This is a genomic window from Hydrogenophaga luteola (assembly GCF_042648585.1).
Taxonomy (GTDB): domain Bacteria; phylum Pseudomonadota; class Gammaproteobacteria; order Burkholderiales; family Burkholderiaceae_C; genus Hydrogenophaga; species Hydrogenophaga luteola.
On the sequence record NZ_JBHRXX010000007.1, the window covers coordinates 660769 to 716726 of the forward strand.

The 55958-nt window shown below is 68.0% G+C and carries 49 protein-coding genes, 1 tRNA gene and 4 riboswitches (2 of these 54 only partly in view); of the genes, 19 read left to right on the top strand and 31 right to left on the bottom strand.

Annotated features, from left to right (window positions below; all coding sequences use genetic code 11):
* The 8 genes in view from ACFOPI_RS17930 to ACFOPI_RS17965 are tightly spaced (at most 26 nt apart) and all read left to right on the top strand, a layout consistent with a single transcriptional unit that may run on beyond the window.
* Window positions 1-578 carry the 3' portion of a tetratricopeptide repeat protein gene (locus ACFOPI_RS17930; RefSeq protein WP_382176775.1) on the top strand. Its footprint begins 415 nt before the window's first position, so 578 of the gene's 993 nt are visible here — the last part of the coding sequence; its start codon lies off the left edge, out of view; it ends in the stop codon at window positions 576-578.
* Window positions 575-2092 carry an AAA family ATPase gene (locus ACFOPI_RS17935; protein WP_382176778.1) on the top strand — a complete coding sequence of 506 codons (1518 nt, stop codon included), beginning with the start codon at window positions 575-577 and terminating at the stop codon, window positions 2090-2092. The genes ACFOPI_RS17930 and ACFOPI_RS17935 overlap by 4 nt, the downstream gene beginning before the upstream one ends.
* Window positions 2076-3749 (top strand): GspE/PulE family protein, encoded by a 1674-nt coding sequence (locus ACFOPI_RS17940; RefSeq protein ID WP_382176781.1) that lies wholly within the window; start codon window positions 2076-2078, stop codon window positions 3747-3749. Before ACFOPI_RS17935 ends, ACFOPI_RS17940 begins: the two co-directional genes overlap by 17 nt.
* Window positions 3750-3751: 2 nt before the next feature.
* Complete coding sequence (locus ACFOPI_RS17945) at window positions 3752-5023, top strand: type II secretion system F family protein (RefSeq protein ID WP_382176784.1); 1272 nt, start codon at window positions 3752-3754, stop codon at window positions 5021-5023.
* Between the two features lie 11 nt (window positions 5024-5034).
* Window positions 5035-7218, top strand: a complete 2184-nt coding sequence (locus ACFOPI_RS17950; protein WP_382176787.1) for a hypothetical protein — start codon at window positions 5035-5037, stop codon at window positions 7216-7218.
* Window positions 7215-8426 carry a type II secretion system protein gene (locus ACFOPI_RS17955; RefSeq protein ID WP_382176789.1) on the top strand — a complete coding sequence of 404 codons (1212 nt, stop codon included), beginning with the start codon at window positions 7215-7217 and terminating at the stop codon, window positions 8424-8426. Before ACFOPI_RS17950 ends, ACFOPI_RS17955 begins: the two co-directional genes overlap by 4 nt.
* A complete protein-coding gene (locus ACFOPI_RS17960; protein WP_382176791.1) occupies window positions 8423-9736 on the top strand; it encodes a prepilin-type N-terminal cleavage/methylation domain-containing protein in 1314 nt (437 codons plus the stop codon). Before ACFOPI_RS17955 ends, ACFOPI_RS17960 begins: the two co-directional genes overlap by 4 nt.
* 26 nt (window positions 9737-9762) lie before the next feature.
* Complete coding sequence (locus ACFOPI_RS17965; RefSeq protein ID WP_382176794.1) at window positions 9763-10491, top strand: type II secretion system protein; 729 nt, start codon at window positions 9763-9765, stop codon at window positions 10489-10491.
* A 42-nt stretch (window positions 10492-10533) separates the two neighbouring features.
* Here the strand turns inward: ACFOPI_RS17965 and ACFOPI_RS17970 are convergent, their stop codons facing one another.
* From ACFOPI_RS17970 to ACFOPI_RS18000, 7 genes are all read right to left on the bottom strand, one after another.
* Window positions 10534-12078, bottom strand: coding sequence for a cryptochrome/photolyase family protein (locus ACFOPI_RS17970; protein ID WP_382176796.1), 1545 nt, complete (start codon window positions 12076-12078; stop codon window positions 10534-10536).
* A 1-nt stretch (window position 12079) separates the two neighbouring features.
* Complete coding sequence (locus ACFOPI_RS17975) at window positions 12080-12247, bottom strand: DUF2256 domain-containing protein (RefSeq protein ID WP_382176799.1); 168 nt, start codon at window positions 12245-12247, stop codon at window positions 12080-12082.
* Window positions 12248-12757: 510 nt separating this feature from the next.
* Window positions 12758-14674 (bottom strand): B12-binding domain-containing radical SAM protein, encoded by a 1917-nt coding sequence (locus ACFOPI_RS17980; protein ID WP_382176802.1) that lies wholly within the window; start codon window positions 14672-14674, stop codon window positions 12758-12760.
* A 43-nt stretch (window positions 14675-14717) separates the two neighbouring features.
* Window positions 14718-16106, bottom strand: a complete 1389-nt coding sequence (locus tag ACFOPI_RS17985) for an L-serine ammonia-lyase (protein ID WP_382176803.1) — start codon at window positions 16104-16106, stop codon at window positions 14718-14720.
* A 16-nt stretch (window positions 16107-16122) separates the two neighbouring features.
* On the bottom strand, window positions 16123-17376 hold the full coding sequence (locus tag ACFOPI_RS17990; RefSeq protein ID WP_382176806.1) for a D-amino acid dehydrogenase: 1254 nt from the start codon (window positions 17374-17376) through the stop codon (window positions 16123-16125).
* A 65-nt stretch (window positions 17377-17441) separates the two neighbouring features.
* Window positions 17442-17549: riboswitch (glycine riboswitch) on the bottom strand.
* A gap of 12 nt (window positions 17550-17561) precedes the next feature.
* Window positions 17562-17658: riboswitch (glycine riboswitch) on the bottom strand.
* Between the two features lie 9 nt (window positions 17659-17667).
* On the bottom strand, window positions 17668-18666 hold the full coding sequence (locus tag ACFOPI_RS17995) for a tripartite tricarboxylate transporter substrate binding protein (RefSeq protein ID WP_382176809.1): 999 nt from the start codon (window positions 18664-18666) through the stop codon (window positions 17668-17670).
* Window positions 18667-18702: 36 nt separating this feature from the next.
* Window positions 18703-19875: a M20 aminoacylase family protein gene (locus tag ACFOPI_RS18000; RefSeq protein WP_382176812.1), complete on the bottom strand. Its 1173-nt coding sequence runs from the start codon at window positions 19873-19875 to the stop codon at window positions 18703-18705.
* Between the two features lie 83 nt (window positions 19876-19958).
* On the opposite strand from ACFOPI_RS18000, the gene ACFOPI_RS18005 reads away from it, so the two are divergent.
* Both ACFOPI_RS18005 and ACFOPI_RS18010 read left to right on the top strand, forming a co-directional pair.
* Entirely contained in the window at window positions 19959-20879 is a 921-nt protein-coding gene (locus ACFOPI_RS18005) for a LysR family transcriptional regulator (RefSeq protein ID WP_382176815.1), read from the top strand.
* Window positions 20876-21508 carry a trimeric intracellular cation channel family protein gene (locus ACFOPI_RS18010; RefSeq protein WP_382176817.1) on the top strand — a complete coding sequence of 211 codons (633 nt, stop codon included), beginning with the start codon at window positions 20876-20878 and terminating at the stop codon, window positions 21506-21508. The genes ACFOPI_RS18005 and ACFOPI_RS18010 overlap by 4 nt, the downstream gene beginning before the upstream one ends.
* Before the next feature lie 65 nt (window positions 21509-21573).
* Here ACFOPI_RS18010 and ACFOPI_RS18015 read toward each other — a convergent pair whose 3' ends face one another.
* From ACFOPI_RS18015 to ACFOPI_RS18060, 10 genes are all read right to left on the bottom strand, one after another.
* A complete protein-coding gene (locus ACFOPI_RS18015; RefSeq protein WP_382176820.1) occupies window positions 21574-22344 on the bottom strand; it encodes a carbonic anhydrase in 771 nt (256 codons plus the stop codon).
* Window positions 22345-22460: 116 nt separating this feature from the next.
* Window positions 22461-25388 (bottom strand): aminomethyl-transferring glycine dehydrogenase, encoded by a 2928-nt coding sequence (gcvP, locus tag ACFOPI_RS18020; RefSeq protein WP_382176823.1) that lies wholly within the window; start codon window positions 25386-25388, stop codon window positions 22461-22463.
* A gap of 31 nt (window positions 25389-25419) precedes the next feature.
* On the bottom strand, window positions 25420-25791 hold the full coding sequence (gene gcvH, locus ACFOPI_RS18025) for a glycine cleavage system protein GcvH (protein ID WP_382176825.1): 372 nt from the start codon (window positions 25789-25791) through the stop codon (window positions 25420-25422).
* A 38-nt stretch (window positions 25792-25829) separates the two neighbouring features.
* Entirely contained in the window at window positions 25830-26966 is a 1137-nt protein-coding gene (gene gcvT, locus ACFOPI_RS18030) for a glycine cleavage system aminomethyltransferase GcvT (protein ID WP_382176828.1), read from the bottom strand.
* A 69-nt stretch (window positions 26967-27035) separates the two neighbouring features.
* Window positions 27036-27139: riboswitch (glycine riboswitch) on the bottom strand.
* Window positions 27140-27151: 12 nt separating this feature from the next.
* Window positions 27152-27251: riboswitch (glycine riboswitch) on the bottom strand.
* Window positions 27252-27290: 39 nt separating this feature from the next.
* Window positions 27291-27815, bottom strand: a complete 525-nt coding sequence (locus ACFOPI_RS18035; protein ID WP_382176831.1) for a hypothetical protein — start codon at window positions 27813-27815, stop codon at window positions 27291-27293.
* A gap of 79 nt (window positions 27816-27894) precedes the next feature.
* On the bottom strand, window positions 27895-30063 hold the full coding sequence (locus ACFOPI_RS18040) for an ArnT family glycosyltransferase (protein WP_382176834.1): 2169 nt from the start codon (window positions 30061-30063) through the stop codon (window positions 27895-27897).
* A 234-nt stretch (window positions 30064-30297) separates the two neighbouring features.
* Window positions 30298-30948, bottom strand: coding sequence for a nucleoside/nucleotide kinase family protein (locus tag ACFOPI_RS18045; RefSeq protein ID WP_382176837.1), 651 nt, complete (start codon window positions 30946-30948; stop codon window positions 30298-30300).
* A 25-nt stretch (window positions 30949-30973) separates the two neighbouring features.
* Window positions 30974-32293, bottom strand: coding sequence for an ABC transporter substrate-binding protein (locus ACFOPI_RS18050; RefSeq protein ID WP_382176840.1), 1320 nt, complete (start codon window positions 32291-32293; stop codon window positions 30974-30976).
* Window positions 32290-33609, bottom strand: a complete 1320-nt coding sequence (locus ACFOPI_RS18055) for a TAXI family TRAP transporter solute-binding subunit (RefSeq protein ID WP_382176843.1) — start codon at window positions 33607-33609, stop codon at window positions 32290-32292. The genes ACFOPI_RS18050 and ACFOPI_RS18055 overlap by 4 nt, the downstream gene beginning before the upstream one ends.
* A 108-nt stretch (window positions 33610-33717) precedes the next feature.
* Complete coding sequence (locus tag ACFOPI_RS18060) at window positions 33718-35400, bottom strand: electron transfer flavoprotein-ubiquinone oxidoreductase (RefSeq protein ID WP_382176846.1); 1683 nt, start codon at window positions 35398-35400, stop codon at window positions 33718-33720.
* Window positions 35401-35538: 138 nt separating this feature from the next.
* On the opposite strand from ACFOPI_RS18060, the gene ACFOPI_RS18065 reads away from it, so the two are divergent.
* Genes ACFOPI_RS18065 through ACFOPI_RS18075 form a run of 3 tightly spaced genes read left to right on the top strand, consistent with a single transcriptional unit; the run spans window position 35539 to window position 37711 of the window.
* Window positions 35539-36321: an SDR family oxidoreductase gene (locus ACFOPI_RS18065; RefSeq protein ID WP_382176849.1), complete on the top strand. Its 783-nt coding sequence runs from the start codon at window positions 35539-35541 to the stop codon at window positions 36319-36321.
* A gap of 4 nt (window positions 36322-36325) precedes the next feature.
* On the top strand, window positions 36326-37246 hold the full coding sequence (locus tag ACFOPI_RS18070) for a DMT family transporter (RefSeq protein ID WP_382176851.1): 921 nt from the start codon (window positions 36326-36328) through the stop codon (window positions 37244-37246).
* A 12-nt stretch (window positions 37247-37258) separates the two neighbouring features.
* Window positions 37259-37711 carry an acyl-CoA thioesterase gene (locus ACFOPI_RS18075; protein ID WP_382176854.1) on the top strand — a complete coding sequence of 151 codons (453 nt, stop codon included), beginning with the start codon at window positions 37259-37261 and terminating at the stop codon, window positions 37709-37711.
* On the opposite strand, the gene ACFOPI_RS18080 is transcribed toward ACFOPI_RS18075, so the two are convergent.
* Window positions 37698-38285, bottom strand: coding sequence for a peroxidase-related enzyme (locus tag ACFOPI_RS18080; protein ID WP_382176857.1), 588 nt, complete (start codon window positions 38283-38285; stop codon window positions 37698-37700). The two genes, ACFOPI_RS18075 and ACFOPI_RS18080, sit on opposite strands and share 14 nt — an antisense overlap.
* Window positions 38286-38366: 81 nt before the next feature.
* Here ACFOPI_RS18080 and pcaC point away from each other — a divergent pair, with 81 nt between their 5' ends.
* From pcaC to ACFOPI_RS18095, 3 genes are all read left to right on the top strand, one after another.
* Window positions 38367-38744 (top strand): 4-carboxymuconolactone decarboxylase, encoded by a 378-nt coding sequence (gene pcaC / locus ACFOPI_RS18085; RefSeq protein WP_382176859.1) that lies wholly within the window; start codon window positions 38367-38369, stop codon window positions 38742-38744.
* A gap of 74 nt (window positions 38745-38818) precedes the next feature.
* Window positions 38819-39802 (top strand): Bug family tripartite tricarboxylate transporter substrate binding protein, encoded by a 984-nt coding sequence (locus ACFOPI_RS18090; RefSeq protein ID WP_382176861.1) that lies wholly within the window; start codon window positions 38819-38821, stop codon window positions 39800-39802.
* Between the two features lie 14 nt (window positions 39803-39816).
* Window positions 39817-41097, top strand: coding sequence for an NAD(P)/FAD-dependent oxidoreductase (locus tag ACFOPI_RS18095; RefSeq protein WP_382176864.1), 1281 nt, complete (start codon window positions 39817-39819; stop codon window positions 41095-41097).
* Here ACFOPI_RS18095 and ACFOPI_RS18100 read toward each other — a convergent pair.
* The gene (locus ACFOPI_RS18100) at window positions 41084-41671 is read right to left on the bottom strand and encodes a LuxR C-terminal-related transcriptional regulator (protein WP_382176867.1); all 588 of its coding nucleotides are present in this window, start codon (window positions 41669-41671) and stop codon (window positions 41084-41086) included. The two genes, ACFOPI_RS18095 and ACFOPI_RS18100, sit on opposite strands and share 14 nt — an antisense overlap.
* A 109-nt stretch (window positions 41672-41780) precedes the next feature.
* On the opposite strand from ACFOPI_RS18100, the gene ACFOPI_RS18105 reads away from it, so the two are divergent.
* Together ACFOPI_RS18105 and ACFOPI_RS18110 are read left to right on the top strand one after the other, a co-directional pair.
* Window positions 41781-42482, top strand: coding sequence for a CoA transferase subunit A (locus ACFOPI_RS18105; RefSeq protein ID WP_382176870.1), 702 nt, complete (start codon window positions 41781-41783; stop codon window positions 42480-42482).
* 11 nt (window positions 42483-42493) lie between these two features.
* Window positions 42494-43132, top strand: a complete 639-nt coding sequence (locus ACFOPI_RS18110) for a CoA transferase subunit B (RefSeq protein WP_382176872.1) — start codon at window positions 42494-42496, stop codon at window positions 43130-43132.
* Between the two features lie 61 nt (window positions 43133-43193).
* On the opposite strand, the gene ACFOPI_RS18115 is transcribed toward ACFOPI_RS18110, so the two are convergent.
* From ACFOPI_RS18115 to gabT, 12 genes are all read right to left on the bottom strand, one after another.
* Window positions 43194-43267: transfer RNA gene (locus tag ACFOPI_RS18115), tRNA-Gly, on the bottom strand.
* Between the two features lie 13 nt (window positions 43268-43280).
* Window positions 43281-44759: an NAD-dependent succinate-semialdehyde dehydrogenase gene (locus tag ACFOPI_RS18120; protein WP_382176874.1), complete on the bottom strand. Its 1479-nt coding sequence runs from the start codon at window positions 44757-44759 to the stop codon at window positions 43281-43283.
* 101 nt (window positions 44760-44860) lie between these two features.
* Window positions 44861-45937 (bottom strand): ABC transporter substrate-binding protein, encoded by a 1077-nt coding sequence (locus ACFOPI_RS18125; protein ID WP_382176877.1) that lies wholly within the window; start codon window positions 45935-45937, stop codon window positions 44861-44863.
* A gap of 10 nt (window positions 45938-45947) precedes the next feature.
* Window positions 45948-46232, bottom strand: coding sequence for a cupin domain-containing protein (locus ACFOPI_RS18130; RefSeq protein ID WP_382176880.1), 285 nt, complete (start codon window positions 46230-46232; stop codon window positions 45948-45950).
* Between the two features lie 26 nt (window positions 46233-46258).
* Complete coding sequence (speB, locus tag ACFOPI_RS18135) at window positions 46259-47218, bottom strand: agmatinase (RefSeq protein ID WP_382176883.1); 960 nt, start codon at window positions 47216-47218, stop codon at window positions 46259-46261.
* 3 nt (window positions 47219-47221) lie between these two features.
* Window positions 47222-47827, bottom strand: coding sequence for a GNAT family N-acetyltransferase (locus ACFOPI_RS18140; protein WP_382176885.1), 606 nt, complete (start codon window positions 47825-47827; stop codon window positions 47222-47224).
* A gap of 3 nt (window positions 47828-47830) precedes the next feature.
* Window positions 47831-48649: an ABC transporter permease gene (locus ACFOPI_RS18145; protein WP_382176888.1), complete on the bottom strand. Its 819-nt coding sequence runs from the start codon at window positions 48647-48649 to the stop codon at window positions 47831-47833.
* A gap of 13 nt (window positions 48650-48662) precedes the next feature.
* Entirely contained in the window at window positions 48663-49907 is a 1245-nt protein-coding gene (locus tag ACFOPI_RS18150; protein ID WP_382176891.1) for an ABC transporter permease, read from the bottom strand.
* On the bottom strand, window positions 49907-50932 hold the full coding sequence (locus ACFOPI_RS18155) for an ABC transporter substrate-binding protein (RefSeq protein WP_382176894.1): 1026 nt from the start codon (window positions 50930-50932) through the stop codon (window positions 49907-49909). The genes ACFOPI_RS18150 and ACFOPI_RS18155 overlap by 1 nt, the downstream gene beginning before the upstream one ends.
* 58 nt (window positions 50933-50990) lie before the next feature.
* Window positions 50991-52073: an ABC transporter ATP-binding protein gene (locus ACFOPI_RS18160; RefSeq protein ID WP_382176897.1), complete on the bottom strand. Its 1083-nt coding sequence runs from the start codon at window positions 52071-52073 to the stop codon at window positions 50991-50993.
* Window positions 52074-52113: 40 nt separating this feature from the next.
* A complete protein-coding gene (locus tag ACFOPI_RS18165) occupies window positions 52114-53274 on the bottom strand; it encodes a CaiB/BaiF CoA transferase family protein (protein WP_382176900.1) in 1161 nt (386 codons plus the stop codon).
* Entirely contained in the window at window positions 53271-54566 is a 1296-nt protein-coding gene (gabT, locus tag ACFOPI_RS18170) for a 4-aminobutyrate--2-oxoglutarate transaminase (protein ID WP_382176902.1), read from the bottom strand. Before gabT ends, ACFOPI_RS18165 begins: the two co-directional genes overlap by 4 nt.
* Before the next feature lie 146 nt (window positions 54567-54712).
* Between gabT and ACFOPI_RS18175 the strand changes: the two genes are divergently transcribed.
* A protein-coding gene (locus ACFOPI_RS18175) for an aminotransferase-like domain-containing protein (protein ID WP_382176905.1) crosses the window boundary here: on the top strand, window positions 54713-55958 show its 5' portion. Its footprint extends 161 nt past the window's final position; only the first 1246 of its 1407 coding nucleotides appear in the window; its start codon is at window positions 54713-54715; the stop codon falls past the right edge of the window.

Sequence of the window (55958 nt, forward strand, 5' to 3'; positions counted from 1 at the left end):
TGATGCTCTCCACCTCGCTGACCGTGCGCCCGGCCGCTGCCGCGACCGAGCCCGCCCCCTCGGTCGCCACGCCGCCCGCTGCCGCTCCTGCGGCCGCGCCAGCACCCGCTGCGGCGCCGGCCCCCGCCCAGCCGGTGTCGCAGGCGCGCCCGGCGCCGGTGGAGGTGACGGTGCGTGCCACCGGTGGTGCCACCGAGGGTGCGTCCAACGAAGACATCAGCGAGCTGTTCGACGGGCTCAACCGTGCGCTGGAAGCGCGCGACGAAGCGCAGGCGCAGCGCCACCTGCAGGGCATTCGCAGCCGCCTGCCCGAAGGCTCGCTGGCGCGCTTGCGCGCCGAAGGCTGGCACGCCTACCGCACCGGCGACGCCGAGCGGGCGCAGCGCGTCTACCGCCGGCTGCTGGAGAAGCTGCCCGGCGACGAGAACGCCAGCCTGACGCTGGCCTCCATCGAACGCCAGGGACAGCGGCCCGACCAGGCCCGCGAGGTGCTGGCGCGCTCGCTGCGGCACAACCCCAACTCCACTGTGCTGCGCGCGGCGCTGGACCAGGCCAGCCAGTCCGAGGCCGCCCGATGAACGCGCGCAACAGCCACCTCGCCACCCTGGGTCTGGTCCGCAACCCGTTCCCCTACACGCCGGACGCGGGCTGCTACTTCACCACGCCGCATCTGGAGGAACAGCGCGTCGAGCTGGAGCACTGCATCCTCTCGCGCAAGGGCTTCTGCCTGCTCACCGCCGAGGTCGGCATGGGCAAGAGCACGCTGGTGCGCCGCCTCATGGCCGACCTGGCGCCGCGCCAGGTGGTCTCGGCCCTGGTGTTCAACACCTTCCTGCAGGGGCCCGAGCTGCTGTCCGCCGTGCTGCAGGACTTCGGGCTGCAGGCCACCGGCTCGATGGCGACGGACATCAACGTCCTGAACACCTTCCTGCTGGACAACCACCGCGAGGGCAAGACCTGCCTGCTCATCATCGACGACGCACAGAACCTCACGGAAAGCTCGCTGGAGCTGATCCGCCTGCTGTGCAACCTCGAAACCGACCAGGAGAAGCTGCTGCAGATCCTGCTGGCCGGCCAGCCCGAGCTGGAGGCTACCCTGGCGCAGCACGGCCTGCGCCAGCTGCGCAGCCGGGTGGTCAAGCACGCCCGGCTGTACGGGCTGAACAGCATGGAGATCGCGGACTACATCCGCTTTCGTTTCGAGTCCTCGGGCAGCGACGGCAGCCTGCTGCTGCAGGCCGACGCGTGCCAGCTGCTGCTGCAGGAAACCGCTGGTGTGCCGCGCCAGGTCCATCTGGTCATGGACCGTTGCCTCTATGGCCTGGCGGCGCGCAACGGCAAGGTCATCGACGCCGCGCTGATGAAGCAGGCCATCCAGGACTGCCGCATCCAGCTCGACGCAGGCGCCGCCGAGGCCGCGCCGTCGGCACCAGTGGTCCCGGCCGTGGCCGCTGCGGCCACCCCGGTGCGCCGCTGGGCCCCGCTGGCGGCGGCCCTGTCGGTGCTGGCGGTGGCGGCGGTGCTCTGGTACCAGGGCGCGCTCCCCGTGCAGGCCAAGGCGGTGTCGCCGGTGGCTGCGCCCGCGGCGGCACCTGAAGCGGCCGTCGCCAAAGCCGCTGAACCGGAAAAGGCCCCCGCACCTGCGCCCCAAGCCGCACCGGCTGTGGCGCCTCAAGCCGCCGCGCAGGCGCCGGCCGCCACGCCGAACGGCGCCTGCGCCACGCCGCCTTCGTTGGCGCAGGACCGGGTGCTCACCACCCAGCCGCTGCCCGAGCTGGCGCACCGCCTGCTGGGCGGCCGGCTGGCCCGGCTGGACGACGTGTGCCTGGAGTCGCGCCAGGGCCAGCCATGGATCACCTGGGCCGCGCCAGCCGCCGGTTACGACGACAAGGACCGCCTCTCGGCGGCACGCTTCCAGATCGCCCTGACGCGCTACGGCAGCCTGCTGCCGGCCGACGTCGACGGCGTCTGGGGCGAGAAAAGCCGCAACGCCCTGCAGCGCTTCCAGTCCGGCATCGGTCTGGAACCCACGGGCAAGGTCGACCCATTGAGTGGACTGATTTTGGAGAAGTTTTATGTACAAGAGCAGTGACGGTACCGGCGTGACGCCGGGAGGGGACCGTCGCAACCTGGGCAGCTTGCTGATGTCCAGCGGCCTGGTCACCCAGGTCGACATCGACTACGCCTGCCAGAAGCAGGCGGTCGAGGGTCAGAAGCTGGGCCGCATGCTCGTGGAGCTGGGCTTTCTCAGCGCCAAGGACCTGGCGCGCCATCTCGCCATGCAGCGCGGCATCGAGTTCCGCGACGTGCCTCCCGCGATCGACGAGGGTGTGGCCGCGGCCTTCAACCGCAGCCTGTGCCTGACACACAACTTCCTGCCCATCGGGCGCGAGGGCGAGCGCATCCGCATCCTGCTGGGCGACGCCGAGCCCGAGCTGGTGTCGGCACTGGTGCAGCGCCGCGTCGGCCAGGAGGCGGTGTTCTGGCAGGGCGATTTCTTCGCCGTGGTGGACGCCATCCACCAGCACTACTACTTCCAGGAAAACCCGGTCGAGAAGCTGATCGCAGCCGAGATCCGCAAGCTGTCGGACGACCGCGACCACGCCTTCAGCCCCGAGCGGCTGATGGAGCTGATCCTGCACACGGCGGTGCGCGAGCGCGCCACCGACGTGCACCTGGCCCCCACTGCCAACAGCCGCACCGTGCTGATGCGGGTGGACGGCGTGCTGCGCCCGATGTTCGCCATGCCGCCGTCGCTGGACCGCCTGGTGGCCTTCATCAAGCTCAAGGCCGACATGGACGCCAGCGAGCAGCGCCTGCCGCAGGACGGCAGTTTCACCATCCAGCTGATGGACGCGGCCTACACCATCCGCGTCTCGACCATGATTTCGGAGTTCGGCGAGCGCATGGCCCTGCGCCTGCTGGCCGAGCGCAGCGACCTCGACCGCCTGCAGGACCTGGGTTTCCTGGACGAGGACGTGGCCGAGATGGAGCGCTCGTTCTCGCGCCCGCACGGCCTGATCCTCATCACCGGGCCGACTGGCTCGGGCAAGAGCACCACGCTGCACGCCGCGCTGCGGGTGCAGCCGCTGGTCGAACGCAACGTGCTGACGGTGGAAGACCCGGTCGAGTACCGCGTGCCGGTCGCCTGCCAGACCGAGGTGAACCGCCGCGCCGGCTACGACTTTGCCAGCGCCATGCGCCACTTCCTGCGCCACGACCCGGACATCATCCTGGTGGGCGAGGTGCGCGACGCCGAGACCGCGCGCGCCGCGCTGGACGCCTCGTCCACCGGCCACCTGGTGCTGTCGACGCTGCACGTGGGCGGCATCTTCGGCGTGGTGCCCCGCCTGCGCCTGCTGGGCGTGGACGCGGAGACCGTGGCCGAGAACCTGGTGGCGGTGATCAACCAGCGCCTGGTGCGCTGCATCTGCCCGCACTGCAAGACCAGCCGCGCGGCCACGGACGAAGAACGCCGCTGGCTGGGCGAGGGGGTCGAACAGGTGTTCCACGGCACCGGTTGCAACCACTGCCGCGGCAGCGGCTACCGCGGCCGGGTGCCGGTGTACGAGATCCTCACCGTGCGCCGCGAACTGGCCGACGCCATCGTGGCCGAAGCGCCGCGGGCGCGCCTGCGCGAGCTGGCCGAGGCCGGTGGCCTCAAGCCCATGGAGCGGCTGGCCCGGCGGCGCGTGCTGGCCGGTGAAACCACGATGGACGAGATCCGTCGAGCCATCGGACTGGATTGACCATGAGCACCGCAGGTCTGCGCACCTACTTCTACCGGGTCCTGCTGCCGCATGGCAAGGTCCAGACCGGCTTCCTGCGACTGCTGGTCGAGCGCGACCACTCGGCGCGCCTGCGCCTGGAGCAGCAGACCGAAGGCACCGTGCTCACGCTCAAGCGGCTGCCGCAGTGGCTGTCCATGCTCGACGACATGCGCCGCAAGGTCTTCGCCGGCCACGTGCGGCCGGTGGACCTGGCCGGCTTCCTGCGCGACATGGGCATCATGCTCGACGCCGGCGTGCCGATGATGGAGGCCCTGCGCACCCTGATCGAGGACCAGTCGGGCCACCCCGGCGTGGCCGACATCGCGCGCCGCGTGCACACCGACATGGGCTCGGGCATGCGCATCACGCAGTCCTTCGCACGCCACCCCGACGTGTTTCCCGAGACCGTGCGCAACCTGGCCGAGATCGGCGACGAGTCCGGCGCGCTGCCCAAGATGCTGCTGGAGTCGGCGGCCCACGTGGAGCGGCTGATCGACATCAAGCGCGATATCCGCACCGCCATGATCTACCCGATGCTGGTGCTGGCGTCCATCATGGCCGTGGGTTTCTTCTGGCTGTACTACGTGGTGCCCAACCTGGCCCAGCTGTTCAAGCAGCTGCGCGCCAAGCTGCCGCCGCTGACGCAGTGGCTGATCAACGTGTCCGACGTGCTGGTGCAGTACCTGCTGCTGGTGGCCATCGGCGTGGTGCTGCTGGTGGTGGCCCTGGTCTGGCTGTACCGCTCGGTGCCGAAGTTCAAGCAGGGCTGCCACGAGCTGATGCACCGCTTGCCCATCCTGCGCACGCTCTCGACCTCGTCGGGCATGGCCTTCATCACCGAGCACCTCTCGCTGCTGGTGCGGGCGGGCCTGGACTTCATGATGAGCCTGGACGTTCTCTCGCGCGCCACCTCCAACGAGTACTACCGCGCCCGCCTGATCAAGGTGCGCGACGGCGTGGCACGGGGCGAGGGCATTGGCGCCTCGATGCGCCGCGTCGGCGGTTTCCCGCCCATGGCGGTGCGCATGATCTCGGTGGGCGAGGAGTCGGGTTCGCTGGAAAAGCAGCTCGACCGCCTGTCCGACGAATACCGCAAGCGCCTGGACGTGGTGGTCAAGTCGCTGGGCGAGATCGTCAAGCCGGCGCTGATTCTGCTGGCAGGCGGCCTGTTCATCTTCCTGATCGTGGCGCTGCTGCTGCCGATCTACGACCTGGTGCGCCAGTCGGTCAGCCAGTCCATGGGGGGCGGCTGATGGCCATCCGGGTGTCCCTGCCATCCCGCCGCATCGTGCAGCGAGGCTTCGGTCTGCTGCAGGTGATGCTGCTCATCGCCGTGCTGGGCGGACTGGCGACCATGGGATTCCTGGAGTGGCGCGAGCGCACCGCCATCGAGAACGCGCGGCTGGAGCGGCTGAACCTGTCCCAGGCCGACCAGGCGCTGCAGACCTTCGCCACCGTCGCGCGCCGCCTGCCGTGTCCCGACACCGACCGTGATGGCGTGGAGGACTGCGGCGGCACCGAACAGAAGGGCTGGCTGCCCGCCACCACCCTCCGCATGGCCGGGGCCGACCCGGGCGTGGACATCGGCCAGATCCGCTACCTGGTGCAGCGCGGCGCGGGCGACTTCGACCTGACGGTGCTGGACGACGCCTGGCGCCCGCTCGAGTACGACGACGACGGCACCACCTTCTTTGCCATGCGCGATGCGCCGCCGTACCAGGAAAACATCCGCACCCTGGCCGACTTCTGCCAGCGCCTGCAGGCCGGCGCCGACACCGCGCTGGCCGCCGGCATGGCGCAGGTGAACGCGGCACCCGCACGCGCCGTGGCCTACGCCCTGGCCCACCCTGGCGACGAGGACACCGACGGCGACGGCTCGCTGTTCGACGGCGCCAACACCGGGGCGAACAGCGTGCTGGAGGACCCGCAGCGCAGCCCGATCCTGGCGGCCTACGACGACATCGTGCTTGACCGGCCCTTTGCCGCGTTGCAGACCGCCTTCCACTGCAACGTGCTGAACGACTCCATCAACACGGTGGCGCTGGCGCACGACATCTCCAGCTCGGTCGACGAGATGAAGGAGGAGAACATCGAGGCGGCCGAGCGCGCGATCATCTTTGCCTCCATCGGCGCCGCCATCACCGCGGTGGAAACCGCGGCCGTGGTGCTGGAGGGCATCAGCGACGCGGGCAACGCGGCCGGCGAGTGGGCCATCTGTATCGCCTCGCTGGGCATCGCGGCCAACGCCTGCGCGGCCGCGGGCATCCACACCGCGTCGGCGGCGCTCACGGCCGGCGTGATCGTTGCCAACGTGGCCTCCATCGCGGCGAACGTGACGGCGGCCGTGCTGGCCGGCAACGCGCTGGCCCTGGCCGACAGCACGGTCAACGCTTCGTCGCTGAGCTGCACCGTGCCCGACCTGACGACCCAGCTCAACCAGGCGCAGGGCGAGCTCAACGACGCCATCGCCGACCGCCAGGCCATCGTGAACGAGATCGCGGCCAAGCAGGTCGAACTGAACAACGCCATTGCGGCACGCAACCAGGCCATCGCCAACCTGCGGTTCTGGGTGCGCTGGGGCTACCCCTGGTCCAGCATCGACGGTCGGGTCGACACGCTGCTGTCGTCGGCCGGCACCTGGGGCACCGCCAATACCAGCTACTCCGACGCGACGGCCCAGGTGCAGCTCTACCAGGACGCGGTGACCAACTGGACCAACACCCGCGACGACTACGCCAACATGATCGCCAACCGCACCACGCTGATCAGCCAGCTGCAGTCGGAGATTGCGGCGCTGGACACGCAGATCGCGGCCACCACCGATCCGGTGGCACGTGAAGCGCTGCAAACGGAGCGCCTGGAAAAAACCGCGCGCCTGTCGCTGCTGCAGGATGCGACCGCGCTGCAGAACGAATACAACAACGCCGTCACGCGGCTCGCCGAGGCACAGTCCAACCTGGCCGCGGCGCAGTCGGCGCAGACCGCCGCCCTGACCTCGATCAACTCGGCCCAGTCGTCCTACGCCAGCAACTACAACAGCCTGCAGAACCCGGGCCGCTACCAGCTGCAGGTGCTGCCCAGCGTGGTCTGGGCCTGCTCCACCACCGCCATCAACGTCTGCCAGCCCGGAGACATCAACACCTACTCGGCGATCCAGACCGCGCTCAACGACCTGTTTGGCCCGGCCACCAACGTCGCCCAGGCCCCGGGGCCGAGCAGCCGCTACTTCCGGCCGGAGCAGATCCAGCGTGAGATCGACGCGCTGGAGGACTCGCTGGACGCTGCAGACGACCGCATCGACGCGGCGCAGGACTCCTACGACTCGCTGGCGGCCCAGGTGGCCAACCCGCCGCCCTGCAACATCACGGGCTCCGGCGTCACGCCGATGCCGCCCTCCGCTGCACAGAGCATCCTGACCAACGTGGACATCAAGGGGGGCACGCGATGAGGCGGCCACCGTTCAGACAACGCGGCTTCTCCTTGGTGGAGATGGGTGTGGCCCTGGTGGCCATCGGCATCATCGGCGTCATGGCTTGGCGCTGGGTGGCGACCACGCAGGCGCCGATGGACCGCACCGACATGCAGCGCCAGCTCAACGAGGCCCAGGCCGGGGTGGAGGGCTTCCTGCTGGCGAACCACCGGCTGCCGTGTCCGGCGGCTGGCACCGACGGGGTCGAGGCCTGCGGCAACGCGACGGCGGTGCGCTTTCCCTGGCGCACGCTGGGCATGGACAGCGACCTGGCGGCGCTGCACTACGGCGCGAACCGCGGAGGTGGTGCCGACCTGGCAGCCCTGCCGACAGCCCAGGACTGGCCGGACTTCGGCCTTACCTTCACCGAGGTGCCGGTGTTCCCGGCGCTCAGCCCCGTGCCGGCCGATGTGACCGCCGCGGGCACCCGCGTCAGCGCTTCCTACGCCGACGCGGTCGCCCTGCGCCCGGTGGTCAACGGGCTGGACTGGTGCGCCGTGGCGCGCCGCCTGGCGGCCAACAGCGGGGCTACCGGGGTGCTGCGCGCCGGCGCCACCGGCGGCAGCGTGCCGGTGGGCTTCGTGATCGCCCACCCGGGCGCGAACCGCCAGTTCGACGGCAACAACGCCGAAGGGGCGAGCGCCAGCTTCCGCTTCGACCTGCCGGGCCGTTCGCAGGACCTCAACTACGACGACCTCATGCTCGCCGTCGGCCCGGGCGACCTGTCGGCCCGCCTGGGCTGCGCGGTGCGCCTGAGCGAGATGCAGGTGGCCATGCAGTCGAGCTACGCGGCCTACGACACCGCGCGCGTGATGCAGCAGTACTGGTCATTGCTGCGCTTCGACATCGACCAGGCCGAGTCCGCGGTGGACGGCGCTGAGTCAGGTGTGGCCCTGGCCGCCATGGGCCTGGCGCTGGCCACCACCAGCGCGGTGCTCAGCATCGCCTCGGCGGCCAACACCGAAGGCGTGACCGCCTTCGTGGTGGTGATGGCCGCAGTCAACGTGGCCGCGTCGATTGCCGAGACCGTGCTGGCCGCACAGGACCTGACGGCGGCCCAGGAGGACCTGCAGGCCGCCCGCGACAAGCTGGTGGCGGGCAACGCCTACGCCATCCACGTCTACAACAGCCTGGCCGACGCGCTGGACCACGCGGTGGTGACCGACCGGAAGGGACTCAACCCATGATGAAGCGCCACCAGGCGGGTTTTTCGCTCGTCGAGCTGTCCGTCGCGCTGCTGGTGCTGGGCCTGGTGCTGCTTGGCGCGGTGGTGTACTGGCAGTTCCAGGAACGCCAGCGCGTGGGCACCGTGCAGATGGATGTGCAGCTGCAGGCGCGCGATGCCCTGGTGGGTTTTGCCCACGCCCAGCACCGCCTGCCGTGCCCGGCCACCGACGCCAACGGGGTCGAGTCCTGCGCGGCGGGCGCCGGCCTGCGCCAGGTGGGCTATGTGCCCTGGCAGACCCTGGGTCTGCCGCGTCCGGAAGCGGGCCGCCTGCGCTACGGCGTGTACCGCGAGGCCTCGGCCACCGCGGCCGAAGACCGTGATCTGGCCGTCGCGCTGGACCGCATGAACCCGCTGCGTGCGCTAACGCCCAACCCGCGCCCGCAGAACGGCAACGGCCCCAATGGCAACATGCCACCGATCCCTTCGCTGGCCACGGTGCAGCTCGGTGCCACCGAGGCCACCAGCGGCACCGACCCGCTGAACGCCGCCTGCAACGCCGCCAACAGCCCGCCCTGTGCGGTGGGCGGCGCCCAGTCGGTCAACCAGATCGACCTGTGCCTGGCGCTGAACACCTCGACCGATGCCTTCGCCGCACCGGCCGGGCGGCTGGCGGTGTCGGCCTCCGGTTCGCGCCGGACGGTGGCCTTCGTCATCGCGGCGCCGGGCATGCTGGACGCGGACGGCAACGGCCTGTCCTTCGACGGCCTGAATTCGACGGTCAGCGATGCCGACCCGACGTTTGCCGCACCCCGCACCACCATCAGCGACGCCTACGACGACCAGGTCATCGCGATGAGCGCGGCCGAGCTGTTTTCTGAATTGCGCTGTGGCGGTGCGCTGTCCACCGCATCACACGCCCACTTCAACGCGGCCACCGGGGCGCTGGTGATGGAGCGCGCGATGTACGACTACCGCGACCAGCTCTACGTCGCGATCCGTCTGGCCGAGGCGGATGTGGCCGCATCGGCGGCGGGCATCGCGGGTGCCATCTCGGCGGACCTGGACGCGGCCAAGGAGATGCTCTCGGCCGTGGGCGACACCACCATGAGTGCGGGTGCGCGTTCGTTCCAGATCGGTCTGGCCGCGGCCGGCATCGTGGCAGCGGTGGCGGGATCGGCGGCGGCAGCGGCCTCGATGGTGCTGTCGGTGGAGTCGCTGAACGCGGCCCGTCAGGACCACGCCGACTTCGCAGCGCGCACCACGGCCGCGACCGACCTTTCCATTTCCGTGAACCGCAATGCCCTGCGGGCCGACGCCATCGGCTTCTGAACGCGGCGGACCCCGAGGTGAACCCCATGAACAAACCTTCTTTCTCTGCCCGCCGGCCCGGCCTCGCCCGGCAGCGCGGCTTCACCCTGATCGAACTGGGCGTGGCCCTGCTGGTGATCGGTCTGCTGCTGGGGGCGGTGGCGGTGGGGCGCGACCTGCAGCGCACTGCGTCGTACCAGCGGCTGTCGACCGACTTCGTGCAGGGCTGGCAGCTGGCCTACGAGGCCTACGTCACCGGCGTGGGCTACCCGCCGGGCGACAACCCCACGGACCCGACCGGCCGCGTCAACGGCAACGTCGCGCCCGCGGGCACCGCGCTGTGCGGCAACGACCTGATCAACGCCTTCCTGGCCGCTGGTGTGCGCCTGCCCGAAGGCCGCACCGAGGGTCAGCAGGACCGCTACGCCTACCTCGACAGCAATGGCAACCCGCAGGAGGTGCGGGTCTGTTTCCAGAATGTCGAATGGGCCGAGCCTGGTGCCACCGTGGGTACCTACGTGACGCGTCGGCGCAACGTGATGACGATGCAGAACGTGACCTTCTCGCTGGTCTCGCTGCTGGACCAGCAGGTGGACGGCAAGGGCGACGCCCGCTTCGGCAAGCTGCGCGACATCTCGCTGGCGAACGCGACAGGCGAAGCCAACGGCCGGGTCTGGCCCCTCGACGACCGCATGGCCTTCGGCAGCACGACGCCGACCACGTTGGACGAGTCGCAGGTGGCGGTGACCACGGCGTACTTCCAGATGCTGCGCTGAGGCCAGCGCCGGCCTCGCGGCGCCAACCGCTCGTTGGCGCTGTCAGGTCAGGGCGGCCCGGTGCGCCCGGGCCTGTTCGGCAATCGCCTCGCGCGCTTCCGGCGCCAGCCGGTCCAGGTTTTTCATCTGCATGGCCATGCGCGGGTTCTGCCGCAACATGGCCTCGTGCCGCATCAGGAAGTCCCAGTACAGCGTGGTGAAGGGGCAGGCCTTGGGGCCGGTGGACTGGGCCGGGTCGTAACGGCAACCACTGCAGTGGTTGCTCATGCGCTGGATGTACTTGCCCGTGGCGACATAGGGCTTGCTGCCCAGCAGGCCGCCGTCGCCGTACTGGCTCATGCCCAGGGTGTTGGGCAGTTCCACCCATTCCACCGCGTCCACGTACACGCTCAGGTACCACTCATGAACGGCCTGCGGCCGCACGCCCAGCAGCAGCGCATACAGGCCCGTGACCATCAGGCGCTGGATGTGGTGCGCGTAGCCATGCGCCAGCGTCTGCGTGATGGCTTCGCGCAGGCAGGCCATCTCGGTCTCGCCGGTCCAGTACCAGGCGGGCAGCGGCGCCTGCGCCTCCAGCGCGTTGCGCTCCAGGTAGCCGGGCATCTGCGTCCAGTAGATGCCGCGCACGTATTCGCGCCAGCCCAGGATCTGGCGGATGAAACCTTCCACCGCGGCCAGTGGGGCGTGGCCGTTGCGGTACGCCGCTTCGGCCGCGGCCACCACCTCGCGCGGGTTCAGCAGCTTGAGGTTGAGCGCGGCGCTCAGCTGCGAATGCCAGAGCCAGACCTCGCCGGCCCACATCGCGTCTTCGAACTGGCCGAACAGCGGCAGGCGGTGGTTGATGAAGTGGTCCAGCGCGCGCAGGGTCTCGGCGCGGGTGACGGGCCAGGCGAAGCTTTGCAGCGACCCCGGGTGGTCGTCGAAGCGCGTGTTGACCAGTTCGATGACTTCTTGCGTGATCACGTCCGGCGGCACCCGGAAGGGCGGCGGCACGTTCTGCGGACCGGCCTTGCCGAAGCTCTCGCGGTTGTCGGCGTCGAAGTTCCACTGGCCGCCCGCCGGCTGCTTCCCGTCCATCAGCACGCCGTGTTTCTGCCGCAGCTCGCGGTACCAGTATTCGAGGCGCAGCTGCTTTCGGCCCTTGGCGTGCGCAGCGAAGTCGCGCACCGTGGAAAAGAAGTGACGGTCGTCGCGCAGGTCCAGCGGCAGGTCGGCCTGCGCCGCCACGGCGCGCAGGTCTTGCAGCACGCGCCAGTCGCCGGGGGCGGTGAGGATGAGGCTTTGCGGTTGCAGGTCGGTGATGGCCCGTTGCAGTTCACCCGCCAGGGTGCCGGTGTTGTCCGCATCCTGAAGCTGGGTGTAGCGCAGTGGCAGGCCGCGCTCTCGCAGCTCGGCAGCGAAGTGCCGCATGGCGCTCAGGAAGATCGCGGTGCGCGGCTTGGCCGACCAGACGTGGGTGGATTCTTCGGGCACCTCGGCCATCCACACCCGGTCTTCCGCCGGGTCGAAGCCGTCGAAGGCGGTGCTGTCGTGGTCCAGCTGGTCGCCCAGCACGAGGACCAGATGGCGGATCGGGGAGGCCGGCATGTCAGGCATTCCGCGCTGAAGGGTTCTTGCGCGCCCGGCAGGCGTCGGAGCAGTACTTGACCTCGTCCCAGTTCTTCGCCCAGGCCTTGCGCCAGCTCATGGGCCGGCCACAGACCACGCAGGGCTTGCTGGGCAGGTGGGCCTTGTTGCCTTTGAAGTCGCTTTTCACAACGGGGTTGTATCGCAGGATCCAAATACCGCACCCAACTTCGGGATTCTGTGGTGCCACACCAGCCACGACTTGGCAACACGGAGGTTAGAGTCACATGTATCGCAAATGTGGCCCGTGACCATCTGCGTAGAACTCAGTTGCCCGGAGTTGTTTCATGCCCAGCGGAAGTCAAAGTCGAGCCATTGACGTACTGCATTCCTACCGTTGGTATGGCGCACTGGCGGGCGCCTTGGCGGGTGGTTTGATCGGAGTTTCGGTCGCCGGACCGAACTTCTACCAATGGGCTCCCTGGCAGAGCGTGTTGACGCTCCTGGGCTGCGGCTTGCTGCTTGCACTCTCTGGGTATGTGGCCGTGGCACTTGCCATTGGCTCGATGGCGGGCGGGGCGACTGCGGGGGCGCACACAGACGGCGACACCACGTCGCCTGCGTGCTCGGGAGGGGAGTCTGACGGGGGAGGAAGCTGCGGCGGGGAGTGAGTCAGCTCGGTTGAGGCACATCAGACCCGTCAAGCCAGCGCCTTGGCGATCTTCCCCCGCTTGACCGTGGGTCGCGGCACTTGGCAGGGCAGGTGCTCGAACCAGCGGCGCACGTCGTCGTCCACGCACAGGCCGTGCATGTAGTTGTAGATCGCCTTGCGCAGGCCCTGGCCCAGCACGTCGTGGTCCACGCCGGGTGGCATGGGCGTGGGGTCGGTGAAGCCGATGTCGTTCTTGGCGAACGTCACCTCGGGCAGCGGGATCAGCTCGACGCCATAGGCCGCCGGGTCCATGCCCACCGGGGAGTGCACGGTGCAGGAAAAGCGGTGGAAAAAGCCGCTCTGGATGCAGCCGTTCTCGAACAGCTGGCGCACGTATTCGAGCGCGTCCACCGTGTCCTGCAGGGTCTGCGTCGGGAAGCCGTACATCAGGTAGGCGTGCACCAGGATGCCGGCGTCGGTGAAGCCCTTGGTGACGCGCGCCACCTGTTCGACGCTCACGCCTTTTTTCATGAGGTTGAGCAAGCGGTCGCTGGCCACCTCCAGCCCGCCGCTCATGGCGATGCAGCCGCTTTGCGCCAGCAGCTCGCTCAGCTCGGGTGTGAAGGTCTTCTCGAAACGGATGTTGCCCCACCAGCTGATCTGCAGGTCGCGGCGGATCAGCTCTTCGGCCAGCGCCTTGAGCGCCTTGGGTGGCGCGGCCTCGTCCACGAAATGGAAGCCGGTCTGCCCGGTCTCGTTGACGATCTTTTCGATGCGGTCGGCCAGGGTGGCCGCGGTCGCGGTCTCGTAGCGGCCGATGTAGTCGAGGCTCACGTCGCAGAAGCTGCACTTCTTCCAGTAGCAGCCGTGCGCCACCGTCAGCTTGTTCCAGCGGCCGTCGCTCCAGAGCCGGTGCATGGGGTTGAGCATGTCCAGCAGGCTCAGGTAGCGCTCGATCGGCAGGCCGTCCCAGGTGGGCGTGCCCACGTCCTCGAACGGGATGTCCGGCTCGGCCAGGTTGACGTACTTGACCTCGCCGTTCTCGCGCAGGAAGGTGCGCTGCAGGCGTTGCTTGCCGCGCTCGCCGTGCAGGTGCTCGATCAGCGAGAGCACCGGCCGCTCGCCCGCGTCCAGCGTCACGTAGTCGACGAAGTCGAACACGCGTGGGTCTTTCAGCTCGCGCAGTTCGGTGTTGACGAAGCCGCCGCCCAGCCCGATGCGGACGTGCGGGTTCTGCGCCTTGATGGTCTGCGCGATGCGCAGGGCCGCGTACATGGCGCCGGGGAAGGGCACGGACAGCAGCACCAGCGTGGGCTGGTGGCGGTGCAGGGCGGCCAGGGTCAGGTCGTGCAGCAGCTGGTCCACCAGGGTGGGCGGCGTGGCCAGTGCATCGGCCAGCGGGTCGAAGCTCGGCTGGCTGCTGGCCAGCGACTCGGCGTAGCGCACGAACTCGAAGCGCTCGTCCGCCGCGTCGCGGATCACGTCCGACAGGTCGTTGAGGTACAGCGTGCACAGGTGGCGCGCCTTGTCCTGCACGCCCAGCGCGCCGAAGGCCCAGCCCAGCGGGTCGCCGCTGCCGTCGTCCACATAGTTCTCCAGCGCGGAAAAGCGCGGCCCTTCGGGCAGCAGCCCGCGCGCGGCGATGCGGTAGGCCAGCGTCGAGTCACGCCCCTGCAGGTAGGCGATCACCGGGCCGATGGTGGCGCGGTAGGCGTCGAACTGGTCGAGAAAGTTGTGCACGCTGGCCGTGCGCTGGGCCTCGGGCTGGGCCAGCGCGCAGCCCCGCAGCGCCTCCAGCCCGGCCGGCGTGAACAGGTGGAGCACCAGCGCCAGCGCCAGGTCTTCCTGCACCGCGTCGATGCCGCGCGAGCGCAGAAAGCCCGTGAGGTAGGCGGTGGAAGGGTAGGGCGTGTTGAGCTGCGTCATCGGGGGGATGAGGCTCAGCACGCGGAAGGGGGTGGTCATCCCCCGATTGTGCCGACAAGGGGCGGCCGGGCGGGCGTGGGGGTCAACACTCCACGATGTTCACCGCCAGCCCGCCGCGGGCCGTTTCCTTGTATTTGGTCTTCATGTCCGCCCCGGTCTCGCGCATGGTCTTGATGACCTTGTCCAGGCTGACATGGTGGGTGCCGTCGCCGCGCAGCGCCATGCGGGCGGCGTTGATGGCCTTGACCGAGGCGATGGCGTTGCGCTCGATGCAGGGGATCTGCACCAGACCACCCACCGGGTCGCAGGTCAGGCCCAGGTGGTGTTCCATGCCGATCTCGGCCGCGTTTTCCACCTGCTCGGGCGTGCCGCCCAGCACGGCGCACAGGGCACCGGCCGCCATGGAGCAGGCCACGCCCACCTCGCCCTGGCAACCGACCTCGGCGCCGCTGATGCTGGCGTTCTCCTTGTAAAGGATGCCGATGGCCGCGGCGGTGAGCAGGAAGTCCACCACGCCCTCGTCCGTTGAACTGGGCACGAAGCGGCGGTAGTAGTGCAGCACGGCGGGCACGATGCCGGCCGCGCCGTTGGTGGGCGCCGTGACCACGCGGCCACCGGCGGCGTTCTCCTCGTTGACGGCGAGCGCGTAGAGGTTGACCCAGTCGAGCACGGCCAGCGGATCGGTCAGCGCTTTCTCGGGGTGGCCGGTCAGGTCGCGAAACAGCGCAGGCGCGCGGCGGCGCACCTTGAAGCCTCCGGGCAGTACGCCGTCGGTGCTGTAGCCGCGCTGCACGCAGGCTTGCATCACCTCCCAGATGCGCAGCAGGCCGGCGCGGATCTCGTCGTCGCTGCGCCAGTGGCGCTCGTTGGCGCGCATCACGCCCGCAATCGACAGACCGTGCTCGCGGCAGCGCTGCAGCAGCTCGTCGCCCGTGCGGAAAGGGATCGGCAGTTGCGTGATGTCGGGCGCGATCACCTTCTGCCGCTGGCCGTCGGCCATGACCTCTTCGCTCACCACGAAGCCGCCGCCCACCGAATAGAAGGTGCGCTCGGACAGCACCGTACCCGCGGCGTCCCAGGCCGCGAGGCGCATGCCGTTGGCGTGCAGCGGCAGGGCCTGGCGGTGCAGGGTCAGGTCCTCGCGGTCCGTCCAGTCGATGGTGTGAGTGCCCATGAGTGCGATGCGCCCCTGTTCCCGGATGGCGCGCACGGTGGGCTCGACCGATTCGATGGGCACCGACTCCGGCTCGTGGCCGCACAGGCCGAGCAGTACCGCCTTGTCGCTGCCGTGGCCGCGGCCGGTGGCGCCCAGCGAGCCGTACAGCCCCACCTGCACCCGCGCCACAGCGGGCAGCAGGCCCGCGGTCTCCAGCCCGTGTGCGAACAGGCGCGCGGCGCGCATGGGGCCGACCGTGTGCGAGCTGCTGGGCCCGATGCCGATCTTGAACAGGTCGAAGGCGGATACGGCCATGGCGGTTCCTTGGTGGTCAGACGGCGGGTGCAGGCATCACCACGCGGGTGTGGCGCCGCAGCTCCTGCCACTGTGCCACGTGGCCGGCCAACTGGTGCGCGGTGATGGCCGAGAGCGTCCAGCCGAGGTGGCCGTGGCCGGTGTTGTAGAACACGTTGGGCAGGCGGCCGGGGCCGACGCGGGGCAGCATGTCCGGCATCATGGGCCGCAGGCCGGCCCAGGGCTCGACGCGGCGTGTGCTCACGCCCGGGAAGCACTGGTTGACCCAGTCCACCAGCGGCTTGATGCGGTCGGCGCGGATGTCGCGGTTGAAGCCGTTGAACTCGGCCGTGCCGGCCACACGGAAACGGTCCACGCCCAGGCGGCTGGTGACCAGCTTGGTCTCGTCGTCCAGCAGGCTCACATTCGGCGCAGCGGCCTGGCTCTGCGCGTCGTTCAGCATGACGGTGATGGAGTAGCCCTTGACCGGGTAGACGTTGAGGCGGTCGCCCAGCTGCGCGCCGATGGCGCGGCTGTGCACGCCGGCGCAGACCACCACCGCATCCGCGCTGACCACCTCGCCGTCGGCGAGGGTGACGTGCGCGGTGTTGCCCGTGCTCTGCACGCGCGCCACGGCGCGGCCGGTCAGCAGGCGCACGCCGCGGCGCTCGCAGGCCAGGCTCATGCCGTGGGTGTACTTGTGGATGTCGCCGGTGCTGTCGCTCTCGGTGTAGTAGCCGCCGTAATAGTCACCCGCCAGCGTCGGTTCGATGGCGCGCATCTCGTCGGGCGTGACGGCGCGGCGCGGCAGTCCGCCTTCGGCCAGCAACTTGGACACCTCCCCTGCGTGGTCGAAGCCGGCCTTGTCGCGGTAGATGTGCAGGATGCCCTGCTTCTTGAGGTCGAAGTGAACGCCCTCGGCCTGCGCCCAGCCGAACAGGTGCTCGCGCGCGGCAATCGCCAGCTTCGCGGTGGCGATGGTGTTGTCGCGGTACTTCGGAATCGAGGCGATGAACTCGGCGAACCAGCTGAGCTTGTGCCAGCTGGGCTTGGGGTTGACCAGCAGCGGCGCGTCGGCCTTGAGCATCCACTTGATGCCCTTGATGAGCGTGGACGGGTGGGTCCAGGTTTCGGCGTTGGAGGCCGACAGCTGCCCGCCGTTGGCGTGGCTGGTTTCCATGCCCGCGTAGCGGTGCTGTTCGATCAGGGTGACCTGGTGGCCTTCGCGGGACAGGGCGTAGGCGCTGGTGACGCCGGTGATGCCGCCGCCGATGACGATGAGCTGTGCCATGGAGAAATCTCTCTTTCAAAGCCGTCAAACAGGGATGGGCACGACCCGCACACCGTGTGCGGACCATGACCCCCTCTGTTTGTGACCTGAGAGATTCACCGGCCCGGTGTGGGCTGGCTTGCTCCTGCGGTGGGCCGGGGGACGAATCCCGGCCACTCTTCAGAGTGTTGCGCTGAGCGCGCGCTGAACGCCGATCGGTCCTTTTGCCTGAGAGTTTCCGGGGCGGTTGCTCCTTCGGCGCCGGCCTTCCCTGGGGGCGCCGGTCTCTCCCGATCGACGGAAGAAAGGCGCTTATTGTGCCTGCAGTCCGATGGATTTGACGATGGCCCGGAACTGTTGAGTGCCATCGGCATAGGCCTTGTCGGCTTCGGCCAGGGTTTGCGGCCTGGGCAGCAGCTGGCTGTTGGCCTCCAGCGCGGCGAGCACGGCCGGGTCGCCCAGGGTGCCGGTGATGGCCTTGTGCAGCGCGGCCACGACGGGTTCGGGTGTGTCGCGCTTGACGAAGTAGCCGGTCCAGATCTTGAACGTGAAGTCCTTGAGCTGCTTGCTCTCGCTGATCGCCGGGTACTGCTTCACGCTCTCCAGGCGTTCGCTGTTGAGCATGGCCAGCACCTTCACGCGGCCCTGCTTCTGCATTTCGTCGTACTTCTTGCCGTAGGGTGCGAGGAAGAAGTCCACCTGGCCGGCCATCAGGTCCTGCTCGGCCGGCGCAGCGCCCTTGTAGGGCACGTGGATCATCGGGATGCCGGTGACCTTGGACAGGTGCTCGCCCAGCAGGTGGTAGAACGAACCGGGGCCGACGCTGGCAAAGGTCAGCGGCTTGCCGTCCTTGGCGGCCTTGCGCGCGTGGTCGAGGAACTCGTCGACGCTGTTCACCGGCAGGTCTTTCTTGGCCAGGAAGGCGATCTGCGCCGTGGCGATCATCTGCACCAGGCGGAAGTCCTCGCTCTTGAACTTGATGGAAGAGATCGCCAGCGGCGCGAGGATCAGCTCGTTGGGCGAGCCCTGGAAGATGGTGTAGCCGTCGCTCGGGCCACCGAGCACCTTGGCCGCGGCGATGGAGCCGCTGGCGCCGCCCAGGTTTTCCACGATCACCGGCTGGCCCAGCTGCTTGCCCAGGGTGGTGTTGACCGAGCGCGCGATCACGTCCGACAGGCCGCCGGCGGGGTAGGGGACCATCATCGTGACCGGTTTGGACGGGAAGGTCTGGGCGGCAGCGGTGCCGGCCAGGCCGAGGGTGGCCAGCGCGGCGGCGGCCAGAGCGAAGTGGATGCGGATGCGGGCGTTCATGGTTTGTCTCCGGTGTGGTTGTCGAGGGGCAAAAACTCAGGGGGCGGGGGAAAGCAGGTCCTGCACCAGCGCGATCCAGTAGGCCGCGCCGGGGGCGATGTTCAGATCGTTGAAGTCGTAGGCCGGGTTGTGCACCATGCAGGCGCCGGGTTCGCCGTCGGCCCCGTTGCCGATGAAGAGGTAGCTGCCCGGCACGCGTTCGAGCATGAAGGCGAAGTCCTCGCTGCCGCTGACCATCGGGCCTTGCGGGTCGATCTGCTCCGCGGGGAAGTGCTTCTGTGCCACCGCCAGCGCGCGGGCGGTCTGTGTGGCGTCGTTGACCAGCACCGCATAGCCGGGCCGCCAGGCGATCTCGGCTCGCACGCCGAAGCTCTGCGCCTGCAGCTGCACCAGTTCGCGGATTCGCTGCTCCACACTGCGGCGCACCTGCGGGTCCAGCGTGCGCACGCTGATCTCCAGCCGCGCCTCGGCCGGGATCACGTTGTTGGCCTCGCCCGCGTGGATCGCGCCCACGGTGACCACGGCCGGCTGCAGCGGATCGACATGGCGCGAGACCACGGTCTGCAGCGCCATCACCAGCGAGGCCGCGGCCACCACTACGTCGGTCGCCTTGTGCGGCATGGCGCCGTGCCCGCCGTGGCCGTGCAAGGTGACGGTGGCGTAGTCGGACGAGGCCATGGCCGGCCCGGCGCGGAACACCAGCCGGCCCTGCGGGATGCCCGGCATGTTGTGCATGGCGAAGATGGCGTCGCAGGGGAAGTGCTGGAACAGGCCGTCTTCCATCATCTTCAGCGCGCCACCGCCGCCTTCTTCGGCCGGCTGGAAGATCAGATTCAGCGTGCCGTCGAAGTTGCCTTGCGTGGCGAGGTGCTGCGCCGCGGCCAGCAGCATGGCGGTGTGGCCGTCGTGGCCGCAGGCGTGCATCACGCCGTGGGTGCAGCTGGCCCAGGCCGCGCCCGTGGCTTCGGCGATGGGCAGCGCGTCCATGTCGGCGCGCAGACCGAGGGTGCGGTCGGATGTGCCGCGCTTCAGTTGGCCTACGACGCCGGTGCCACCCAGGCCGGTCGTGACCTCGTAGCCCCAGGCGCCCAGCTGGGCCGCGACAAGGGCCGCCGTGCGGCGCTCGCTGAACGCCAGCTCGGGGTGGCGGTGGATGTCGCGGCGCACGGAGATGAACTGTTCGACGGCGGCGTCACTGAGGCGATCCATGCAAAGCGCTCCTGAAACATGAACTTTGTTGCATGTTAGGAACCGCCTGAATTAAAGTCCAATGCATTGATCATCAACGAACCATGCATTCGATTGGAGGTTTCCGAATGACGCTGGTGCAGCTGCGGCACTTCGTGGTGCTGGCCGAACTCGGGGCCTTCGTGCAGGCGGCCAAGGCCCTGTATCTCACACAACCCGCGCTCACACGCAGTATCCAGGGGCTGGAGGAGGAGCTGGGCGGGCGCCTGTTCGACCGGCTCGGGCGGCGCATTGCCCTTACGCCGTTCGGCCACGAAGTGCTGCAGCGTGCCCGCCGCCTGGTGGCCGATGCCGAGGCCCTGAAGCAGACCGGCAAGGGCCTGCACGCGGGCCTGATTGGCACGCTGCGCATCGGCCTGAGCTCGGGGCCGGGCGCGCTGCTGTCCGTGCCGCTGATGCTGCACATGGGCGAGCACCACCCCAGGCTGCAGCTGCAGATCTCGCGCGGCAACACCACGGTCCTGATCGACGAACTGCGCGAGCAGCATCTGGACGCGGCGGTGCTGGACGTGCGTTCGGTGCGCCCGGCGGCCGACCTGGCCATCGCGCAGACCTTCGAGCTGGCGGCGGGTTTCCTGGTGCGGCCGGACCACCCGCTGGTGCAGCTCGGGCGGCCGGCGACCATCGAGGACGTGCTGGCTTACCCCATCGCCTCCACGCCGCTGAGCGACGAGGTGGCGCGCATCCTCATCGGCCGCTACGGCCCGCAGGCCAACCCGGACGACATGGTGACCCTGCGCAGCGACGAGACGCAGACCATCGTCGAGGTGGCGCGCCAGAGCCAGGCCATCGTGCTGACCGCCCACGCAGCCGCGCCGGGGCTGGTGCCGCTGCGCATGTCGCCCGCGCTGGACGCCACCGCGCGCTTCGGCCTGGTCACGCTCAGCCAGCGCCAGGAAGCCCCGGCGCTGCGCATCCTGCGCGAGTGGCTGGCGGGCTGGCTGGTCCAGAATGGGGCCGCATGAAACTCACGGCCTTGCTGATCGCGATCGAGGTGGGCGGCACGGTGGCCTTCGCCATGTCCGGGCTGATCGAGGCCATGCGCAAGCGCATGGACGTGGTGGGGGTATTTTCGGTGGCCTTCGTCAGCGCCTTCGGCGGCGGCACGGTGCGCGACCTGCTGCTCGACCGCCGGCCGCTGTTCTGGGTCGAGCACGAGGCCTACCTCTGGATGGTGTTCGCCATGGTGATCAGTGCGCCCTGGTGGCTGAAGCTGGCGCTGCGCGACACCGGCACCCGGCTGATGGAGTGGGCCGACGCGTTCGGTCTGGGCCTGTTCGCCATCTCGGGCACCAGCATCGCGGTGGCGGCCGGCATGTCGCCGGGCGTGAGCGCGCTGATGGGCGCGACCACCGCCATCGTGGGCGGCGTGGCGCGCGACGTGCTGTGCAACGAGGTGCCCAAGGTCTACCAGGACCACCGGCCCTATGCGCTGTGTGCAGTGGCGGGCAGCCTCGCCTTTCTCGGGCTGATAGCGCTGGGCCTGGGTTCCGAACTGGCGAGCCTGGTGGGGATTGCCGTGGCCACCGGCAGCCGCTTGCTGGCCATCGCCTTCGACTGGCAGCTGCCCGGCTGGCGCCTGCCGCAGAAATGAACAACGCCGGTGGGGCGAATCCCACCGGCGTCTGTGCGAACTCAAAGCCGTTCAAGCCCGGGTGCTCACTCGGATTCCTTGATCAAGCGGCCATGACCGGGCTGAATCGGGCGGGCGTTGGCGTTGAAGATGCGGCGAAACGTCTTGATCTGTTCTGCGCCCAGCCGCACGGGCTCCTTGAGCACCATCCAGTTCACGCCTTCGGAGCAGGGCGGTGTGGTCAGCGACCCTGCGTATTGGTAGTACGCCTTGTTGGCCGGCAGCAAGGCGCCCAGGTTCAGCTGCAGATCGTCCACCGTGATGTGTTCACCCTTGCGCGGCAGGTGGTCGAACACAGGGGCGTAGGCGGCGTTGGTCTTGCCCGGCTGAATCAGCACGCCGATCACACCCAGCTGACCCGCGGCATTCTTGTGAACGAAATGGGCCACCATCGCGGCGCGCTTGCCGTTGACCGCTTCCTCGCTGGGGGTGTGGAAGTGGAACTGCAGCAGCTCGTAGGTCTGGTCGCCGACGGTCAGCGTCTGCCCGGGGGGCACGTTGACCTGAATCGTGTGACCGTTGTTGGTGAGGTTCGGTGGGACCGGGTTGTAGGTGAACTGAAGCGCAGGCAAGGTAGCCTTGACCGCCTGGCGAATGTCGATGGGGCTTTGCAGCTGCCCCTTGCCGCAGGTTTCAAAAGAGGGGTCGAGCTCGGCCCAGTGCATGGGGCCTTCATGGCCCCGTTCGTAGTTCCAGTGCTTGTGTGTTCCGTCGGCGTGGGACGACAACGAAAAGAAGGCCATGGCCAGGCACGCAAGGGGCTTGGCGACGATGCGGATTCGATGATGTGCAGACATGTGATGTGAGGGAAGGGATGCCGCGGGGGCGGGAGTGCGTGCACGACTGGGCACGCACTCCGAGTCTTGGACCCTCTTCTTAGAGGGAACTTAATCCGCGCAGGCACCGCTCCTTCTCACGCCAGTTCGCTCACCGGCACGCAGCTGCAGAACAGGTTGCGGTCGCCGTAGACGTTGTCGACGCGGCCCACCGACGGCCAGTACTTGGTGTTGACCGCGTGGCCGTTCGCCACGGCGGCGACTTCGCGCGGGTAGGGGTGGGGCCACTCGCTCTTGAGCACGCTGGCCGCGGTGTGCGGCGCGTTCTTCAGCGGGTTGTCGTCCTGCGGCCACTCACCTTTCTCCACGCGACGGATCTCTTCGCGGATCGCGATCATGGCGTCGATGAAGCGGTCCAGCTCCTCGCGCGTCTCGCTCTCGGTGGGTTCGACCATCAGCGTGTTGGCCACCGGGAAGGACAACGTCGGGGCGTGGAAGCCGTAGTCCATCAGCCGCTTGGCCACGTCCTCGGCCATCACGCCGCAGGTTTCCTTGAAGCCGCGCAGGTCCAGGATGCACTCGTGCGCCACGTGGCCGTTGGCCGAGGCGTACAGCGTGGGGTAGTGGTCGGCCAAGCGCTTGCTGATGTAGTTGGCGGAGAGGATGGCCGCCTCGGTCGCGTGCTTGAGGCCGTCGGCGCCCATCATGCGGATGTACATCCAGCTGATCGGCAGCACGGCCGCATTGCCCAGCGGTGCCGCGCTGACGGCGCCCACCGCATGCTGGGACTCGGGCGTGCCGCAGACGCCACCCGGCTCGGCGCCACGGCCATGGCCGGGCAGGAAGGGCACGAGGTCTTCGACCACGCAGACCGGGCCGACGCCCGGGCCGCCACCCCCGTGCGGGATGCAGAAGGTCTTGTGCAGGTTCAGGTGGCTCACGTCGCCGCCGAACTCGCCCGGCGCGGCCACGCCGACCAGCGCGTTCATGTTGGCGCCGTCCACGTACACGCGGCCGCCGTGCTGGTGCACCAGCGCGCAGAGTTCCTTGACCGTGGTCTCGAACACGCCGTGCGTCGAGGGGTAGGTGATCATCACGGCGGCCAGGTTCGCGCTGTGCTGTTCGCACTTGACCTTCAGGTCGGCCATGTCCACGTTGCCGTTCTCGTCGCACTTGGTCACCACCACCTGCAGGCCCACCATCTGGGCGCTGGCCGGGTTGGTGCCGTGGGCGGACGAGGGGATCAGGCAGATGTTGCGGTGGCTCTCACCACGCGAGGCGTGGAAGGCCTGGATGGCCAGCAGGCCGGCGTATTCGCCCTGCGAACCGGCGTTGGGCTGCAGGCTGATGCCGGCGTAACCCGTGGCCTGGCACAGCCAGGCGCGCAGCTGCTCGTCCAGCTCTTTGTAGCCCTGCAGCTGGTCGGCCGGGGCGAAGGGGTGTACGCCCGCGAATTCCGGCCAGGTGATGGGGATCATCTCGCTGGTCGCGTTGAGCTTCATGGTGCAGGAACCCAGCGGGATCATGCTGCGGTCCAGCGCCAGGTCCTTGTCGGACAGCGCGCGGATGTAGCGCAGCATGCCGGTCTCGCTGTGGTGGCTGTCGAACACCGGGTGCGTCATGTAGGCGCTGGTGCGGCGCAGCTCGACCGGGATCAGCGGCTCCACGCCCTTCTCGAAGGCGTCGAACGAGGGCAGGGCCTGGCCGTCGGCCGCGAACGCCGACCACAGCAGGGCGATGTCTTCGCGGGTGGTGGTTTCGTCCAGCGACATGCTGACGAACTGGCCCCAGGACAGGCGCAGGTTGGCGCCCTGGGCCAGTGCCTTGGTCACGATGGCCTTGGCCTGGGCGGCGTCGGTCGCCTTGACGGTCAGCGTGTCGAAGGCCGACTCGCTGGTCAGCGTGTGGCCCAGCTGCTGCAGGCCGGCGGCCAGCACGGCGGTGTAGGCGGCCACGCGCTGGGCGATGCGCTTGAGGCCCTGCGGGCCGTGGTACACGGCGTACATGCTGGCCACGACGGCCGGCAGCACCTGCGCCGTGCAGATGTTGGAGGTGGCCTTCTCGCGGCGGATGTGCTGTTCGCGCGTCTGCAGCGCCAGCCGGTAGGCCGGGTTGCCGTGGGTGTCCACGCTCACACCGACCAGGCGGCCAGGCAGCGAGCGCTTGTACTCGTCGCGGCAGGCCATGTAGGCGGCGTGCGGGCCGCCCGCGCCCATGGGCATGCCGAAGCGTTGCGTGGTGCCGACCACGATGTCGGCGTCGAATTCGCCCGGGGGCACCAGCAGGGTCAGGGCCAGCAGGTCGGCGGCCACGATGAAGGCGGCCTGCTTGGCGTGCACGGCTTGCACCTCGGCGCGCAGGTCGTCGATGCGGCCGCTGGTGGACGGGTACTGCGCCAGCACGGCGAAGTAGTCGTCGCCCTTCAGCGCTTCGGCCCACTCGGTGGCCGAGTTCGCCAGCTTCACGGTCAGGCCCAGCGGTTTCGCGCGGGTCTGGACGACCTCGATGGTCTGCGGGTGCGCGTCGCCGGCCACCACGATGGTGTTGCCCTTGGCTTTCACCGAACGCTTGGCCAGGGTCATGGCCTCGGCAGCGGCTGTGGCCTCGTCCAGCATGGAGGCGTTGGCGATCGCCATGCCGGTCAGGTCGGTCACCATGGTCTGGAAGTTGACCAGTGCCTCCATGCGACCCTGCGAAATCTCGGCCTGGTAGGGCGTGTAGGCGGTGTACCAGGCGGGGTTTTCGAGGATGTTGCGCAGGATGACGCCCGGCGTGTGCGTGCCGTAGTAGCCCTGGCCGATGAAGCTCTTGAAGACCTTGTTCTTGGACGCGATGGCTTTGAGCTCGGCCTGCGCCGTCGCTTCGGTGACCGCGGGCGGCAGGTCCATGCCCGTGCTGCGCGCGATGCTGCGCGGCACGATGGAGTCGATCAGCGCGCGGCGCGAGGCCTCGCCGATGACCGACAGCATGTGGGCTTCATCGGCTTCGCTGATGCCGATGTGGCGGGCGATGAACTCGCTGGCGTTTTCGAGTTCACCCAAGGGTTTGACGGACGGCATCAGCATGGCGCGGCTCTCGGGAGGTCAGTGCGGGGATTCAGGCGGCTTTGGTGAAAGCGTCGTAGGCGGTGGCGTCCAGCAGGGCGTCGACTTGCGAGGCGTCGCTGAGCTTGACCTTGAAGAACCAGCCAGCGCCCAGCGGGTCGCTGTTGGCCAGGGCCGGGTCGGCGCGCAGGGCTTCGTTCACCTCGGTGATTTCGCCGCTGACGGGCATGTACACGTCGGCCGCGGCCTTGACGGACTCGACCACGCCGGCCACGTCTTTCTGGGCAAAGTTCTTGCCCACTTCGGGCAGGTCGACGAACACCACGTCGCCCAGCGCGTCCTGCGCGTGGTGCGTGATGCCGACGGTGGCGATGCCGCCGTCAACGGTGATCCATTCGTGGTCTTCGGTGTACTTGGTGGTCATGGTGGGCTCCGGTGAAAAGATGAGACAGGTGGAAAGGATCAGCCGCGGTAATAGCGGTTCGGGACAAAAGGCATGGGCGCGACCTCCATCGGCACGGCCTTGCCGCGCACCAGGGCGTTCACGCGTGTTCCGGCGGCGGCGAGTTCAGGGCTGACGTAGCCCATGGCGACCGGCTTGTCAGCGCTGGGGCCCAGCAGACCGCTGGTGACCTCGCCGATCTTCGCGCCGTCCAGGCTCTGCAGCTCGACATGCTCGCGCACCGGCACACGTTCCAGCGCCACCAGTCCCACGCGCTTGCGCATCAGGGGCCGGGTGCCGTCCAGCTGGGCCAGCACCACATCGGCGCCGGGGAAGCCGCCGGCGCGCTCGCCACCGGTGCGGCGCACCTTCTGCATGGCCCAGTTCAGCGCGGCCTCGACCGGCGTGGTGGTGGTGTCGATGTCGTTGCCGTAGAGGCACAGGCCGGCCTCCAGGCGCAGCGAATTGCGCGCGCCCAGGCCGATGGGTTTGACCTCGGGTTGCGCCAGCAGCGCGCGGGCGAAGGCATCCGCGCTGGCGGCGGGCACCGAAATTTCGAAGCCGTCTTCGCCGGTGTAGCCGCTGCGGGTCACATAGAGGTCGGCACCGTTCCAGTTGAAGCCGTGACCGGTCATGAACACCAGGTTCTCCACGCCGGGCAGCAGGCGCTGCAGCGCGCTGACCGCCAGCGGTCCCTGCAGGGCGAGCAGGGCGCGGTCGAATTGCGGGGTGATGGTGCAGCGGCCGCCGATGCGGGCCTGGATGTGGGCCAGGTCGCCATGCTTGCAGGCGCCATTGACCACGACGTAAATGTGATCGCCACGGTTGACGAACATCAGGTCGTCGATGATGCCGCCCGCGTCGTTGAGCAGCAGGCCGTAGCGCTGCTTGTTCACACCCAGGCCGATCACGTCGACCGGCATCAGGCTCTCGAACGCGGCCGCGGCATCCGGGCCGGACAGCAGCAACTGGCCCATGTGCGAGACGTCGAACAGGCCGGCCGAGCGGCGCGTGTGGTGGTGCTCGGCCATCAGGCCTTCGGGGTACTGCACCGGCATCGAATAGCCGGCGAAGGGCACCATGCGCGCACCGAGTTCGAGGTGCAGGGCGTTCAGCGGGGTCTGGAGCAGGGCGGAGGAGTCGGCAGGAGCGGACACGGGCGGACCTCGGTGGTGGGGGCAGATGCCATGGCACGGGGCCACGGCGACGACACGGTGCATCCGTGAGCTGCCCCCTCTGTCCGCTTTACCTGAGAGATTCGCGCGGGCGATGCCGCACTTGCTCCTTCGGTGGATGGCCGCCAGGGCCACCTCTCTCCAGTGGGGGACACCGGCCTTGCGGCCAGTGGTCATCAGTCCTTTTGCCTGAGCGTTCAGGGCCGTTGCAACGACCGCCTGCGCCTTCGGCGGCTCCACGGGGGAGCGCTCTCCTGATCGCGCGAGTTTACCGGAATCGACCGCCCGGGCGGTCATCGTCCGGGCTCAGGCGCTGTTTTCCAGCAGGCCGGCCGGCAGCAGCTTGGCCAGTCGCTCGCTGATGCCGTCCGCGCGTTCGCTGCCCGCCAGGGCCTCCACGTCGGCGATCAGGGCCCGGCCCACGGCCAGCATGGCCTCGGGGTCGCGCGCCTCGCGCAGGGCGTCCCGGTAGCGGTTGGCCAGCGCCTTGTCGCGCGGGGCGAACAGCCGCTCGCTCAGGTCGAACAGGAACATGCGCGCGGTTGCCAGCGAGCGGGTGCCTGCGAACTGTTCGCCGTGCGATGCAGGTGTCCGCGGCTGCGGTGGTGACTCCGGTGAGGGCGACGGGCCGACGCCGGACGCCTCCCGCACCAGATAGCCCTGGGCCAACAGTTGATCGATCAGTCGTCGGCCATCGCCCTGGAACAGCTCGGCCATCTTCGATTCGCTCTGCTGGCCATCGGCCACCAGCAGCATGGCACGCTCGCGCTGCCCCAGGCTGCGGTGGCCGGGGCGCAGTTCAAGGCGACCTTTTTCGGTCTTGATCAGCATGGTTCACTCCAACGACGAGCGGGCACTGTGCCGCTGTTTCATGTCGTTGTTGTGAAACGCCTGGCGGATGGGAAGGGCCTCAGCCGACGACCCGCTCGGGGCCGGGGGGATGCTGCCGGCGCCGCCAGCGCAGCCACAGCGTGCGCACCACCAGCACCAGCGCCAGCAGCATCATCGGGTGGGCTGGTGTGGAGTAGCGCGGGATGTTGTGGCTGAGGAAGGCGTAGAACATCAGCAGACCCACTGGCAGCACGGTCACCGCCACCCACTGCGCGTGGCGCCGCAGCAGGCCGTAGCAGAACACGCCGAACAGGGCCACACCAGCGAACATGTTGAGCAGCTCGCCGATGGCGTCCTGCGTCTCGATGGACACCAGGGGCACCTCGACCTTCTTGAAGCTCCAGAAACCGTGCCAGAAGAAGGCGGCCGTCATGGCCACATGGCGCCAGGGGCGCTCCTTGAGCATGGCCATGGCCTCGCGCTTCAGCTCATCGCCCACGGCCTGGTCGGGGTAGGGGTGGCCCGCGTCGCGCTTGCGGAACACCCGCTGGTTGTATTGCGCCGCCAGGTTGTAGTGGAAGCTGATGGCGTCCTGGGGATGCCCCTCGTAGGCGGCGCGGCGGTCGGACTCCCAGAAGGTGGAGAGGTGGCGATTGATGCGCTGCCAGCGGCCGCCGCGCTCGAAGTCGCCCGGCCTCTCACCCAGGTGGGTGCCGGCCACGGCGCGCCGGTACAGCGTGGGGCTGTGGTCGTAGACCAGTCCGAGCACCTCTTCGTTGCTCATGTTGTTCATGTGGGCACGGCCCCAGAGGATCAGGCCGCCGCGCTCGTTGATGCGGAAGTTGTCGAAGTGCACGTAGTTGCGCACCAGCCAGGGCGAGAGGGTGAGCAGGAACGCGAACCCCATCACCAGCCCCCACACGACCACCTGCGAGAAGGCAAACCGGTCGGGACGCCGGGCGATCAGCAGGGCCGCCATCAGCAGCGGCACGGCAACGACCCCGATGTAGGCGAACGCGGCCTTGCCCAGGGCCAGCAGACCCATCAGCATGCCCGACCCGAAGAACCAGCCCAGCGACTGCTGCTGCACCGCCCGCAGCAGGCCGTAGGTCCCCCAGATCATGAGCGTGGCGGTAGAGAGCTCTGTGTAGAGCGTGTCGATGTAGGTGCCGCCATGGAAGAAGATCTGGAAGCTCAGGCCGGTGGCCACGGCACCCGCCAGGTTGCTGCCGCCCAGCCGCCGCGTCAGCGCCCAGATGCCCGCGAGGCCAAGGAACACCCACAGCAGGTTGCTCAGCTTGATGGTGCGCGTGAGGTCGCCGGAGCGGAAGTCGGCCATGGGCCGGTCCACCGCGTCCGGCACGGCCAGCTTCAGGTGCAGCGCCACCACCAGCGGGTCCAGCGGCTCTCGGAAGTTGGTGGGCCGGGGGTTGGGGTTGCTGTTGTTGTCCAGCGAAAAGGTGCCGTGCTTGAACAGGTTCACGGCCATCAGCATGTTCTGGATGCCGTCGCCGACGATCGGGTCGCTGGAAATGCGGTCCGAGGCCTTCCAGGTCAGACCCAGGCAGACCACCAGCGGGAGCAGCCAGCCGCGGGCCACGGTCTGCCACAGGGCCTGGTGCCACCGCGGGCGCTCGCGGCGCATCCAGCCCAGGGCCAGTTCCGCGGCCAGCCACACCAGGCCGGCGACCAGGGCTGAACCCAGCGCCACGGGCCAGATCTGGCGCGTAGGCGGGCTGATGACCTGCTTGGGCAGCCGGTACACGAAGTGGGGGTCGGCCCCGGTGACCTGGAAGCGGATCATTTCGGGCTCGACCGCGACCACGGCGAGGTCGCTCATGCCCTGGATGGCCTCGCGCAGGGCGGGGCCCTGCAGGGTGAGCAGGCCCCAGCGGCTTCTGAGTTCCAGCGCGCCGAAGTCCACCCGGCCGGGCATGGTGGTCGGGTCCATGCGCACCTGTGTCACCTTGCGCAGCGTGTTCACATTGATCGTGTGGCGCTGCCACTCGCCCGCCCGCGTCGAGCGGGTGTAGTTCAACCGCTCGCTGAAGTTGCCGAGGTCGTCGGCCAGGTAGAGCTGGTAGGGGCCGGGGCGCTCGACCCGCAGGTCAAAGACGATCTGGAGATCGCGGCTGAGCCGGGCCTGCAGGAAGACCAGGAGGACGGCGAGAAACGCGACTGCCAGCGACCGAAGGGCCACTTTGCGCGGGGATTGACCTGTTGGCTCGCTGGAGAGCGCCTGATGCATGCAAGACCACCCGTTTTGTTTGTTGTGTCCCCTGGCGGTGCCTGCCGGCCCGGTCCGGGATCTGCTCTGGTGCCCTTCGGAGCGTGGGGTCTGCCGAGGAGATACAAAACTTAAGGATGATAAGTGGGGTCACTTAAGCGACGTTTATGAACCCCTGAGTCTGGGCACCCTGGGCGGGGGAGATGTTGCGGTGCAGAAACAGCGACACGCCCGGCGCAGGGCCGCGTCCGACGGTTACGCGAACTGGCCGAGACACTCGTCCCAGGTCAACCGTCGCCGGGCGCGGTGGGCCGAGGCCTCGATGCGCCGCGCGTTGGGTTCGTCGGTCTGCGCGATCCAGGCCAGCGCCTGCTCGCGCGTGCGGCCGAACTGCACGTGGCGCGCGGCCAGCCGCTCCAGCCGCAAATCCGCAGGTACGTCGAGGTACCAGACCTCGTCGAGCAGGTCGGCGACGGGTGCCCAGGCCGGGTCGTCGTCCAGCAGCAGGTAGTTGCCTTCGGTGATGACCAGTGGTGTAGCCGCAAAGACGGGCAGGGCGCCGGCCACAGGTTCTTCGATCTCGCGCCGGAAATCGGGCGCGTACACCGTCTCGTCGGCGGACTGCTGGCGCAAGCGACGCAGCAGGGCGGCGTAGCCGGCGGCGTCGAAGGTGTCCGGCGCGCCCTTGCGCTGCGCGCGGCCCAGCCGTTCCAGTTCGATCTGCGCCAGGTGGTAGCCGTCCATGGGCACGGCCTGGGCGCGCTCGCCGAGCGCCTGCGCCATCAGCGCCGCCAGGGTGGACTTGCCCGCGCCAGGCGGGCCGACCACGCCCAGCAGCCGGCGGGGGCCAGCGGCCAGGGTATGAAGTTGCTCGATCAGGTCGGGGTGCAGTCGGGGAGCGGTCATGGCGCGCCAATGTAGCGCAGCCGGCTCAGGTCTGCGGGATGGACTGAGGGCCGGTCTGCGGCGCGGCCAGCACCCGGGTCCGCGCCTGATGCAGGTGTTCGCGCAGCGTGTACCAGCGGTCGGCGTAGCGGTCGGGCAGTTCCATCTTGTCGACCTGCTGCTCAAGAGTCACCAGGCGACGGGCCGCAGCGCGCAGCCGGGCGGGGTCGGGGTTGGGGTTCCTGGAGAGGTCTTCTTCCAGGAACTTGAGCTCGCCGTAGAAATGCAGGATGGCGGCGTCGACGCGCCAGTCGATGTAGCGGGGCGCCCGCAGCAGCAGCATGGTGCCCGCCAGGCCCACGGGCAGCAGCGCGTACAGCACCAGCTCGGCCCACTGCGCCATGCCGTAGGGCAGGATGGTCTCCATCCAGGGGCGACCACCGCGCAGCGCCGTCCGGGCCACCGGGGACACCGGGTAGTTGCTGCCGACGGCGGTGGGGTAGAGCCCCTGGCCTTCCAGGAAACCGGACATCACGTGCAGCTCGCCAGCCACGTCCACCAGTGCGCGCTGCAGCGCCGGGTGCAGGTCCTCGCGCACCATCAGATGGGTCTGTGTGACCATGGTGGGCAGGTCCGCCGCCGGCAGGTTGGCGCGCAGTTCGATCGAGCCCTGGGGCATGACCAGGGCGCGCAGCCGGGGCTCGCGCGAGGCCAGCTGCCCGGCACGTTCCACGCCCAGCAGGCGCACGCCGTCCAGCCGCGCCAGGGTGGCCGCGGTCTGCGAGTCGCCGGTCGCCACATGCACCACGGCGTCCACCCGACCGGTGGTGATGGCGTTGATCGCGCTGTCGCCGACGTCGTCCGTGAACGCCACCTCGTCCCTGGCCAGCCCGGCGTGGCGCAGCAGCAGGTCGGCCGCGATGCGGTTGGACGAACCTTGCACCGACGCCGCCACGCGCCCGCCGCGCAGCTGTTCCAGGTGGTCGATGCCCGCGCGCGCAAACACCCACACGATTTCATGGCCCACCACCGCGAGCGCCTGCACCGCCGCGCTCTTGGGCGCGTACAGGCCCTGTGCGAAGGTGACATCAATACCGCGCTCGCCCGCGGCCATGCGGTCCAGCGCTTCCTGGGGCCGGTCGTGGGCGACGATGTCGGCCTGAATGCCCAGGTGCTCCAGCCGGGCCGCGTAATTGCGGGCCAGTTCCAGGTAGCTGCTCTGGCCTGGGCCGGTGCCGATGACCACGCGCTGGGGCGGCAGCGGCTTCCAGACCCACAGGATGGCGACGACCGACGCACACAGCAGGAGCAGCAGCGGCAGGTAGATGAGGAACCAGCGGCGCTGGTAGAGCAGCAGGATCTTCATCGGCCGCGGTACTCCCGGATCCGTTGCCGCACGAAGTTCACATGCTGGCGCAGGGCGTAGCAGCGCTGCGCCAGTTCCGGCGGCAATCCTTCGCCGACGATGGCCATCTCCATGCCATTGAGTCGCCCGTGGATGCGGCTGAGGTCCATGCCGCCCAGGTTGACGGCGTTGTTGGCGAGGTCGTGCTCGATGAACCGCAGCTCGCCGTACCAGCGGGTGACGCGGTGCTCCAGTCGCCAGCGCACCCAGGCCGGCACCAGCCGCGCGAGCACCAGGGCCAGCAGCAGCATGGGTGTGCCGATCAGCAGCAGGCGCTGCAGCACCTGCGCCCACCAGAAAGGCAGCAGAGCCTCCAGGCCACCCAGGCCCTGGGACAGCACCCGGCGCGCTTCGGGGGCCGACGGGAAGTCGCTGAAGCGAAGGGCCGGGAACTCACCCGCGCGATGGAATGCGTCCGCGCCGCCGTGCACCTCCATCGCCACGGCGGTCGCCAGGCGTTTGAGAGCGGGGTCGAGGTCCTGGCGTACCAGCAGGTGCGTCGGTGTGGTCAGCACCGGTGTGTCGGCCGGTGGCTGGCCAGGGCCAAGTGCGTCCGCGGGCAGCAGCCGGTTTTCCAGGTAGTTGTTGCGTTCCGAGATGGCCGCTGTGCGGCGAAGCGATGCCAGGTGAACACCCCGTGCGGCCAGCAGGGCCGCGATACCGGGCGCGCTCGGCGCAGCGACCATGAACACCGCATCCACTTCGTGCCGCAGCAGAGCATCGCGTGCGGCCACACCGCTGTGCGCCGTCAGCGCCACCTGGCCCAGGTCGACGTGCATCTGTTTCAGCAGGCGCAGCAGCATGGCCCGGTGGCCGCTGCCCTCGGGGCCGGCCGCCACCCGTTTGCCGGCCAGGTCGAGCAGGGTGGTCATCGGCTGTTCTCGGCTGAACAGCCACAGCACCTCGATGTCTACGCTGCCCAGGGTCTGGACATCGGCCGCGCTGCGGGCGGCACCTGAAGCCGACGACCAGCCGAACCCTCCTTGCACCAGGGCCAGGTCGGTCTGGGGTGGGTGGGCCTGCAGCCGCTGCAGATTGGTGGCCGAGCCCTCGGACGAGTGGATCTCCAGCGAAATGCCGTGGCGGGACAAGGCCTCGGCGTAGCGCATGGCATGGCGTTGGTAGGCCCCGTCCGCCTGGCCACTGCTGATCGTCAGCTGGGTGGGTGGCATCGGGTACAGCCACCACCAGGCCGCGGCGGCCAAGGCTGACACGGCCAGCACGATCGGCAGGCGGATCAGCAGCCAGCGGTGGCGGTAGAGGTGGGCGTAGGTCATGGCGGGCAAAAGCCATATCGAGGATACGGGTTCTGTATCCTTTTGCAACCAAACGCGGGCACAAAAAAGCCGCCCGGAAGGGCGGCTGCTGTCAGGAAGCCACAGGGCTCACATGCCGGCGTAGTTGGGACCGCCGCCGCCCTCGGGCGTGACCCAGACGATGTTCTGTGTGGGGTCCTTGATGTCGCAGGTCTTGCAGTGCACGCAGTTCTGCGCGTTGATCACCAGCTGCTCGGCGCCATCCTTCTCGACGAACTCGTACACGCCGGCCGGGCAGTAGCGGCTCTCGGGGCCGGCGTACTTCGCCAGGTTGATCGCCACCGGCACGCTGGCGTCCTTGAGCGTCAGGTGCGCCGGCTGCTGCTCTTCGTGGTTGGTGTTGCTGACGAACACGCTGGAGAGTCGGTCGAAGGTGATCACACCGTCCGGCTTCGGGTAGGCGATCTTGGGCATTTCGGCCGCGGGGCGCAGCTTGGTGTGGTCTTTGACCGTGTTGTGCAGCGTCCAGGGCGGCACGCTCACGCCCACCTTGGGCAGGAACCAGTGCTCGACACCGGTCATGAGCTTGCCCATGAGCGGGCTCTTCTTGAACCAGTTCTTGAAGTTGCGGTAGGTCCAGAGTTCTTCATGCAGCCAGCTGGCCTTGAAACCAGTCTCGAATGCGGTCAGCTCGTCGCTGCTACGGCCCGCCGCCACCGCCTCGAAGGCGGCTTCGGCGCACAGCATGCCGCTCTTGATGGCGGCATGGCTGCCCTTGATGCGCGCGGCATTGAGGAAGCCGGCGTCGCAGCCGACCAGCGCGCCGCCGGGGAACACCGTCTTGGGCAGGGCTTGGGGCGTGCCGTTGTTCAGCGCGCGCGCGCCGTAGCCCAGGCGCTTGCCGCCTTCGATGTGGGCCTTGATGCTGGGGTGGGTCTTCCAGCGCTGCATCTCCTCGAACGGGCTCATCCAGGGGTTCTGGTAGTCCAGGCCGATCACATAGCCCAACGTGACCTTGTTGCCTTCGAGGTGGTAGAGGAAACCGCCGCCGAAGGTGTCGTCGGCCAGGGGCCAGCCGGCGGTGTGCACCACCAGGCCGGGCTTGGCCTTCTCGGCCGGAATCTCCCACAGCTCCTTGATGCCGATGGCGAAGGTCTGGGCGTCTTTGCCTTCGTCAAGTTTGTATTTGGCGATCAGTTGCTTGCCCAGGTGGCCGCGCGCGCCTTCCGCGAACACGGTGTACTTGGCGTGCAGCTCCATGCCGATCTGGAAGCTGTCCATCGGCTCGCCGTCCTTGCCGATGCCCTGGTTGCCGGTGGCCACACCCTTGACCGACCCGTCGTCGTTGTAGAGCACCTCCGCAGCCGCAAAGCCAGGGAAAATCTCCACGCCCAGGGCTTCGGCCTGCTCGCCCAGCCACTTGGTGACCGCGCCCAGGCTGATGACGTAGCAGCCCTCGTTGTGGAAGTTGCGCGGCATCAGCCAGTCGGGCGTGCGCTGCGCACCGGTTTCGCTCAGCACCAGCAGGTCGTCACCGGTGACGGGCTGGTTCAGCGGCGCGCCCAGTTCTTTCCAGTTCGGGAACAGCTCGGTGATGGCCTTGGGGTCCATCACGGCGCCCGAGAGGATGTGGGCACCGGGCTCGGAGCCCTTCTCCAGCACGCAGACGTTGACCTCGCTGCCCTTCTCGGCGGCCAGCTGCTTCAGGCGGATGGCGGTGGACAGGCCGGCCGGTCCGCCACCGACGATCACCACGTCGTATTCCATGGCTTCGCGCGGGCCGAACTGGGCAAGGATTTCTTCAGAGGTCATGGGGGGTCTCGCGGATAATGGTTTTGTACTTTTGCCGCCACCTGGCGCGGCGCCTGTCGTCGGGCGGACAGCATTCTATGCTGCGGCGCCAGAAAATCGAACGATCGTGCTAATTTGCACCTGCCCGGAGATTATCCCGTGACCTACCAGATCGACCTTTCGGGCCGCGTGGCCCTCATCACCGGCGCTTCCGGCGGCCTGGGTGAGCAGTTTGCCAAGACCCTGGCCAAGGCCGGCGCGGCCGTCGTGCTGGCCAGCCGCCGCACCGACCGTCTGATGGCGCTGCGTGCGCACATCGAGGCCGAGGGGGGCGATGCGCATGTGGTGGCCCTGGACGTGACCGACACCGCCTCGATCAGGGCGGCGGTCGCCCACGCGGAGACCGAGGTCGGCCCGATCGACATCCTGGTCAACAACTCGGGCGTGAGCACCACGCAGCGCCTGCAGGACGTGACGGAAGAAGACTACGACTATGTCTTCGACACCAACACCAAGGGCGCCTTCTTCGTGGCCCAGGAAGTGGCCCGGCGCATGCTCGCTCGCGCCAAGGGCGCGGCGCCGGGCACTTTCGTCGGTGGCCGCATCATCAACATCGCCTCGATGGCGGGCCTGAAGGTGCTGCCGCAGATCGGCGTGTACTGCATGAGCAAGGCAGCCGTGGTGCAGATGACCAAGGCCATGGCGGTGGAGTGGGGCAAGTTCGGCATCAACGTGAACGCCATCTGCCCGGGCTACATCGACACCGAGATCAACCACCACCACTGGCAGACCGAGCAGGGCCAGAAGCTCATCGGCATGCTGCCGCGCAAGCGGGTGGGTCAGCCGACCGATCTGGACGCCGTGCTGGTCATGCTGGCGTCCAACGAAAGCCACTTTGTGAATGGTGCAGTGATCGCGGCGGATGACGGTTTCGGTGTCTGAGCGCGTGGCAGCGAGCCTGCCGACCGGCATGGCGGCGGGCATCGCGGCCGGGCTGGGAGCGGGGGCGTTCTGGGGCACGACCTTCGTCGCCCCGTTGCTGCTGCCCGATGTCCGTCACACCGACCTGACGGTGGGGCGCTACCTCGCCAGCGCGCTGTTCGCACTCGGCTTTCTGGTTTTCACCGCGCTGCGGGGCCGGTTGCGCCTGCCCACGGCAAGGCAGGCCATCGACGCCCTGTGGCTGAGCGCGCTGGGCTACAACGGGTACTACCTGCTGCTGGTCTGGGCCATTGAGGCGGCCGGAGCCGCGTTGCCGGCGCTGATCATCGGCACCATTCCGCTGTGGCTGATGCTGCTGGGAAAACCGCAGCACCTTCGCTGGTCCACGTTGCTGCCCGGCCTGCTGCTGACCGCAGGTGGGCTGGCGCTGATGGTGATGCAGTCGAACGACGGTGCGTCCGCTGGCGGCCCTGGTTTGTGGGTTGGCATCGGCTGGGCGGTTCTCGCCATGGTGTCCTGGACCGCCTTTGGCCTGTTGAACGCACGCTGGATGCGCCAGCACCCGGACGTGGACTCGACGCTGTGGGCCAACTGGCTGGGCGTGGCGGCCGGCCTGGGCTCGCTGGGCCTGTGGCTGGTCGCTGGCAGCCCGGTCGGCGCGCTGGTCCAGCGCCCCGACTTTGGCTTGTTTCTGATGGTCTGCGCCATCACCGGCATCGGCGCGGCCTGGGTGGCCTCGGTGCTGTGGAACGTGGCCAGCCGCCGTCTGAGCACCAGTCTGGCGGGCCAGCTCATCGTCAGCGAAACCGTCTTCGCGCTGATCTACGCTTTTTCCTGGAGCGGCGAATGGCCGGCGCCTTTGGAACTGCTGGCTTGTGCACTGTTCATCGCCGGCATCATGGCGTCGATTCGCGCGCACCGATAACGGATCTACAACATGAAACTCGAACTGCCCGCCGAGAAACGCCTGGTGCATGAAATCGTGGTGCCCATCCGCTGGGGCGACATGGACGCCATGGGCCACGTCAACAACACGATCTATTTCCGCTACATGGAGATCGCCCGGCTGGACTGGTTTTTCGGCATGGGCCTCCCGGCCGACCCGCAGGGCGAGGGCCCGGTGATCGTCAACGCCTTCTGCAACTTCATCCGGCAGTTCGAATTCCCCGGTGAGGTGCTGGTGCGCACCTATGTCGGCACGATGGGCAAGACCTCGTTCGACACCTTCCACGAGATGCTGCGCACCGACGACCCGGCCACGGTGTACGCCAATGGCGGGGCCACCATCGTGTGGGTCGACTTCCCGAAGCAGAAGTCGGTGCCCATGTCCGACCACGCCCGCGCTCTCATCGAAGCGGCCGGTGGGCCGCCCCGCCTCACTTCGACTTAGGCACCCGCCCCATCAGATAGAACTCGGGGTTGGGCATCATCCCGCTGAAGCTGGCCATGCGGTTGGACAGGCCGAAGAAGGCGGTGATGGCGGCGATGTCCCATGCGTCCTCGTCGCTGAAACCGTGGGCGGCCAGCGCTTCGAAGTCGGCGTCGTCGATTTCGTGCGAGGCCAGGCAGACCTTCATCGCAAAGTCGAGCATGGCGCGCTGGCGCGGCGGGATGTCGGCCTTGCGGTGGTTGACTGCCACCTGGTCGGCCACCAGCGGCTTCTTCTCGTAGATGCGCAGGATGGCGCCATGGGCCACCACGCAGTACAGGCAGTGGTTGGCGGCGCTGGTGGCGGTGACGATCATTTCGCGATCGCCCTTGCTCAGGCCTGAGCTGCGCCCGACCGACTCGGGGGCCATCAGGGCGTCGTGGTAGGCGAAGAAGGCGCGCCATTCGGCCGGGCGGCGGGCCAGCGCCAGGAAGACATTGGGCACGAAGCCTGCTTTCTCCTGCACCTCCAGGATCTTGGCCTTGAGGTCGTCGGGCAGGCTGTTCAGGTCGGGCAGGGGGTAGCGCTCGCTCATGTTTGTCTCCGGTCAGGTTCTGGGCAAAAGGCCAGCTTATCCTCGCGCGTTGAGCCGACTCTGACACCTGGGGAACAAATCATGCAAGACGAGCAGTACCACCGAGGCCTCCAGACCCGCCGCGAGGTGATGGGCGACGACTTTGTCGACCGTGCCCTGGCCAGCGCCACGCCCTTCACCCAGCCGATCCAGGACCACATCTCGCGCGCCGCGTGGGGCGACGTCTGGCAGCGGCCGGGCCTGGACCGCAAGACCCGCAGCCTCATCACGGTTGCCATGCTGACCGCGCTGGGCAAGCAGCACGAACTCAAGGGGCATGTGCGCGGCGCGCTCAACAACGGCGCCACGCCGGCGGAGATCCAGGAGGTCCTGCTGCACGCCGCCATTTACTGCGGCATCCCGACCGCGGTGGAGGCCTTCCGCACGGCGGCCGAGGTGGTCCCGGCAGATGGGCTGTGATCGGTCTGATCATTGATCAATGCCAAAAACATTCGTCAAAACTTTAAACATCGTTCAATTCAAAGGAGTCCGTCATGATCTCAAGCCGCCGTTCATGGATGCTGCGCACGTTCGCAGCACTCGCCACTTCATCGGTCCTGCTGTCGCCGTTCACGGCTCACGCACAGGCGTCAACCACGCGAATCCTGGTCGGTTTTCCGGCGGGTGGTGGCACCGACGCCATTGCCCGCATCCTGGGTGAACGTCTGCAGACCGAGCTGGGCCGCAGCGTGGTGGTCGAGAACAAGGCCGGGGCGGGTGGCCAACTGGCGGCGCAGGCGCTCAAGGCGGCCGCGCCCGACGGCCACACCCTGTTCCTGAGCCACGACCACAGCGTGTCCATCCTGCCGCTGACCATGAAGAACCCGGGCTTCGACCCGGCCAAAGACTTTGCGCCGGTGGCCGGCTTCGCGACCTTCGTGAACGCGGTGGCGCTGTCGGGTGGCACACCGGCGCGCGACTTCAAGGCCTGGATCGACGGCGTGAAGGCGGCCGGCGGCAAAGCCACCATGGGCATCCCGGCGCCCGCGTCCACGCCGCAGTTTGCGGTGCAGGTGATCGGCAAGCAGTTCGGCCTGGATCTGGTGGCCGCGCCCTACCGGGGCAGCGCACCCATGATGGCCGACATGCTGGGCAACACCATCCCGGCCGGCGTGGGCTCGGTGCCCGACTTCATCGAGAACCACAAAGCCGGCAAGCTGCGCGTGGCCGCCGTGATGGGCACCCAGCGCCAGGCCGCACTGCCCGAGGTGCCGACCTTCACCGAACTGGGCATCAAGGGCTTCGAGGAGCTGCCGTACTACGGCCTGTTCGCGCCCGCCGGTACGCCCAAGGCCGAACTCGACAAGCTGGCCGCCGCGCTGCAGAAGGTGATCGCGCAGTCCGATGTGAAGGACCGGCTGACCGCCATGGGCCTGACCGTGGGGTACATGAGTGGCGCCGAACTCGGCAAGCGCGAGGCGGCCTACCGCGACGTCTGGGCGAGGATCATCAAGGACTCCGGCTACCAGCCGCAGTGACCGGGCGAATCCCTATGCACTTCGATACCGTTGTCGTGGGCGGTGGCGCCGGTGGGCTGGAACTGGCGGCACGCCTGGGCCGCCGTCTCGGGCCTCGCGAGGGACGCGAGCGCGTGCTGCTGGTCGATCGCGCCACGTTCCACATCTGGAAGCCCACCCTGCACGAGGTCGCCGCCGGCACGCTGGATGTGCACCAGGAAGGGCTTTCCTACACGGTGCTGGCCCGGCGAAACCACTTTGGTTTCGCGTTGGGGTCGCTGGAGGCGCTGGATGCGGGGCGCAAGACCATCACGCTCTCGGAGATCCTGGACAGCGGAGGGGGCGTCATCGTGCCACGGCGCACGGTCAGCTTCTCCTGGCTGGTGCTGGCGCTGGGCAGCGGTTCCAACGCCTTCGGCACGCCCGGCATCGAACACGCCTACATGCTGGAAAACGTGCAGGATGCCCAGCGGTTTCACGGGCATTGGCTGGCCGCCTGCGCCCGCGCGGCTTTCTCGGAGAAGCGCTCATTGGCGGTGGCCATCGTGGGGGGCGGTGCCACGGGGGTCGAGTTGTCGGCTGAGCTGCTGGAGGCCCATGCGGAGATTCAGGAGAGCCTGGGATCAGGACAGCGTTTCCGGCTGGACATCACCCTCATCGAAGGCGGTCTGCGCATTCTGGGGGGCTTGCCCGAGAAGATTTCGGACCAGGCCAGCCTGGCCCTGAAGCGCAAGCAGGTGCAGGTGCGCACCGGCATGCGGGTGACGGCACTGCAAAAGGGGGGTGTCGTGACCAGTGAGGGCACGGTGGAGGCGGACATGATCGTCTGGGCTGCCGGCATCAAGGCCGCCGACAGCAACGCTCAACTGGGCCTCATAGTGAACCGGCTCAACCAGTTCGTGGTGGACGAACGGCTGTGCACCTCTGCCCCGAACATCTGGGCCCTGGGCGATTGCGCGGCCTGTCCCTGGGAAGACGGAAAAACCGTGCCGGCCCGTGCCCAGGCGGCGCATCAGCAGGCCGAATACCTGGCCCATGTGCTGGGCGCGGCGCTGCGCGAGCGGGAGGTCACCGAACCCTTTGTCTACCGCGACTTTGGTTCGCTGGTGTCCCTGGGCGACAACAAAGGGGTGGGGAACCTGATGGGTGGTCTGGCTGGACGCAATTTTTTTGTCGAGGGCCTGATCGCCAAATGGATGTACATGTCGTTGCACCTGAACCACCACCGGGCCATTCTTGGCCTGGGCAAGACCATGGTGCTGGCGCTGGCACGGCTGCTGCAAAAACGCGTGTCCGGCCGTCTCAAACTGCATTGACCGCGCTCGCGCCGGTCCCTGCCAGCAGCCGGTGCACCAGATCGGGCGTGCTGTGCGCCTGGTACTTGCGCATCAGCCGGGCGCGGTGGATTTCGACCGTCCGGTGGCTGATGCCCAGCTGCTTGCCGATTTCCTTGCTGGTCAGGCCGTCCATCAGGCAGGCGGCGACCTCGCGTTCGCGCGGGGTCAGTGCGGCGCCCACTGGCCGGCGCGCGCTCAGGTCTTCAAAACTCCAGATGCCGGCGGCGTGCGGGTCGGCCGGGTCCAGCGCGCGGCCGGTCACGTGGCACCAGAAGGTCTCGCCCTTGAAGCGGCCGTCCACCCGCTGCATGATGCGTTCGTCCGCGTAGGTGCTGGCCCCGCGCTTGATGATGGGTTCGATGCGCGCGCCGGTGCGCTCGTATTCGTCGGTGCTGGGATAGAGGATGCGGAAGCTCTGCCCCACGAGCTGCTCGCGCGTGGCGCCAAACATCTCGCACAGGGCCCGGTTGCAGTCCACCATGGTGCGCTGGCGCGAGAGAGCGAGACCCACGGGGGCCAGGTCGAAGGCGAGGCGGTAGTCGATCCGGTCCATGGGGGTGTGCGGGTTAGTCTCTAGGTCAAACTACGTATATGGATACGTAGTATCGTTCCGGCACACGAATTTTTGATCCTTGTCTGTTCAACCACTGGAGTCTTTTCACGTGAACAAGATCTATCCCAGCGCGGCCGAAGCCCTCAAGGGCGTGGTGGCCGATGGCCAGCTGATCGCCGTTGGCGGTTTCGGCCTTTGTGGCATTCCCGAGGCCCTGATCGACGCGCTGCGCGATTCGGGCGTGAAGAACCTGACCGCCATTTCCAACAACGCGGGCGTGGACGACTTCGGACTGGGCAAGCTGCTGCAGACGCGGCAGATCAAGAAGATGATCTCGTCCTACGTGGGCGAGAACAAGGAGTTCGAGCGCCAGTACCTGGCTGGCGAACTCGAGCTTGAGTTCACGCCGCAGGGCACGCTGGCCGAGAAGCTGCGCGCCGGCGGCGCCGGCATCCCGGCCTTCTTCACCAAGACCGGCGTCGGCACCATCGTGGCCGACGGCAAGGAACTGCGCGAGTTCAATGGCGAGACCTACGTGATGGAGCACGCGCTGTTCCCCGAGGTGGCGCTGGTCAAGGCCGATGTGGCCGACAAGTCCGGCAACCTGCGCTTCAACCTGACGGCGCGCAACTTCAACCCGGCCGCCGCCATGGCCGGCAAGGTCTGCATCGTGGAGGTCGAGCGCATCGTGGCCACCGGCGAGATCGCACCGGACGACGTGCATCTGCCCGGCATCTACGTGCACCGCATCGTGCACAACCCCACGCCCGAAAAGCGCATCGAGAAGCGCACCACCCGCGACCGCAAGTAAGGAGCACGAACATGGCATGGACCCAAGACCAGATGGCCGCGCGCGCGGCCCAGGAACTGCAGGACGGTTTCTATGTGAACCTCGGCATCGGCATCCCGACGCTGGTGGCCAACCACGTGCCCGACCACGTCGAGGTGTGGCTGCAGAGCGAGAACGGCATGCTGGGCATCGGCCCGTTCCCGTATGAGGACGAGGTCGACGCCGACCTGATCAATGCCGGCAAGCAGACGGTGACCACCATCAAGGGCTCGTCGATCTTCGGCAGCCACGACAGTTTCGCCATGATCCGTGGCGGCAAGATCAACCTGTCCATCCTCGGCGCCATGCAGGTCACCGCGACGGGCGACCTGGCCAACTGGATGATCCCCGGCAAGATGGTCAAAGGCATGGGCGGCGCCATGGACCTGGTGGCCGGCGTGCCGCGCGTCATCGTGCTGATGGAGCACGTGGCCAAGAAGAAGGACGGCAGCACCGACCTGAAGATCCTGCCCGAGTGCACCCTGCCGCTGACCGGCAAGGGCGTGGTGGACCGCATCATCACCGACCTGGGAGTGATGGACGTGACCCCCGAAGGCCTGAAGCTGGTGGAGCTGGCCGATGGCGTGACGCGCGAAGAGATCCAGAGCAAGACCGGCGTACCGCTGATCTGACCGACCCGCTACCCACAAAGCCGAAGGCCCCGCTGCTTGCGCAACGGGGCCTTCGTCATTCTGGAGCGGGTGAAGGGAATCGAACCCTCGTATGAAGCTTGGGAAGCTGCCGTTCTACCATTGAACTACACCCGCGAAGGCGCGTAGTTTACTTGAGGATGTCGCCCACGCAGACGTACTTGATCTCGACGTAGTCGTCCATGCCGTAGTGGCTGCCTTCGCGGCCCAGGCCCGACTGCTTGACACCGCCAAACGGCACGTGCTCGGTCGCCAGGATACCGACGTTGACGCCCACCATGCCGTACTCCAGCGCCTCGCTCACGCGGGTGATGCGGCCGATGTCGCGGCTGTAGAAGTAGCTGGCCAGGCCGAACTCGGTGTTGTTCGCGGCGTCGATGGCTTCCTGCTCGGTCTTGAACTTGAACACCGGGGCGAAGGGGCCGAAGGTCTCTTCGCGTGCGCACAGCATGTCGGCCGTGGCGTCGGCCACCACCGTGGGTTCGAAGAACTGGCCGTCCAGGCGCTTGCCGCCCACCAGCACGCGGCCGCCTTTGGCCTGTGCGTCGGCGACGTGGCGCTCGACCTTCTGCAGCGCGGCTTCTTCGATCAGCGGACCCTGGTTCACGCCGTCCTCGAAACCGTTGCCGACCTTGGCGGTCTTGACCTTGGCAGCGAACTTCTCGACGAACTGGTCGTACACGCCTTCCTGCACGTACAGGCGGTTGGAGCAGACACAGGTCTGGCCGGCGTTGCGGTACTTGCTGGCGAAGGCGCCTTCGACGGCCGAGTCGATGTCGGCGTCGTCGAACACGATGAAGGGCGCGTTGCCGCCCAGCTCCAGCGACATCTTCTTGACCGTGGGGGCGCTCTGCGCCATCAGGATGCGGCCGACTTCGGTGGAGCCGGTGAAGCTGATGTGGCGCACCACGTCGGAGGCGCACAGCACCTTGCCCACGGCGATGGAGTTCTGGTCGTCGGCGGTGACGATGTTGAGCACACCGGCCGGGATGCCGGCGCGGATCGCCAGCTCGGCCGCGGCCAGGGCGGTCAGCGGGGTCAGTTCCGCGGGCTTGATGACCACCGGGCAGCCGGCCGCCAGCGCGGGCGCGACCTTGCGCGTGATCATGGCCAGCGGGAAGTTCCAGGGCGTGATGGCCGCGCAGACGCCGATGGGCTGCTTGAGCACCATCAGGCGGCGGTTGTTGTCGAACTGCGGCAGGGTCTCGCCGTTGACGCGCTTGGCTTCTTCGGCAAACCACTCGACGAAGCTGGCGCCGTAGGCGACTTCGCCCTTGGCCTCGGCCAGCGGCTTGCCCTGCTCGGCGGTCATCAGGCGGCCCAGGTCGTCCTGGTTGGCCATCAGCAGGTCGAACCACTTGCGCAGGATGATGCTGCGCTCCTTGGCTGTCTTGTTTTTCCAGCCGGCCCATGCCGCGTTCGCGGCCGCAATCGCCTTCTCGGCGTCGGCCGGGCCGAGGTTGGCCACGTCGGCAAGCTTCTGCCCGGTGGCAGGGTCGTTCACGTCGAAGCGGCTGGCACCCTGGACCCATTCGCCGTTGATCAGCGCGTCGGTCTTGAGCAGGGTCGGGTCCTTGAGCAGGGCCAGGGGGGAGGTCTTCATGTCCATGCGGTCTCCTTGGATGGGTTGGGACGTATTTTATTTAACTTGTTAAACAATTGCCGACCTGGGCGCATGGCCCTGTCGGCGGTCGGGATTCGTTGCGAGTTCTATTTCAGCGCTTCAGCGAACCGCTTTTCCAGCTGCGCGCCATTGCCCACCCAGAACGTCGGGTTGAAGCCCAGTGAACGGCGCAGGTTCCCGGGGGCCGAGGGCAGGTCGCTGGGCGCCATCGACAGATCGATCAGGTGGGCGTCGTCCACCACGCGCTTGCGGCCGTTGTCGTACTGCAGTATGGCGTTGTAGTGGGTCGGGCCGTAGGTGATCTCGCGCGAGAACGCGAGCTGGGCCGAGTCGGTGGTGGCGAAGTTCACGAAGGCGCGCGCCTGTTCGGCCCGGGGTGAGCCCTTGACGATGGCCCAGTAGTCGATGTCGTAGATGGCGTCGGTCCACACCGTCAACAGCGGGGCGCCATCGGCCACTGCGGCCGAGATGCGGCCGTTGTAGGCGGTGCTCATCACCACCTCGTCGGCGGCCAGCATCTTGGGCGGCTGCGAGCCGGACTCCCACCAGACGATGTGGGGTTTGAGCTGCTGCAGCTTGGCCAGTGCGCGCTGCAGCCCCGGCTCGGTGGCCAGCAGGCTGTACACGTCGCGGCGGTACACACCGTCGGCCATCAGAGCGAATTCGAGGTTGTAGCGCGCGCCCTTGCGCATGGCGCGCTTGCCGGGGAATTTCTTCACGTCCCAGAAATCGGCCCAGCTGCGCGGTGCGGTCTTGAGCGTGGCACTGTTGTAGGCCATCACCGTGGACCACACGAAGGCGCCGACACCGCATTCCTGCACGCTGCCGGCCAGCAGCATGGACGCGTGCGGCAGCTTGCTCTTGTCGACGGGCTCGAACAGGCCCTCCTTGCAGCCGGTGGTCAGTTCGGAGGATTCGACCTCCACCACATCCCAGTCTACCTTGCGCGCCTGGATCATCTTGCGCACCGGGCCGAGGTCGCCGTCGTACTCGACGCCCTTGGCCGGCACCTTGCTGGCCTGGGTGAAGGGCTTGAGGAAGGCCACTTCCTGCGCCTTGCCGTTGGCGCCACCGAAGTTGGCGATCACGAGGGGTTGGTTCTGGGCCGAGGCCAGAGTGGGGACCGCGAGGGCCAGCAGCAGGAGGAGTCTGGAAAGAGGCATGGGCTTGGCGTCAGCGCATTTCGATTTCCACAAACACGACCTCGTGTTCGGTGGGGTTGATGACGTTGTGCTCCACACCGATGTTGCGGGTGTAGGACTGCCCAGGCGCCAACGGGGCTGTGCGGTTGCCCTCCGGGGTCTCCAGCAGCAGCTCCCCGCCGGTCATGGGAACGACCACGTAGTCGTGCGCATGGCGGTGCCAACCGGTCTCGGCTCCGGGCGCAAAACGCCATTCGGTGACGATCACGCGGTCGTTGTCGATTTGAACGGTGGGGACGGCTTGGGGGCGGCTCATCGGTTTTTCCGGTTCAGAACAGGGGTTCAGCGGTACGCCACACCGGGCAACACGCACAGCATCTCGAACAGCAGGTTGGCGCCCAGCAGCGCGGTGTTGCCGCTGGTGTCGTAGGCGGGCGAGACTTCGACCAGGTCGCAGCCGACCAGGTTCAGGCCGCGGCAGCCCCGCACGATCTCCAGCGCCTGCGGCACGTTCAGGCCGCCGATCTCGGGCGTTCCGGTGCCGCCTGCGTAGGCCGGGTCGATGCCGTCGATGTCGAAACTGAGGTAGGTGGGCGTGTCGGGGCCGATCTTGGCCCGGATGTCGGCCATCAGCGGCGCCAGCGACTGCCACCAGATCTCGTGCGCCGGCACGATGGTGAAGCCCTGCTGGCGCGGCCAGTCGAAGTCTTCGGCCGAGTAGCCGCTGCCGCGCAGACCGATCTGCCAGACCTTGTCGCCGATCAGCAGGCCTTCTTCCACCGCGCGGCGGAAGGGCGTGCCGTGGGCGATGCGCTCGCCGAACATGTCTGGGTTCACGTCGGCGTGGGCGTCCACGTGAATCAGCGCCACCGGACCGTGCTGGGCCTTCATCGCGCGCAGGATGGGCAGGGCGATGGTGTGGTCGCCGCCCAGCGTGAGGGGGATGCAGCCGGCCTCGATGACCGGCTTGTAGTGCTGCTCGATGATGTCCACCGATTTCAGCAGGTTGTAGGTGTTGATGGGCACGTCACCAAGGTCGGCCACCTGCAGCGCGTCGAACGGAGCGGCGCCGGTCGCCATGTTGTAGGGGCGGATCAGGCAGGACTCGGCGCGGATCTGGCGCGGGCCGAAGCGGGCGCCGGGCCGGTGGCTGGTGCCGATGTCCAGCGGTACGCCGATGAAACCGGCGTTCAGCCCGGCGGCGGAGCTCGCGACGGGCAGCCGCATCATGCTGGCCAGACCGCCGAAGCGCGGCATCTCATTGCCGCCCAGCGGCTGGTTGAAGCTGGTGGTGTCGGTCATGGATCAGGTCCGGGGTTTGCTCAACTGGAAATCCAGATGGGCTTTCACGGAAGGCCACTCGCTGGCCACGATGCTGTAGACACAGGTGTCACGCAGTGCGCCGTGGGCGTCCGGATGGCGGTTGATCTGGTGGCTGCGCAGCACACCGTCGAGCTTGGCGCCCAGGCGCTCGATGCCGCGGCGGCTGGCGTGGTTGAACCAGTGGGTGCGGAACTCCACAGCGATGCAGTCCAGCGTCTCGAAGGCATGGGCCAGCAGCAGGCGCTTGGCCTCGGTGTTGAGTGCGCTGCGCTGCACGGCTTTGCGGTACCAGGTGGAGCCGATCTCGACGCGGCGGTTGGCGGCGTCGATGTTCATGTAGGTGGTCATGCCCACGGCCTTGCCACTCGGGTCGAGCACGGCAAACGGCAGCATGCTGCCCGCCTTCTGCAGACCCAGTCGGCGCTGGATCTCGGCGGCCATGCCCTCGGGCGCGGGGATGGCGGTGTACCAGAGCTTCCAGAGCTCGCCGTCGCGCACCGCCTCGACCAGGTCGTCGTGGTGCTCGGGGCGCAGGGGCACCAGGCGGACGTGTTGTCCGGTGAGGGTGGTGTCGGTGGTGAAGGTCATCCGTTATTTCCTGCGGCCGCGCAGCCATTCCAGCGTCAGCATCAGCGCAGTGGTGAACAGGATCAGCAGCGTGGCGACGGCAGCGATGGTGGGCGAGATGTTTTCGCGGATGCCGGTGAACATCTGGCGCGGCAGCGTCACTTGCTCGGGGCCGGCCAGGAACAGGGTGACGACCACCTCGTCGAACGAGGTCGCGAACGCGAACAGCGCGCCCGAGATCACACCCGGCGCGATGACGGGCAGCGTGACGCGGAAGAAGGTTTCCAGCGGGCTGGCGCCCAGGCTCAGGCTGGCCTTGACCAGGTTGTGGTTGAAGCTCTGCAGCGTCGCCAGTACCGTGGTCACCACGAAGGGGGCGCCCAGCGCGGCGTGCACGATCACCAGGCCCAGGTAGGAGTCGTTCAGTCCCCAGCGCGCGAAGTACAGGTAGGCGCTGACGCCGACCACGACGATGGGCACCACCATGGGCGAGATCAGCAGGCCGGTGATGAAGCCTTTGCCCATGAACTTGGTGTTGGCCAGGCCCATGGCGGCCAGCGTGCCCAGCGTGGTCGCCAGCAGCGTGGCCAGCGGCGCGACGATGAAGCTGTTCTTGGTGGCGCGGATCCAGTCGTCCGAGTGGAACATTTCCTCGTACCAGCGCAGGGACCAGCCTTCGATGGGGTAGGCGAGGAAGGACGAGTCGCTGAACGACAGCGGGATGATGACGATCACCGGCAGCAGCAGGAAAGCCAGCACGGCCAGGCCTCCGGCACGCAGGGCGAGCCAGCCGAGCTTGTCGAGCAGGGTGTAGTAGGCAGGAAAGTCGGGCAGTTTGAACATCTTGGACTCCCGCTCAACCGAGGCTCAGCTCGGCCTTCGAGACCTTGCGGTAGATCGAATACAGGATCAGCGTGGTGGTCAGCAGCACGCCGCCGAGCGCGCAGGCCATGCCCCAGTTGACCTCGACGTTGGTGTACTGAGCGACGTAGTAGCTGAGCATCTGGTCGCCCGCGCCGCCCAGCAGGGCTGGGGTGACGTAGTAGCCGATGCTGGTGATGAAGACCAGCAGACCGCCCGCAGCGACGCCCGGGTAGGTCTGCGGCAGGTAGACGCGCACGAACGCCGCGAATGGCGCGCTGCCTAGCGAGATGGCGGCGCGCAGGTAGTTGGGCGGCACCGATTTCATGACGCTGTAGAGCGGCAGGATGGCGAACGGCAGCAGGATGTGCACCATCGCGATGATCACCCCCACCCGGTTGAACAGCAGCGGGATCGGCGTATCGGTCAGGCCGATCCACATGAAGAAGCGGTTGACCAGGCCGTTGTTCTGCAGCAGCACGATCCAGGCGGCAATGCGCACCAGCACCGAGGTCCAGAACGGCAGCAGCACCAGGATCAGCATCACGTTGGCCTTGCGCTCGGGCAAGGTCGAGAGCCAGTAGGCCAGCGGATAGGCCAGCAGCAGGCAGAAGAAGGTGACGACCGCGCTCATCTGGAAGGTGCGGCCCAGGATGTCGGAGAAGGCGGCCTCGTCGTCGGCCACGCGCACGATGTCGCCCTGCGGCGTGCGCTTGAGGTCGACCGCGGCCAGCAGGTAGTCGGGTGTCCAGCGCGAGCTGTTCTGGGCAATGGCCTGCCAGTAGGGCAGTTCTTCCCAACGTGCGTCGTGCTCGATCAGTTTGGCCTTGGCCTGGTCGGGCATCAGCTCCTTGAAGCCCGAGTCTTCGGATTGCACGGCGCGGTAGGTGCCCATGACCAGCGAACGTCCGCCGGGGACTTCGCTGTTGAGGCGCCGCGCCAGCACGCCGGCCTGCGCGGTGTCCTCGATCGCCGACAGATCGGCAATCACCGCCGCGTAGGCGGCGGCGTCGGGCGGGCTGTTTCGATCCCAGCCGGCCAGCGCCTGCCCCGTGCGGGGCAGGGCGTCGGCGACTTCGGGATTCTCCACCGCCCGCACCAGCAGCGATGCCAGCGGAACCAGGAAAAACACGACCAGAAAGGCCAGCAGCGGCAGCGTGAGCGCCACCGCGCGCTGCTTGCGGCGCCGCTCGGCGCGGCGCAGCTGCGTGGCCAGGTCCAGGGTTCCGCCGGCCATCATCATTGCGCTGCCCAGGCCGAGAAGCGCTTCTCCAGGGCTTCACCCTGGTCGGCCCAGAAACCGACGTTGAACTGCAGCGCGTCCTTGCTGTTCGCAGGCGAGGTTGGCAGCATGCCCAGCACCTTGGCGTCCAGCTTGGCCAGCGCCTTGTTGTTGGTCGGGCCGTAGCTGATGTTCTTGGCGTACTCGGCCTGCGCATCGGCCGAGCTGGCCAGCGCGATGAACTTCAGGGCGGCGTCCTTGTTGGGAGTGCCCTTGGGCATGACCCAGTAGTCCAGGTCGTAGATGCCGCCGGTCCAGGTGATCTTGAGGTTCTTGCCTTCGCGCTGGGCGGCGTCGATGCGGCCGTTGTACGCGGTGGTCATGGCCACGTCACCGGCGACCAGGAACTGGGGCGGCTGTGCGCCGGCTTCCCACCACTGGATGTTCGGCTTGAGCTCGGTCATCTTCTTGAAGGCGCGCTCGGCACCGTCCTTGGTGGCCAGCACCTTGTAGACGTCGGCGGGCTTGACGCCGTCGGCCATCAGGGCGAATTCGAGGTTGTAGCGGGCGCCCTTGCGCATGCCGCGCTTGCCCGGGAATTTCTTGACGTCCCAGAAGTCGGCCCAGGTGGTCGGGGCGGTCTTGAGCTTGTCGCCGTCGTAGGCCATCACGGTGGACCACACGAACGTGCCCACACCGCACTCGTGCACGGCGGCCTTCTGGAAGTCGGCCTTGTTGCCGATCTTGGCCCAGTCCAGCTTCTCGAACAGGCCTTCGTCGCAGCCGCGGCTCAGGTCCGGGCTCTCGACTTCCACCACGTCCCAGGTGACCTTCTTGGCTTCGACCATGGCCTTGATCTTGGCCTGTTCGCCGTTGTATTCGACCGCGGTGATCTTGCCGCCGGCCTTCTCGAAGGGCTCGAAGTAGGCCTTCTTCTGGGCGGCGCCGTTGGCACCGCCGAAGTTCACCACGGTCAGGTTCTGGGCCATGGCAGGCAGTGCCACGAGAGCGGCCACGGCAATCAGGACGGGTTTGAGTTTCATCTGGAGTTTCTCCATGGGTTGGGGGACAGGGGAACGGGGAACGGGATACCGAAACAGGTCAGCGGTAGACACGCAGATGGGTCTGGGGCAGGTGCAACTGGACAGTGTGTCCGGCCTGCATATGGCCCAGGTGCTGCAGCGGCACCTTGACGCTCATCTCGGGTTGTTCGGGCACCTGGCAGCGCAGGCGCAGGTGGTCGCCGAAATAGATCACGTCGGAGATCGTCGCGGTCACGCGGTTGCCGGCGCTGTGGCCGGCATCCACCACGGCGATGCGCTCGGGCCGCACGCTGCACTGCACAGCATCGCCGACCTGGGCATGGTTGACGTTGACGCCGTGCAGGTGCGTGCCGTCGGCCAGCTGCACCTCGCAGGTGTCGCCGTTGTTCTGGATCACGCGCGCATCGAGCACCGAGTTGTCGCCCACGAAGCCGGCGACAAAGCGGTTGGCCGGCGTCTCGTAGAGGCGGTCCACCGCGTCGATCTGTTGGATCACGCCTTCGTTGAAAACGGCCACACGGTCGGACATGGTCAGCGCCTCACTCTGGTCGTGCGTCACGTAGACGAAGGTCACGCCCAGGCTGCGGTGCAGGGCCTTGAGCTCGATCTGCATGTGCTCGCGCAGCTGCTTGTCCAGCGCGCCCAGCGGCTCGTCCATCAGCACCAGCTGCGGGTCGAACACCAGCGCACGCGCCAGGGCCACCCGCTGTTGCTGGCCGCCGGACATCTGCGACGGATAACGCTGGCCCATGTGGCCCATCTGCACCATGTCCAGCGCGCGCTTGACCTTGGTGTCGATCTCGTTCCTGTCGAGCTTGCGCACCGTCAGCGGGTAGGCGATGTTGTCGGCCACCGTCATGTGCGGGAACAGTGCGTAGTTCTGGAACACCATGCCGAAGTTGCGCTTGTGCGGCGGGGTGCGCGTGATGGGCACGCCATTCAGCGCGATCTCTCCCGAGGTCGGCGACTCGAAGCCGGCGAGCATCATCAGCGTGGTGGTCTTGCCCGAGCCGGACGGGCCCAGCAGCGAGAGGAATTCCCCCTTCTGGATCTCGAGGTTGAGGTCGCGCACCACCAGGGTGTGGCCGTCGTAGGTTTTCTGCACACCGGTGAAGGTGACAAGTGCGGAGCTGGTGGTCATGAACGCTTGTTGGTGTGAAAGAACAGGCCCGGCGGGCGGATCATTTGGATGTATGCAACCACCGTGCCTGATGTGCGTCCAGTGCGGGCGGTGGCAGGTCGGCGACCGGGCGCTGACCGTCGAACAGCATGGGGTTGGCGACCATGGGCGGGGTCTGTGCGTCGTGCGGTTGTAGCGTCATTCCGCGCGCCGCGACATGCGGATGCGCCATGACTTGAGCAATGTCAAGAATCGGTGCGCAGGGCACACCCGCCTGGTCGAGCAGCGCCACCCATTCGGCGGTGTCTTTGGTCATCGTCCAGCCGGTGATCAGCGGCACCAGCGTGGTCCTGTGTTCGACGCGCGCCGGGTTGGTGGAGAAGCGCGCGTCGCGCGAGACTGCGGGCTGTCCGGCGGCATCGCAGAACTTGGCGAACTGGCCATCGTTGCCCACGGCCAGCACCATGTGGCCATCGCGCGTGGGAAACACTTGGTACGGCACGATGTTCGGATGCGCATTGCCCATGCGCGTCGGGGTCTTGTTCCCGATGAGCTGGTTGCTGGCCTGGTTGGCGAGCATGGCCACCTGCACATCGAACAGCGCGGCATCAATCACCCGGCCCTGGCCGGTGCGCGCGCGCTCGTGCAGGGCGGCGAGGATGGCGGTGGTGGCGTACACGCCGGTCATCAGGTCGGTGACCGCAACGCCCACTTTCTGCGGCTCCTCGTCCTTGTTGCCGGTGATGCTCATCAGGCCGCCTTCGGCCTGGATGGCGAAGTCGTAGCCGGCCTTGTGGGCCAGCGGTCCGGTCTGGCCGTAGCCGGTGATGGAGCAGTAGATGAGGCGCGGGTTGATGGCCTGCAGGCTCACCGCGTCCAGACCGTAGCGCGCCAGCTGGCCGACCTTGTAGTTTTCAATGAGCACGTCCGCCTCGCGCGCCAGCTCGCGCACGGTCTGGATGCCCTCGGGCGAGGCGATGTCGATCGCCACCGAGCGCTTGCCACGGTTGGCGCAGACGAAGTACGCGGCCACGCGTGCATCGCCTTCGCCCCACCAGGGCGGTCCCCAGGTGCGGGTGTCGTCACCCGCGCCCGGGCGCTCGACCTTGAGCACCTCGGCGCCGTAGTCGGCCAGCATCTGGCCCGCCCAGGGACCGGCCAGCACGCGCGACAGGTCGAGTACACGAACACCCGCGAGCGGGCGGGGAGCGTCGAGGTTCATTGAGCAGCAGCGGCCAGGGCGGCGGCCATGATGTCCAGACCCTCGTCGAGCAGGGCGTCGCTGGCCACCAGCGGCACCAGCACACGGATCACGTTGGCGTACACACCGCAGCTCAGCAGGATCAGGCCACGCTTCTGCGCCTCGGCCACCATGCGCTTGGTCAGGTCGGCGTCGGGCTGGTGCGGGTCGCCGTTCTTGCACAGCTCGATGGCTACCATGGCGCCCAGGCCGCGCACTTCGGCGATGCAGTTGTGCTGGGCCTGCAGCGCCTTGAGGCGGCTGGTCAGACGCTCGCCCACAGCGCGGCTGCGCTCCAGCAGGTTTTCCTTCTCGAAGGTGTCGATCACGGCCAGCGCGGAAGCGCAGGCCAGCGGGTTGCCCGCGTAGGTGCCACCCAGGCCACCCACGGCCGCAGCGTCCATCACTTCGGCCTTGCCGATCACCGCCGACAGCGGCATGCCACCTGCCAGCGACTTGGCCATGGTGATCACGTCGGGCGCCACGCCCCACTGCTCGCAAGCCAGCCAGGTGCCAGTGCGGCCGGCGCCGGTCTGCACTTCGTCGGCGATCAGCAGGATGCCGTGCTGGTCGCACAGGGCGCGCAGGCGCTTCGCGAAGGCGGGCGAGGCGGCGTAGAAACCGCCTTCGCCTTGCACTGGCTCCAGGATGATGGCGGCCACGCGCGACGCTTCCACGTCGTACTTGAACAGGGCTTCCACCGAGGCGATGGCGTCGTCTTCGCTCACGCCGTGCAGAGGGTTGGGGAACTTGGCGTGGAACACCTCGGCCGGGAAGGGACCGAAACCGGCCTTGTACGGCGCGACCTTGCCGGTGAGCGCCATGCCCATCAGGGTGCGGCCGTGGAAGCCGCCACCGAAGGCGATGACGGCCGAGCGCTTGGTGTAGGCGCGGGCCACCTTGACGGCGTTTTCAACGGCTTCGGCGCCGGTGGTCAGGAAGAAGCTTTTCTTGGCGAAGTTGCCCGGTGCCATGGCGTTGAGCTTTTCGGCCAGTTCCACATAGGACTCGTAGGCCAGCACCTGGAAGCAGGTGTGGGTGAAACGGTCGAGCTGCTCGGCCACGGCCTTGACCAGCGCCGGGTGGCGGTGGCCCGTGTTGAGCACTGCGATGCCACCGGCGAAGTCGATGTAGCGGCGGCCCTCCACGTCCCAGACCTCGGCGCCTTCGGCGCGGTCGGCGAAGATTTCGAAGCCCTGGCCCAGCCCGTTGGGCAGGGCGGCGCGGCGACGGGCCATCAGGGCGGCGTTGGTGAAGTGGGGTTCGCGTTGCATGCAGGGCTCCATTCGTGAAGAGATTTCAGACTGGGGCGCACTGTAGGCGCCAAAGGCGGCGGCTAACATATACAGACACCGGCTGCACAGCGATGCACTGTATAGCCCTGTCGGCCAGTACAGACAAACCCCACTTCCCCTCGCCCATGTTTTCCCTTAACCCGAAAGGCGCGACCCCGCTGGTGGTGCAGATCGTCGAGGGTTTCCGCGCCGCCATCCAGGGCGGGGGGCTGCGCCCCGGCTCCAAGGCCCCGTCCATCCGCCAGTTTGCGCACGCGCACGGTGTCAGCACCTATACAGTTGTCGACGCCTACGACCGCCTGGTGGCCCTGGGTTACTTCGTTTCGCGCCCGCATTCGGGCTTTTTCGTGCGCCAGCGGGATGCGCTGGCCCGGGTGGCGTCCAACGGCGCGCCGGCCGAAGCGGCCAACTACAACTTCGATTCCATGTGGTACCTGCGCCGCGTGTTCGAGGCGCGGGCGCTGCGCATGAAACCCGGCTGCGGCTGGCTGCCGGGCGACTGGCTGTTCGAGGAGGGCATGCGGCGCAGCCTGCGCACCCTGGCGGCCGAGAACGTCGACCTGGGCGGTTACGGCGAGCCCAAGGGCTTCATGCCGCTGCGCCAGCTGGTGCGGGACCTGCTGGCGGAGCAGGAGATCGCGGTCAGCGCCGACCAGGTGCTGCTCACCCAGGGCTCCAGCCAGGCCATGGACCTGGTGGCGCGCCGCCTGATTCGGCCTGGCGATGCGGTGCTGGTGGACGACCCGGGCTACCCGAACATGCTGTTCTCGCTGCGCTTCCTGGGCGCGCGCCTGATCGGCGTGCCGCGCACGCCCGAGGGCTACGACCTGGCGGCGCTGGAGGCGCTGGTCAAGGAGCACCAGCCCAAAGTCTTCTTCACCCAGCCGCGCCTCCAGAGCCCGACCGGCTCGGTGGCGAACCTGGCGCACCTGCACCGCGTGGTGCTGCTGGCCGAGCAGCACCAGTTCACCGTGGTTGAGAACGACATCTACGCCGACCTCGACCCCGAGCCGCGGCCTTCGCTGGCCAGCCTGGACCAGCTGCAGCGCGTGGTCTACATCAGCAGCTTCTCCAAAACCATCTCGCCCAACATCCGCGTGGGCTACATGGCCGCGCCGCCGGATCTGCTGGAGGACTTCGCCCAGCTCAAGATGATCTCGGGCCTGACCTCGTCCGAATTCAGCGAGCGCCTGGCCTATGGCGCCCTGGTGGATGGTCGCTGGCGCAAGCACCTGCGCGGCCTGCGCGAGCGGCTGGCCCAGGCGCACCAGCGGGTAGGCCAGGCGCTGGAAAGCCTGGGTTTTGATCTGTTCTGCGAGCCCAAGGCCGGCATGTTCCTCTGGGCGCGCCACCCGGACATCCAGAACGCCA

Excerpts from the sequence above, each read along its gene's own strand:
- ACFOPI_RS17935 (WP_382176778.1), top strand. The coding sequence starts at position 575 with ATGAACGCGCGCAACAGCCACCTCGCCACCCTGGGTCTGGTCCGCAAC.
- ACFOPI_RS17940 (WP_382176781.1), top strand. The coding sequence starts at position 2,076 with ATGTACAAGAGCAGTGACGGTACCGGCGTGACGCCGGGAGGGGACCGT.
- ACFOPI_RS17945 (WP_382176784.1), top strand. The coding sequence starts at position 3,752 with ATGAGCACCGCAGGTCTGCGCACCTACTTCTACCGGGTCCTGCTGCCG.
- ACFOPI_RS17955 (WP_382176789.1), top strand. The coding sequence starts at position 7,215 with ATGAGGCGGCCACCGTTCAGACAACGCGGCTTCTCCTTGGTGGAGATG.
- ACFOPI_RS17960 (WP_382176791.1), top strand. The coding sequence starts at position 8,423 with ATGATGAAGCGCCACCAGGCGGGTTTTTCGCTCGTCGAGCTGTCCGTC.
- ACFOPI_RS17965 (WP_382176794.1), top strand. The coding sequence starts at position 9,763 with ATGAACAAACCTTCTTTCTCTGCCCGCCGGCCCGGCCTCGCCCGGCAG.
- ACFOPI_RS17970 (WP_382176796.1), bottom strand. The coding sequence starts at position 12,078 with ATGCCGGCCTCCCCGATCCGCCATCTGGTCCTCGTGCTGGGCGACCAG.
- ACFOPI_RS17980 (WP_382176802.1), bottom strand. The coding sequence starts at position 14,674 with ATGACCACCCCCTTCCGCGTGCTGAGCCTCATCCCCCCGATGACGCAG.
- ACFOPI_RS17985 (WP_382176803.1), bottom strand. The coding sequence starts at position 16,106 with ATGGCCGTATCCGCCTTCGACCTGTTCAAGATCGGCATCGGGCCCAGC.
- ACFOPI_RS17990 (WP_382176806.1), bottom strand. The coding sequence starts at position 17,376 with ATGGCACAGCTCATCGTCATCGGCGGCGGCATCACCGGCGTCACCAGC.
- ACFOPI_RS17995 (WP_382176809.1), bottom strand. The coding sequence starts at position 18,666 with ATGAACGCCCGCATCCGCATCCACTTCGCTCTGGCCGCCGCCGCGCTG.
- ACFOPI_RS18000 (WP_382176812.1), bottom strand. The coding sequence starts at position 19,875 with ATGGATCGCCTCAGTGACGCCGCCGTCGAACAGTTCATCTCCGTGCGC.
- ACFOPI_RS18005 (WP_382176815.1), top strand. The coding sequence starts at position 19,959 with ATGCATTCGATTGGAGGTTTCCGAATGACGCTGGTGCAGCTGCGGCAC.
- ACFOPI_RS18010 (WP_382176817.1), top strand. The coding sequence starts at position 20,876 with ATGAAACTCACGGCCTTGCTGATCGCGATCGAGGTGGGCGGCACGGTG.
- ACFOPI_RS18015 (WP_382176820.1), bottom strand. The coding sequence starts at position 22,344 with ATGTCTGCACATCATCGAATCCGCATCGTCGCCAAGCCCCTTGCGTGC.
- gcvP (WP_382176823.1), bottom strand. The coding sequence starts at position 25,388 with ATGCTGATGCCGTCCGTCAAACCCTTGGGTGAACTCGAAAACGCCAGC.
- gcvH (WP_382176825.1), bottom strand. The coding sequence starts at position 25,791 with ATGACCACCAAGTACACCGAAGACCACGAATGGATCACCGTTGACGGC.
- ACFOPI_RS18035 (WP_382176831.1), bottom strand. The coding sequence starts at position 27,815 with ATGCTGATCAAGACCGAAAAAGGTCGCCTTGAACTGCGCCCCGGCCAC.
- ACFOPI_RS18040 (WP_382176834.1), bottom strand. The coding sequence starts at position 30,063 with ATGCATCAGGCGCTCTCCAGCGAGCCAACAGGTCAATCCCCGCGCAAA.
- ACFOPI_RS18045 (WP_382176837.1), bottom strand. The coding sequence starts at position 30,948 with ATGACCGCTCCCCGACTGCACCCCGACCTGATCGAGCAACTTCATACC.
- ACFOPI_RS18050 (WP_382176840.1), bottom strand. The coding sequence starts at position 32,293 with ATGAAGATCCTGCTGCTCTACCAGCGCCGCTGGTTCCTCATCTACCTG.
- ACFOPI_RS18055 (WP_382176843.1), bottom strand. The coding sequence starts at position 33,609 with ATGACCTACGCCCACCTCTACCGCCACCGCTGGCTGCTGATCCGCCTG.
- ACFOPI_RS18060 (WP_382176846.1), bottom strand. The coding sequence starts at position 35,400 with ATGACCTCTGAAGAAATCCTTGCCCAGTTCGGCCCGCGCGAAGCCATG.
- ACFOPI_RS18075 (WP_382176854.1), top strand. The coding sequence starts at position 37,259 with ATGAAACTCGAACTGCCCGCCGAGAAACGCCTGGTGCATGAAATCGTG.
- ACFOPI_RS18080 (WP_382176857.1), bottom strand. The coding sequence starts at position 38,285 with ATGAGCGAGCGCTACCCCCTGCCCGACCTGAACAGCCTGCCCGACGAC.
- pcaC (WP_382176859.1), top strand. The coding sequence starts at position 38,367 with ATGCAAGACGAGCAGTACCACCGAGGCCTCCAGACCCGCCGCGAGGTG.
- ACFOPI_RS18090 (WP_382176861.1), top strand. The coding sequence starts at position 38,819 with ATGATCTCAAGCCGCCGTTCATGGATGCTGCGCACGTTCGCAGCACTC.
- ACFOPI_RS18095 (WP_382176864.1), top strand. The coding sequence starts at position 39,817 with ATGCACTTCGATACCGTTGTCGTGGGCGGTGGCGCCGGTGGGCTGGAA.
- ACFOPI_RS18100 (WP_382176867.1), bottom strand. The coding sequence starts at position 41,671 with ATGGACCGGATCGACTACCGCCTCGCCTTCGACCTGGCCCCCGTGGGT.
- ACFOPI_RS18110 (WP_382176872.1), top strand. The coding sequence starts at position 42,494 with ATGGCATGGACCCAAGACCAGATGGCCGCGCGCGCGGCCCAGGAACTG.
- ACFOPI_RS18120 (WP_382176874.1), bottom strand. The coding sequence starts at position 44,759 with ATGGACATGAAGACCTCCCCCCTGGCCCTGCTCAAGGACCCGACCCTG.
- ACFOPI_RS18125 (WP_382176877.1), bottom strand. The coding sequence starts at position 45,937 with ATGCCTCTTTCCAGACTCCTCCTGCTGCTGGCCCTCGCGGTCCCCACT.
- ACFOPI_RS18130 (WP_382176880.1), bottom strand. The coding sequence starts at position 46,232 with ATGAGCCGCCCCCAAGCCGTCCCCACCGTTCAAATCGACAACGACCGC.
- speB (WP_382176883.1), bottom strand. The coding sequence starts at position 47,218 with ATGACCGACACCACCAGCTTCAACCAGCCGCTGGGCGGCAATGAGATG.
- ACFOPI_RS18140 (WP_382176885.1), bottom strand. The coding sequence starts at position 47,827 with ATGACCTTCACCACCGACACCACCCTCACCGGACAACACGTCCGCCTG.
- ACFOPI_RS18145 (WP_382176888.1), bottom strand. The coding sequence starts at position 48,649 with ATGTTCAAACTGCCCGACTTTCCTGCCTACTACACCCTGCTCGACAAG.
- ACFOPI_RS18150 (WP_382176891.1), bottom strand. The coding sequence starts at position 49,907 with ATGATGGCCGGCGGAACCCTGGACCTGGCCACGCAGCTGCGCCGCGCC.
- ACFOPI_RS18155 (WP_382176894.1), bottom strand. The coding sequence starts at position 50,932 with ATGAAACTCAAACCCGTCCTGATTGCCGTGGCCGCTCTCGTGGCACTG.
- ACFOPI_RS18160 (WP_382176897.1), bottom strand. The coding sequence starts at position 52,073 with ATGACCACCAGCTCCGCACTTGTCACCTTCACCGGTGTGCAGAAAACC.
- ACFOPI_RS18165 (WP_382176900.1), bottom strand. The coding sequence starts at position 53,274 with ATGAACCTCGACGCTCCCCGCCCGCTCGCGGGTGTTCGTGTACTCGAC.
- gabT (WP_382176902.1), bottom strand. The coding sequence starts at position 54,566 with ATGCAACGCGAACCCCACTTCACCAACGCCGCCCTGATGGCCCGTCGC.